The sequence below is a fragment of the Bacillus sp. FSL K6-6038 genome (assembly GCF_038050455.1).
GTDB classification, from domain to species: Bacteria; Bacillota; Bacilli; order Bacillales; family Bacillaceae_G; genus Bacillus_A; species Bacillus_A pseudomycoides.
The window spans coordinates 2,480,832-2,538,502 of the sequence record NZ_JBBOUH010000001.1; the positions used below are offsets into that span (position 1 = coordinate 2,480,832).

At 34.6% G+C, this 57,671-nt stretch carries 57 protein-coding genes, 5 pseudogenes and 1 other annotated feature (1 of these 63 only partly in view); of the genes and pseudogenes, 47 read left to right on the top strand and 15 right to left on the bottom strand.

The features are described 5' to 3' along the window. Both NSQ40_RS12745 and NSQ40_RS12750 read left to right on the top strand, forming a co-directional pair. Positions 1-243, top strand: the 3' portion of a protein-coding gene (locus NSQ40_RS12745; protein ID WP_003197687.1) for a toxic anion resistance protein. It extends 867 nt beyond the left edge of the window; 243 of the gene's 1,110 nt are visible here — the last part of the coding sequence; its start codon lies off the left edge, out of view; the stop codon is at positions 241-243. A gap of 24 nt (positions 244-267) precedes the next feature. Beyond that, a complete protein-coding gene (locus NSQ40_RS12750; RefSeq protein ID WP_097787510.1) occupies positions 268-1,101 on the top strand; it encodes a DUF3974 domain-containing protein in 834 nt (277 codons plus the stop codon). A 327-nt stretch (positions 1,102-1,428) separates the two neighbouring features. On the opposite strand, the gene proC is transcribed toward NSQ40_RS12750, so the two are convergent. Then, positions 1,429-2,247: a pyrroline-5-carboxylate reductase gene (gene proC / locus NSQ40_RS12755; RefSeq protein WP_026008671.1), complete on the bottom strand. Its 819-nt coding sequence runs from the start codon at positions 2,245-2,247 to the stop codon at positions 1,429-1,431. Positions 2,248-3,044: 797 nt separating this feature from the next. Beyond that, positions 3,045-3,254, top strand: a binding site (T-box leader). A 168-nt stretch (positions 3,255-3,422) separates the two neighbouring features. Between proC and proB the strand changes: the two genes are divergently transcribed. Then, a complete protein-coding gene (proB, locus tag NSQ40_RS12760; RefSeq protein ID WP_258248451.1) occupies positions 3,423-4,526 on the top strand; it encodes a glutamate 5-kinase in 1,104 nt (367 codons plus the stop codon). A 240-nt stretch (positions 4,527-4,766) separates the two neighbouring features. After that, positions 4,767-6,014 (top strand): glutamate-5-semialdehyde dehydrogenase, encoded by a 1,248-nt coding sequence (locus NSQ40_RS12765; protein WP_003207177.1) that lies wholly within the window; start codon positions 4,767-4,769, stop codon positions 6,012-6,014. Positions 6,015-6,280: 266 nt separating this feature from the next. Here the strand turns inward: NSQ40_RS12765 and NSQ40_RS12770 are convergent, their stop codons facing one another. Then, positions 6,281-7,840, bottom strand: coding sequence for a glycoside hydrolase family 10 protein (locus NSQ40_RS12770; RefSeq protein WP_033796149.1), 1,560 nt, complete (start codon positions 7,838-7,840; stop codon positions 6,281-6,283). A gap of 251 nt (positions 7,841-8,091) precedes the next feature. Here NSQ40_RS12770 and NSQ40_RS12775 point away from each other — a divergent pair, with 251 nt between their 5' ends. The 7 genes and pseudogenes from NSQ40_RS12775 (at position 8,092) to NSQ40_RS12805 (ending at position 13,923) form a co-directional block, all read left to right on the top strand. Continuing rightward, complete coding sequence (locus tag NSQ40_RS12775) at positions 8,092-8,397, top strand: PTS sugar transporter subunit IIB (protein WP_003197701.1); 306 nt, start codon at positions 8,092-8,094, stop codon at positions 8,395-8,397. A 12-nt stretch (positions 8,398-8,409) separates the two neighbouring features. Next, positions 8,410-9,681, top strand: a complete 1,272-nt coding sequence (locus NSQ40_RS12780; RefSeq protein ID WP_341286117.1) for a PTS sugar transporter subunit IIC — start codon at positions 8,410-8,412, stop codon at positions 9,679-9,681. A gap of 95 nt (positions 9,682-9,776) precedes the next feature. Further along, a pseudogene (gene anmK, locus NSQ40_RS12785) lies at positions 9,777-10,840 on the top strand (anhydro-N-acetylmuramic acid kinase AnmK); the annotation flags it as partial. A gap of 18 nt (positions 10,841-10,858) precedes the next feature. Continuing rightward, on the top strand, positions 10,859-11,758 hold the full coding sequence (locus NSQ40_RS12790; RefSeq protein WP_033796150.1) for a BadF/BadG/BcrA/BcrD ATPase family protein: 900 nt from the start codon (positions 10,859-10,861) through the stop codon (positions 11,756-11,758). A gap of 46 nt (positions 11,759-11,804) precedes the next feature. Then, positions 11,805-12,089: a hypothetical protein gene (locus NSQ40_RS12795; RefSeq protein ID WP_033796151.1), complete on the top strand. Its 285-nt coding sequence runs from the start codon at positions 11,805-11,807 to the stop codon at positions 12,087-12,089. 40 nt (positions 12,090-12,129) lie between these two features. Beyond that, entirely contained in the window at positions 12,130-12,678 is a 549-nt protein-coding gene (gene plsY / locus NSQ40_RS12800; protein WP_033796152.1) for a glycerol-3-phosphate 1-O-acyltransferase PlsY, read from the top strand. A gap of 13 nt (positions 12,679-12,691) precedes the next feature. After that, positions 12,692-13,923 (top strand): annotated as a pseudogene (locus tag NSQ40_RS12805) (aminotransferase class V-fold PLP-dependent enzyme). Between the two features lie 44 nt (positions 13,924-13,967). Here NSQ40_RS12805 and NSQ40_RS12810 read toward each other — a convergent pair. After that, positions 13,968-14,297, bottom strand: a complete 330-nt coding sequence (locus NSQ40_RS12810; protein WP_003197720.1) for a YkvA family protein — start codon at positions 14,295-14,297, stop codon at positions 13,968-13,970. Between the two features lie 188 nt (positions 14,298-14,485). Here NSQ40_RS12810 and NSQ40_RS12815 point away from each other — a divergent pair, with 188 nt between their 5' ends. From NSQ40_RS12815 to spoIISB, 10 genes are all read left to right on the top strand, one after another. Beyond that, positions 14,486-14,755, top strand: coding sequence for a hypothetical protein (locus NSQ40_RS12815; RefSeq protein ID WP_003207184.1), 270 nt, complete (start codon positions 14,486-14,488; stop codon positions 14,753-14,755). Between the two features lie 74 nt (positions 14,756-14,829). After that, positions 14,830-16,140: a DEAD/DEAH box helicase gene (locus NSQ40_RS12820; protein WP_033796153.1), complete on the top strand. Its 1,311-nt coding sequence runs from the start codon at positions 14,830-14,832 to the stop codon at positions 16,138-16,140. A gap of 268 nt (positions 16,141-16,408) precedes the next feature. Continuing rightward, on the top strand, positions 16,409-17,044 hold the full coding sequence (locus NSQ40_RS12825) for a TetR/AcrR family transcriptional regulator (protein WP_003207186.1): 636 nt from the start codon (positions 16,409-16,411) through the stop codon (positions 17,042-17,044). A gap of 49 nt (positions 17,045-17,093) precedes the next feature. Next, on the top strand, positions 17,094-18,368 hold the full coding sequence (locus NSQ40_RS12830; RefSeq protein ID WP_098159475.1) for an MFS transporter: 1,275 nt from the start codon (positions 17,094-17,096) through the stop codon (positions 18,366-18,368). A 312-nt stretch (positions 18,369-18,680) separates the two neighbouring features. After that, positions 18,681-19,091, top strand: coding sequence for a VOC family protein (locus NSQ40_RS12835; protein ID WP_258248452.1), 411 nt, complete (start codon positions 18,681-18,683; stop codon positions 19,089-19,091). Positions 19,092-19,277: 186 nt separating this feature from the next. Beyond that, entirely contained in the window at positions 19,278-19,754 is a 477-nt protein-coding gene (locus NSQ40_RS12840; protein WP_003197732.1) for a MarR family winged helix-turn-helix transcriptional regulator, read from the top strand. Positions 19,755-19,933: 179 nt separating this feature from the next. Then, positions 19,934-20,668 carry a 2,3-diphosphoglycerate-dependent phosphoglycerate mutase gene (gpmA, locus tag NSQ40_RS12845; RefSeq protein WP_033796157.1) on the top strand — a complete coding sequence of 245 codons (735 nt, stop codon included), beginning with the start codon at positions 19,934-19,936 and terminating at the stop codon, positions 20,666-20,668. A 197-nt stretch (positions 20,669-20,865) separates the two neighbouring features. Next, entirely contained in the window at positions 20,866-21,606 is a 741-nt protein-coding gene (locus tag NSQ40_RS12850) for a type II toxin-antitoxin system SpoIISA family toxin (RefSeq protein WP_033796156.1), read from the top strand. 113 nt (positions 21,607-21,719) lie between these two features. Continuing rightward, on the top strand, positions 21,720-21,857 hold the full coding sequence (locus tag NSQ40_RS12855) for a hypothetical protein (RefSeq protein WP_003197740.1): 138 nt from the start codon (positions 21,720-21,722) through the stop codon (positions 21,855-21,857). 78 nt (positions 21,858-21,935) lie between these two features. After that, complete coding sequence (gene spoIISB / locus NSQ40_RS12860; RefSeq protein ID WP_003197743.1) at positions 21,936-22,112, top strand: stage II sporulation protein SB; 177 nt, start codon at positions 21,936-21,938, stop codon at positions 22,110-22,112. A gap of 14 nt (positions 22,113-22,126) precedes the next feature. Here the strand turns inward: spoIISB and NSQ40_RS12865 are convergent, their stop codons facing one another. After that, positions 22,127-22,468, bottom strand: a complete 342-nt coding sequence (locus NSQ40_RS12865; RefSeq protein ID WP_003197745.1) for a GNAT family N-acetyltransferase — start codon at positions 22,466-22,468, stop codon at positions 22,127-22,129. A 351-nt stretch (positions 22,469-22,819) separates the two neighbouring features. Here NSQ40_RS12865 and NSQ40_RS12870 point away from each other — a divergent pair, with 351 nt between their 5' ends. The 7 genes and pseudogenes from NSQ40_RS12870 to NSQ40_RS12900 all read left to right on the top strand — a co-directional run. Beyond that, positions 22,820-24,286, top strand: coding sequence for an aminoacyl-histidine dipeptidase (locus NSQ40_RS12870; RefSeq protein WP_003197747.1), 1,467 nt, complete (start codon positions 22,820-22,822; stop codon positions 24,284-24,286). A gap of 304 nt (positions 24,287-24,590) precedes the next feature. Next, entirely contained in the window at positions 24,591-25,442 is an 852-nt protein-coding gene (locus NSQ40_RS12875; RefSeq protein ID WP_258248453.1) for a metallophosphoesterase, read from the top strand. 304 nt (positions 25,443-25,746) lie between these two features. Beyond that, entirely contained in the window at positions 25,747-25,998 is a 252-nt protein-coding gene (locus NSQ40_RS12880; protein ID WP_003197750.1) for a hypothetical protein, read from the top strand. Positions 25,999-26,201: 203 nt separating this feature from the next. Continuing rightward, complete coding sequence (locus NSQ40_RS12885) at positions 26,202-26,927, top strand: ABC transporter ATP-binding protein (RefSeq protein ID WP_003207190.1); 726 nt, start codon at positions 26,202-26,204, stop codon at positions 26,925-26,927. Beyond that, positions 26,924-27,943: an ABC transporter permease gene (locus NSQ40_RS12890; protein WP_018767055.1), complete on the top strand. Its 1,020-nt coding sequence runs from the start codon at positions 26,924-26,926 to the stop codon at positions 27,941-27,943. The genes NSQ40_RS12885 and NSQ40_RS12890 overlap by 4 nt, the downstream gene beginning before the upstream one ends. A gap of 25 nt (positions 27,944-27,968) precedes the next feature. Then, entirely contained in the window at positions 27,969-28,628 is a 660-nt protein-coding gene (locus tag NSQ40_RS12895; RefSeq protein ID WP_258248454.1) for a TetR/AcrR family transcriptional regulator, read from the top strand. A gap of 49 nt (positions 28,629-28,677) precedes the next feature. Beyond that, positions 28,678-28,911 (top strand): annotated as a pseudogene (locus NSQ40_RS12900) (N-acetylmuramoyl-L-alanine amidase); the annotation flags it as partial. Positions 28,912-28,972: 61 nt separating this feature from the next. On the opposite strand, the gene NSQ40_RS12905 reads toward NSQ40_RS12900, so the two are convergent. From NSQ40_RS12905 to NSQ40_RS12940, 7 genes and pseudogenes are all read right to left on the bottom strand, one after another. Continuing rightward, positions 28,973-30,333 (bottom strand): IS3 family transposase gene (locus NSQ40_RS12905; protein WP_341286118.1). Its coding sequence is split into 2 segments (ribosomal slippage): positions 28,973-29,877 and positions 29,877-30,333, totalling 1,362 coding nucleotides; the frame shifts between segments, so codons are not numbered across the junction. Positions 30,334-30,426: 93 nt separating this feature from the next. Then, complete coding sequence (locus NSQ40_RS12910) at positions 30,427-30,684, bottom strand: hypothetical protein (protein ID WP_003197760.1); 258 nt, start codon at positions 30,682-30,684, stop codon at positions 30,427-30,429. Positions 30,685-31,103: 419 nt separating this feature from the next. After that, positions 31,104-31,586: a hypothetical protein gene (locus NSQ40_RS12915; RefSeq protein WP_003207188.1), complete on the bottom strand. Its 483-nt coding sequence runs from the start codon at positions 31,584-31,586 to the stop codon at positions 31,104-31,106. A gap of 14 nt (positions 31,587-31,600) precedes the next feature. After that, the gene (locus tag NSQ40_RS12920; protein ID WP_371394066.1) at positions 31,601-32,029 is read right to left on the bottom strand and encodes an HNH/endonuclease VII fold putative polymorphic toxin; all 429 of its coding nucleotides are present in this window, start codon (positions 32,027-32,029) and stop codon (positions 31,601-31,603) included. After that, positions 32,021-33,107: pseudogene (locus tag NSQ40_RS29460) on the bottom strand (T7SS effector LXG polymorphic toxin); the annotation flags it as partial. The gene NSQ40_RS12920 and the pseudogene NSQ40_RS29460, both read right to left, overlap by 9 nt. Continuing rightward, entirely contained in the window at positions 33,098-33,466 is a 369-nt protein-coding gene (locus NSQ40_RS12935) for a DUF3958 family protein (RefSeq protein WP_098217180.1), read from the bottom strand. The pseudogene NSQ40_RS29460 and the gene NSQ40_RS12935, both read right to left, overlap by 10 nt. Positions 33,467-33,506: 40 nt before the next feature. Further along, positions 33,507-33,782, bottom strand: a complete 276-nt coding sequence (locus NSQ40_RS12940; RefSeq protein WP_003197771.1) for a TIGR04197 family type VII secretion effector — start codon at positions 33,780-33,782, stop codon at positions 33,507-33,509. 431 nt (positions 33,783-34,213) lie between these two features. Here NSQ40_RS12940 and NSQ40_RS12945 point away from each other — a divergent pair, with 431 nt between their 5' ends. The 8 genes from NSQ40_RS12945 to NSQ40_RS12980 all read left to right on the top strand — a co-directional run bounded on the left by NSQ40_RS12945 (position 34,214) and on the right by NSQ40_RS12980 (position 43,398). Further along, a complete protein-coding gene (locus NSQ40_RS12945) occupies positions 34,214-35,182 on the top strand; it encodes a YbgA family protein (RefSeq protein ID WP_003207218.1) in 969 nt (322 codons plus the stop codon). Between the two features lie 215 nt (positions 35,183-35,397). Further along, positions 35,398-36,543, top strand: coding sequence for an acyl-CoA dehydrogenase (locus tag NSQ40_RS12950; RefSeq protein ID WP_003197775.1), 1,146 nt, complete (start codon positions 35,398-35,400; stop codon positions 36,541-36,543). 14 nt (positions 36,544-36,557) lie between these two features. Beyond that, a complete protein-coding gene (locus NSQ40_RS12955; RefSeq protein ID WP_098217179.1) occupies positions 36,558-37,895 on the top strand; it encodes an acetyl-CoA carboxylase biotin carboxylase subunit in 1,338 nt (445 codons plus the stop codon). A gap of 27 nt (positions 37,896-37,922) precedes the next feature. Continuing rightward, on the top strand, positions 37,923-38,138 hold the full coding sequence (locus tag NSQ40_RS12960; protein ID WP_003197789.1) for an acetyl-CoA carboxylase biotin carboxyl carrier protein subunit: 216 nt from the start codon (positions 37,923-37,925) through the stop codon (positions 38,136-38,138). Positions 38,139-38,160: 22 nt separating this feature from the next. Further along, complete coding sequence (locus NSQ40_RS12965) at positions 38,161-39,072, top strand: hydroxymethylglutaryl-CoA lyase (RefSeq protein WP_003197791.1); 912 nt, start codon at positions 38,161-38,163, stop codon at positions 39,070-39,072. Between the two features lie 4 nt (positions 39,073-39,076). Then, positions 39,077-39,865, top strand: a complete 789-nt coding sequence (locus NSQ40_RS12970; RefSeq protein WP_003197793.1) for an enoyl-CoA hydratase — start codon at positions 39,077-39,079, stop codon at positions 39,863-39,865. A gap of 2 nt (positions 39,866-39,867) precedes the next feature. Beyond that, positions 39,868-41,409 (top strand): acyl-CoA carboxylase subunit beta, encoded by a 1,542-nt coding sequence (locus tag NSQ40_RS12975; RefSeq protein WP_003197794.1) that lies wholly within the window; start codon positions 39,868-39,870, stop codon positions 41,407-41,409. A gap of 48 nt (positions 41,410-41,457) precedes the next feature. Next, positions 41,458-43,398 (top strand): AMP-binding protein, encoded by a 1,941-nt coding sequence (locus NSQ40_RS12980; RefSeq protein WP_003207216.1) that lies wholly within the window; start codon positions 41,458-41,460, stop codon positions 43,396-43,398. A gap of 201 nt (positions 43,399-43,599) precedes the next feature. Here the strand turns inward: NSQ40_RS12980 and NSQ40_RS12985 are convergent, their stop codons facing one another. After that, entirely contained in the window at positions 43,600-44,280 is a 681-nt protein-coding gene (locus NSQ40_RS12985) for an ArsR/SmtB family transcription factor (protein ID WP_003207215.1), read from the bottom strand. A gap of 94 nt (positions 44,281-44,374) precedes the next feature. Here NSQ40_RS12985 and NSQ40_RS12990 point away from each other — a divergent pair, with 94 nt between their 5' ends. The 5 genes from NSQ40_RS12990 to NSQ40_RS13010 all read left to right on the top strand — a co-directional run bounded on the left by NSQ40_RS12990 (position 44,375) and on the right by NSQ40_RS13010 (position 47,875). Further along, complete coding sequence (locus NSQ40_RS12990; protein ID WP_018765918.1) at positions 44,375-44,989, top strand: flavin reductase family protein; 615 nt, start codon at positions 44,375-44,377, stop codon at positions 44,987-44,989. Between the two features lie 23 nt (positions 44,990-45,012). After that, positions 45,013-45,543 (top strand): GNAT family N-acetyltransferase, encoded by a 531-nt coding sequence (locus NSQ40_RS12995; protein ID WP_003207213.1) that lies wholly within the window; start codon positions 45,013-45,015, stop codon positions 45,541-45,543. A 259-nt stretch (positions 45,544-45,802) separates the two neighbouring features. Continuing rightward, entirely contained in the window at positions 45,803-46,288 is a 486-nt protein-coding gene (locus tag NSQ40_RS13000) for a DinB family protein (RefSeq protein WP_003197807.1), read from the top strand. Positions 46,289-46,311: 23 nt separating this feature from the next. After that, on the top strand, positions 46,312-46,842 hold the full coding sequence (locus NSQ40_RS13005; protein WP_018765920.1) for a shikimate kinase: 531 nt from the start codon (positions 46,312-46,314) through the stop codon (positions 46,840-46,842). Positions 46,843-47,107: 265 nt separating this feature from the next. Further along, the gene (locus NSQ40_RS13010) at positions 47,108-47,875 is read left to right on the top strand and encodes a glycosyltransferase (RefSeq protein WP_003207211.1); all 768 of its coding nucleotides are present in this window, start codon (positions 47,108-47,110) and stop codon (positions 47,873-47,875) included. A gap of 60 nt (positions 47,876-47,935) precedes the next feature. Here the strand turns inward: NSQ40_RS13010 and NSQ40_RS13015 are convergent, their stop codons facing one another. The 3 genes from NSQ40_RS13015 to NSQ40_RS13025 all read right to left on the bottom strand — a co-directional run bounded on the left by NSQ40_RS13015 (position 47,936) and on the right by NSQ40_RS13025 (position 51,500). Further along, entirely contained in the window at positions 47,936-48,946 is a 1,011-nt protein-coding gene (locus NSQ40_RS13015; protein ID WP_033796163.1) for a D-alanyl-D-alanine carboxypeptidase family protein, read from the bottom strand. 714 nt (positions 48,947-49,660) lie between these two features. Beyond that, on the bottom strand, positions 49,661-50,818 hold the full coding sequence (locus NSQ40_RS13020; protein WP_018780494.1) for a sensor histidine kinase: 1,158 nt from the start codon (positions 50,816-50,818) through the stop codon (positions 49,661-49,663). Beyond that, entirely contained in the window at positions 50,808-51,500 is a 693-nt protein-coding gene (locus tag NSQ40_RS13025) for a response regulator transcription factor (RefSeq protein WP_026008582.1), read from the bottom strand. Before NSQ40_RS13025 ends, NSQ40_RS13020 begins: the two co-directional genes overlap by 11 nt. 474 nt (positions 51,501-51,974) lie before the next feature. Here NSQ40_RS13025 and mtnN point away from each other — a divergent pair, with 474 nt between their 5' ends. From mtnN to NSQ40_RS13060, 6 genes and pseudogenes are all read left to right on the top strand, one after another. Then, entirely contained in the window at positions 51,975-52,682 is a 708-nt protein-coding gene (mtnN, locus tag NSQ40_RS13035; RefSeq protein ID WP_018765925.1) for a 5'-methylthioadenosine/S-adenosylhomocysteine nucleosidase, read from the top strand. A gap of 46 nt (positions 52,683-52,728) precedes the next feature. Then, positions 52,729-53,363: pseudogene (locus tag NSQ40_RS13040) on the top strand (SDR family oxidoreductase). 26 nt (positions 53,364-53,389) lie between these two features. Further along, positions 53,390-54,241 carry a GNAT family N-acetyltransferase gene (locus NSQ40_RS13045; RefSeq protein ID WP_003207205.1) on the top strand — a complete coding sequence of 284 codons (852 nt, stop codon included), beginning with the start codon at positions 53,390-53,392 and terminating at the stop codon, positions 54,239-54,241. A gap of 168 nt (positions 54,242-54,409) precedes the next feature. Then, positions 54,410-54,907 carry an SRPBCC family protein gene (locus NSQ40_RS13050; protein WP_003197834.1) on the top strand — a complete coding sequence of 166 codons (498 nt, stop codon included), beginning with the start codon at positions 54,410-54,412 and terminating at the stop codon, positions 54,905-54,907. A 463-nt stretch (positions 54,908-55,370) separates the two neighbouring features. Beyond that, positions 55,371-55,949: a GNAT family N-acetyltransferase gene (locus tag NSQ40_RS13055; protein ID WP_098159025.1), complete on the top strand. Its 579-nt coding sequence runs from the start codon at positions 55,371-55,373 to the stop codon at positions 55,947-55,949. A gap of 592 nt (positions 55,950-56,541) precedes the next feature. Then, positions 56,542-57,348, top strand: a complete 807-nt coding sequence (locus NSQ40_RS13060) for an N-acetylmuramoyl-L-alanine amidase family protein (protein ID WP_098159024.1) — start codon at positions 56,542-56,544, stop codon at positions 57,346-57,348. The last annotated feature ends 323 nt before the right edge of the window (positions 57,349-57,671 follow it).

Here is a 57,671-nt window from a genome sequence, read left to right on the forward strand (position 1 = left end):
TCAATGGTGTTAAGTAACTCACAAGCATTAAAACAGAATACAGAAGAAACAACACAGTTACTTGAAAACCCAGCAATCAGCATGGATAAGCTACGCGAATCATTCCAAAATGTGTTTGCAGCTATTGAAGCATCTGAGAAATCATCAGAGCGTATTATTGAATCTAGTAAAAAGTTTGTTATTGAACTCGACACATTTAATGATGAAATGAAGCAGAAGCTCATTCAGCGTCCAAAGAAATAAAGAATCGTTAGAGGAGGTGAAAAAATGGGCTTTTTTAAATTAGTTTTAATACTAATTGGAGTATTGCTTTTAGTAGGATTTACAATTGTTGTCTTGCTTGTGTATTTCGGCCGGAAATTTTATTTATCATGGGCGAAACCGTATAAACGAGCGAATGAATCAATTGAAAAATTATCAAATAAATCAACAGCGTTCTTACAAGAATTTACGCAGCATCCACTTTTTTATCGCTGGATTCGTACAGAGGGGAAAAAGGAAAAACAAACATTGAATACTCTTTTCTGTGCGACGGATCAACGTACAAGAGAACAAGTTTTCTCTATGTTACCGAAAGATAAACAGAAAAAGGTACACGCTATGGCAAAAACAACGAAAAAAGTGACGAATGAAGATATCGATGTAGCAGCGATGAAAGTAAAAGATTTTTTACGACAAGAATCACAACAATCATCTAAGCCAACAGATTTATCGTTTTATAAATTGTATTTTTATGACCGTTATCCAGATGCATTAAATACAATTCAAGCGTATAAACGCGCAATCAATCCGTCACTACAAAGAACAGTCGATGAAATTACAATTGCCGTATTAAACGCACTTCCGTATTACCAAGAACATCGCATGTTTGAACAACAACACAAACTTGAAACTTTCTTAATGAAAGATTTAACGGATATGCTGTCACTAGTGGCTCAGTTACCGCCATCACAGCGTCCTGAAAAAGAAGAAGAATTGCAGGTTTACTTACAAAACTTCCAAAAAGAAATGGAAGCAGTAGAGCGTGATATTCGTGACTCCATTGATCATGATTTGAATGTGAAAATGAGAGCGGCGAAGGAAAAATTTAAGAATAAGTAAAAGAAAGCCTCTTGAGTCACGTACTCAAGAGGTTTTTGTAGTTTAACTATTTAGTTTGAATTGTATCCAAACTTACGCGTGCCTAATTTTTCTTTATATAGGCTTTCAATTTCAAGCACTTCAAGAGGTGTTAATGTTTTAGAGAGTGTTTGAAGAAGAGAAAAAGAAAAATTATATTTGTAATCAGGATTTTTATTAATTAATGATATTAACTGAACAGTATTCCTAGAAGTTGCTCCTTATTATCTGTAAATATAGGAGGAAATAAATAATTGTTTTCTTAGTATAGAATTTTTTGTTGCTATGGTACATTCTATAAGTTATTTCTTATTTATTAGTTAACTTGGATATTTCAATAGATTTTTGAGTGCAATGCTTCATAGCCGAAATAATAGCTGTTCTTAATCCTTTCTCTTCTAACGTTGCTACAGCTTCTATTGTCGTTCCACCTGGAGAACAAACCATGTCTTTAAGTGCACCTGGGTGTATTCCTGTTTCAAGTACCATTTTTGCAGAACCTAATACAGCTTGGGCTGCGAATTTATATGCTTGAGTTCTTGGCATACCATCTAGTACAGCAGCATCTGCCATAGCTTCTATAAACATATATACATATGCTGGAGAAGAACCACTTACAGATGTTACAACGTCCATTAATCTTTCATGTACTATCTCTGTTTGGCCAAAACTATTAAATATAGTTAGTATATCTTCTAGGTCTTTTTCCGTAACCATTTTATTAGCACATAATGCAGACATTCCTTCTCCAACAAGAGCAGGTGTATTAGGCATTACTCTAACAACTTTTAACTTTCTGCCAAAGGCGTCCTCAGTACTCTTAATGTTTTTCCCTGCAGCAATAGTTACTACTATTACATCGCTTTTTATCTGCTCTTTTATTTGGTTAATTACTGATGAGTATAGGTCTGGTTTGATTGATAAAATTAAAATATCAGCATTGTTAGCTACTTTATTGTTGTCAGTAGTTGTGATTATATCGTATTTTTCACTAGCATTTTTTAAATTAATGACATTTAAATCTGAACAAATTATTTTATCTGAGGAAACTATATTTTTGTTAATCATTCCACCTATCATAGCGATACCCATATTTCCGCATCCTATGAATCCTATTTGTTTGTTCATAATAATTCGCTCTCGCTCCTTTTAGTATAAATTTCATTAGATTGAAATTTATTATTCTAAAAAACTTTGTGATATCCTGTAAAAGAGAAATAGGCATTATAAATAATATCGAGATTACTATAAAAAAATATTTTAAGAGAGTACATTGTTTTTTGCAATACCAAATATGCATAGAAATCACTTTTATTGTGTACTAAACAAGCACATTTTCTATAGTTTGAAATTTTTATTATATTTCACTCTATAACATCTTAAATACTTTTGGAGAATATAACATATCATTATCAGTAGTATAATGAAAAGGGGAAATTGAAAGGATTGCTACGTAAAATATTTGAAAAAAAGCAATTTGATATACAGAGTACTTATGAAGTACTATATTCTTTCGGGAAAATTATACGTGTTAATACAAAATACCTCTTTTGTTGTACGTTAAGAGATATTTGTTCAGAAAACTATATCAACGTTTTCTAGATATAATCAAGTTAATAAAGTGCGTACAAGATTCAGTGATCAATTAATTTTTGGCGTTTTCTTTCTGAACATGTGGTTATCCTTTAAGAACGTTGTCATAGTAAATTTTTCTAGTCCTTAGCGTGCAATTTTCCAAGAATGGTGTTGTATTTTTATAAACCCTGATAATTTCCATTTATCAATAAAAATTAAATATGCAGCCTTCTTTGTTTTTTAAAACATCTCTTGACATAAAAATCCACTGTATTGCATAATATAAAAAATTAAAATTAAAATTAAAATTAAAATTAAAATTAAAATTAAAATTAAAATTAAAATTAAAATTAAAATCGTTGAAGGGAACTAGTACATATGTTTTCTTGCGCAAGAGAGTGGAATCCGCAGGCTGAAAGATTCCTCGCAAAGAAACTATCGAACCTATCCCCGAGTTTTAAACGAAAGTTTAAGCGTATGCCTGCGTTACAGGCGACAAGCGGATATGGATCATATCAATGAAGGTGGTACCGCGGAACGATGACCGTTTCGTCCTTTTTAAGGGCGGAGCGGTCTTTTTATTTGAATTTTTGTTGCGAAATGGGCATCATTGGCGGGGGATTTTTCACTGCAAATTGCACGCGGTAGAAGAGTATTTTGTTTCCATTCGAAAAAAGAAGCGGCACAACTTATAAAAAAATTTTCATTTTAGACGAGGAGGTACAAAAGTGAAAAAACAACGAATTGTCATAAAAATTGGAAGCAGTTCTTTGGCAGCGAACCAAGGCGGCATCTCTAACGAACAGCTTTCAGATCACGTTGCCGCCTTGGCACGGCTGAAACAGGAAGGACATGAAATTTTGCTGATTACGTCCGGGGCCGTCGCCGCAGGCTTCTCTGCTCTTGGGTATCCTGGACGGCCCGTGACAATCAAAGGAAAACAGGCTGCCGCCGCTGTCGGGCAAAGTCTCTTAATGCAGGCGTATACAGAGGAATTCCTCAAATATGGGATTGTTACCGCGCAGCTTCTACTAACAAGAAGCGATTTTTCTAGAAAAGAACAATACAGCAATGCCTATGCAACTTTATCAGAGCTGCTGGACCGCTCCGCCTTGCCTATCATCAATGAAAACGATTCTATTTCTGTAGAGGAGCTAACGTTTGGAGATAATGACATGCTGTCGGCTTTAGTAAGCGGGCTCGTGTCGGCAGATATGCTCATGATTTTTACGGATGTGAACGGTTTGTACGACCGGAATCCTCAGAAAAATCCGGACGCGAAAAAGTATTACTTTCTTCCTGACGTTACGGAAGAAATTGACGCTCTTGCCGGAGATGCTGGCTCAAAGCTCGGTACCGGCGGCATGAGATCGAAAATCGATGCAGCGAAGACGGCGCTGTCTCTCGGTGTGAGCGTATTCATCGGAACAGGACGCGGACAGGAGAAGTTTTTAGATGTTTTGAAAGGCAAAGGTGATGGAACGTATATCGGTAATACGCCGCAAAAAGTGATCAAGATGAACAAGCAATGGATTGCATTGCATTCGCTCGTGAGAGGACAAATCGAGGTGGATGCTGGCGCGGCCGCTGCTATCGTCCATCATGGAAAAAGTCTTCTGCCCGCTGGTGTTACCGGCGTGTTCGGGATCTTTCAGGCCGGCGAAGTGGTGGAGGTCATCACGCAAAAAGGACGCGTAATCGGCAAAGGGCAGTGCAGATATAGCGCAGAGGAATTGCGGGCGCTGAAAGGCATGCGGAGCCGTGACATTCAAGCGCGAGAAGAAAGGCATAGCTACGAGGTCATTCATAGGGATAATTGGGTTTCATCTTAAGAAAAACAGAAGCCAGCTTGTTTAGGTGCAAAAACCAAGGCTTTTCGTCTTAATTGGCATTTTTTTTCTTTTTCTCTGCTCAAAGCGTCAGTAACTTGAATGTTTAGACAGGATGAGCAACAGAACGTTAAGAGCCCGGTTGATTCAACTAATATCTGTGTAGGAGAGTTTTGGGTTGCAGTGCCTAGCTGGCGGAGTTAGACACGTCTCAAATTTTATCTTTAAAAGGGGGAAGCGAAAATGAACGAAGTATTAGCAAAGGGACAAAAAGCGAAAGCGGTTATGAGAGAGCTTGTGGCCAAATCGACGGATCAAAAAAATAAGGCGCTGGCGGCTATCGCTGAGAAATTGATGGCGGAGACATCCTACATTTTGACGGAAAACAAACGGGATATCGAACAAGGAAAAGCGAAAGGAATGTCTGCATCACTCCTTGACCGGCTCCTGTTGAACGAACAGCGCATCATTGACATGGCAGAGGGCATCCGGCAGCTGATTGATTTGCGTGACCCTGTCGGAGAGTGCGTGGCGGCATGGGAACGGCCGAACGGATTGTCCATTCAGGAGGTGCGCGTGCCACTCGGCGTTGTGGGGATGATTTACGAGGCGAGGCCAAATGTGACGGTGGATGCGGCCACGATTTGCTTGAAAACAGGAAACGCGGTGATTCTGCGCGGTAGTTCTTCCGCCATTTATTCCAACAAAGCCATTGTCGCTGTCATTCACCGGGCACTCGAACAAACTAGCCTGCCTCCAGACAGCGTACAGCTCATTGAAGATACGTCACGTGAAAGCGCAAAGCAGCTGTTTACATTGAACGAGCACTTAGATGTTCTTATTCCAAGAGGCGGCAAGCAGCTAATTGATATGGTAGTGAGAGAAGCGTCTGTCCCTGTATTAGAAACAGGTGCGGGAAATTGTCACATTTTCATTGATGAAACAGCAGATAAACAGATGGCATTCGACATTATTGTAAACGCTAAAACACAGCGCCCGTCCGTATGCAACGCTATTGAAACAATTGTACTTCATGAGAATTGGGTGGAGCGTTACGGTACTGAGCTGTTTTCCTTCTTGAAGGAAAAAGGAGTGGAGCTACGCGGGGATAAGAAAGCTTTGACAATTGATTCATCTCTTGTCCCTGCTTCAGAAGAAGACTGGCAAACAGAGTTTTTGTCTCTTACGCTGGCAGTCAAAATCGTTTCCTCGGTTGAAGAAGCGATTCGCCACATCAATGCTTATGGCTCCAAGCATTCCGAAGCGATTATTACAGAAAACGAAGGAAATGTCAGTGAATTTTTCATTTCCGTCGATGCCGCGGCGCTGTACCATAATGCTTCGACTCGCTTTACGGACGGCTTTGAATTTGGCTTCGGCGCCGAAATCGGCATCAGTACGCAAAAGCTGCACGCGCGGGGGCCGATGGGATTGCCTGCATTGACTTCCACGAAATATGTGATTCGTGGGAATGGACAGATTCGGGGATAAGAAGCAGAGGGCAGATGCAAAGCCCCTCCTGCTTTATTTTTGCTTTTGTTTGTACAGCCACTTATATGTTAATGAAAAAACGTTTAAAGGTAAATGACAGCAATATCGCCGGATACTACCTTTAATCCTATTAGAACCATATAACATGAAAAAATGGATGAACAGATCAAATATAGTAAATGCATACCCTTCCTAAGCCTGGGTAGTTTGTTTTTTAAATATGCGTAAGGTAAAATCCCTCATATATAGAGTGAGGGATTTTATGATTACTTCGCTTGTATAGTAGTTTTGCTAGAAGGGATACTCTCGTTATGCAACCGATCCAAAGCAGTCACCACATACGTATACGTCTTACCAGACACAGCTGTTTTATCTATATAAATTTCCCCAGGTTTTGTTTTTCGTACAGTAGTAAGTAAGTTTTCAGCTTTTTGAATGTCAACGTCATTCTTTTCATTTACTCGATAGATTGCATAATACGTAGAATCATTGTTTCTATCATCGATGATTCCTAAGGCAATACCATCATTTCTTGCAATAGCACCTTTTAAAGTAGGTTGCTTAGGTGGATCGTGATCTAGCCAAGGCATTGGTGGAATTAATGCAGGATGTGTATAAATATCTTTTTGTAGTCGATCTTTTATTCCTAATGGATTGTTATTTATATCTTTAAGGCTAAAGTGCATGCTACCTTTTATTTGTGAATATTGATGATTTAATGCAATTTGCCTTGGATATTCTTTAGGGTCTGACCAAGCGGGGACTGAGTTATTATTAATTTTATATGCAGCTTGTCCAATATATAGGTGAATTTGTTTGTTTTCTGTTTCTTTTATCCACCAATCTAGTAAAACGTCATATGCTGCAGGTGTAAAACCGATATTCCAATAGATTTGTGGTGTAATATAGTCAATATATCCTTTTTGTATCCATTCTCGTGTGTCAGCATATAGGTCATCATAATTTCTTTGTCCAGCAGTTGTATTAGAACCGGTTGGATCATCAGCAATATTCCTCCATACTCCAAATGGACTAATTCCAAATTTGACATACGATTTTTCTTGTTTAATAGCAGTATTTAATCCGTTTACAAGTTGGTTCACATTATCACGACGCCAGTCTTCAATGTTAGAAAATCGCCCATTATTATATGTTTCATATGTGTTTTGATCTGGAATTTCCTCACCCGCTACTTTGTAGGGATAAAAATAATCGTCCATGTGAAGTGCGTCAATGTCATAATTTTGTACAATTTCCAATGCACCTTCCGTTATAAAAGCTTTCACTTCTGGAATACCAGGATTATAGTATAGTTTCCCGCCGTAGGGTATGACCCAATCGGGATGTTGCTTTGCTGGGTGGTTTTCTGCTAATCGGTTTATATCGGTATGATTCATCGTTATTCTGTAGGGATTAATCCAAGCGTGGAATTCAAGATTTCTTTTATGTGCTTCTTCAATCATAAATGCGAGTGGATCATAACCGGGGTCTTTTCCTTGTATGCCTGTGAGATATTCGGACCAAGGGCCATATTGGGAAGGGTAAAAAGCGTCTGCGGTTGGTTTAATTTGAACAACAACTGCATTCATACCTAGATTTTTTACATCATCTAGTAGTTTGATAAATTCTTGTTTCAGCTTTTCGATAGGTAATCCTGGCTTAGAGGGCCAATCAATGTTGAGAACAGATGCAATCCATGCGGCGCGTAATTCATGTTTTTGATACGTAGTAGGTACTTCAGCTTGTGTGAACCTAGAGCTTATGAACAAGAAGGGAATAATCAAGATGACGCTACAACAACTCATCAATAATTTTCTGAAAATAATCGTACGCCTCCTTACATATTCTATTATCGAGACTACTATATCACGTGAATATAAGATTCACAATTGAGAAAGTAGGGGCTGAAACTTTTATTTAACATAAAAAATATTTTTTCTGAAATTTTATTTCGTCAGAACTAATTTGTCTACATTCTTCATATGATTTTTAATAACGTGAAACTCCCTTTCGTTGGTGGTTTGACAGTCCTTGAAAAAGGATAAAAATTACTTAAAGCATATAGGAGGATTATGAAATGAAAGTTCTGTTTGTATGCTCTGGAGGAATGTCCAGTTCAATTGTTGTAAACGCTTTAAAAAAAGAAGCGGAGAAGAAGGGAATTAATATGGATGTACACGCAATTGGAACGAGTGAAGTGGAAGAAGAGGTTAAGAACGGCTGGGACGTTGTAATGGTTGCTCCGCAAGTAAGGCATAGATTTGATGCAGTGAAAAAAATAGCAGATGAGCAGTCTGTTCCTTGTGGTATAATTCCGCCACAAGCTTATACACCACTTGGTGGACCGACGCTATTAAAGGCTGTGAATGAATTAATCCGTTAGGAGGGAAGTTTGATGAATAAGTTTGTCTCATTTCTTGAGAATAACTTATCTGGTCCAATGGCGAGGCTTTCTGAGCAAAGGCATTTACAAGCAATTCGTGATGGTGTAATTTCAGCATTACCGTTTATTATTGTAGGAAGTTTCTTTCTAATTGTGGCGTTTCCGCCTCTTTCAAAGGATAGTTTTATTTCACTATGGGCAGCCAAGCATCAAACGAGTATTTTAATACCGTATCGGTTAACGATGTTTATTATGTCGCTCTATATCGCCTTTGGTATTGGATATAATTTAGCGAAAAGTTACAAATTAGATGCCTTATCAGGAGCGCAGCTTGCAGTCTGCTCATTACTTCTTACATTGACACCTGAACTCATTGATAAGAAAGGATTTATGCTCCCAATGACAAACCTTGGAGGGCATGGGTTATTTGTTACAATGATTGTTTCCATTTTATCGGTTGAGATTTTGAGATTCTGTAAGACGAAAAATGTGATGATTAAAATGCCAGATCAAGTACCACCGTCTGTATCTCGTTCTTTTGAAGCACTTATACCTGCTGCTTTCGTTATTATTATTATGAGTATTATTACTGTTGTTTTTAGCATTGATTTACATCATTTAGTTGATAAGCTAGCTGCACCATTAGTAAAAGCTGGTGATAGTTATTTTGGAGTTATTCTACCTGTGTTTCTAATTACATTCTTCTGGTCATTTGGCATACATGGTGTTTCTGTTGTTGGGACAGTTGCCCGTCCTTTATGGGAAGTTTATCTTGGTAAAAACTCTACTGCAGTTGCAGATGGAGCAAGCAGTATACCATTTATTGCACCAGAACCATTATACCAATGGTTTATATGGATTGGTGGTTCCGGAGCTACATTAGGGCTTGTATTAGCCATGATTGTCTTCGGTAGATCAAAGTATTCCAAAGCGCTGTCAAGAACGTGTATTGTACCTGGTATTTTTAATATTAATGAGCCAGTTATATTTGGGCTTCCAATCGTGTTAAACCCGATTTTAATTATTCCTTTTATTATTACACCATTAGTAACAGCGACAATTGCTTATACGGCAACAGCAATGGGACTCGTTACACCAACTTATATTATGCCGCCATGGACATTACCAGCTCCAATTGGTGCATATTTAGCGACGGGTGGAGATTGGAGAGCTGTTGTGTTAGTCTTCATTAATATAGCAATCTCATTCCTTATCTATCTGCCATTTTTTAAAATGTACGATAAAAATATGATTGAAGTCGAAAAGAGTGGTGATGGCGAGTGAGGTTCTGTGAACGTGTAATGATGCGAAATATGAAGAAATCATACAGATATGTATTAGAGTGATAGGCAACTAGTCTATCACTTCTTTCATGATTAAAGGTGAAACTAATCAGCTTTATTACAGTACCGTTTTCAAAAGAAATAACAAATGAAATTCAGCAAGCCTTATCTATAGAAGCTTCTAACGTACAACTTATATGTAGTTTGAATTTTAAGCTCGGGCTATGTTTTGCGAATGCAGTGAAAAAAGTCTGTAAACAATCTGATTTTCCAATAGAACAATTAGATTTAATTGGCTCGCATGGTCAAACGATTTATCATCAGCCTGTTTAAGAGAAGACGATTGTTCCATCGACACTACAAATCGGAGAACCCGCAGTTATAGCCTATGAAACAGGAACAACAGTCATTTCAAATTTTCGAACGATGGATATGGCGGCTGGTGGTCAAGGAGCCCCTCTTGTTCCATATTCAGAACTTATTTTATATAGAGACCAAAATAAAAATCGATTACTTCAAAATATTGGTGGGATAGGGAATGTAACCGTAATTCCAAGCCGAGTATCTAAACAAGAAGTGATTGCCTTTGATACGGGGCCAGGAAATATGGTGATAGATGAAGTATGTCAGCGATTATTTCAGTACTCGTTTGATAGAAATGGTGAGATAGCAAGACAAGGAAGTGTCATAAATGAAATGCTTTATTCTTGTATGAGTCATTCGTTTTTTAAAACTGTTCAACCTAAGTCAACAGGAAGAGAACAGTTTGGAGAAGAGTTTACAGATGAATTGCTAAAGCGATTTAAGGAGCACCGTAAGGAAGATATTGTAGCTACTGTAACGATGTTTACAGCAAACTCGATTGTTCATCATTATCAAAAAATTATTTCTCCTTATTATCATATTGATGAAGTTATTCTTGACGGAGGTGGAAGTTATAATAAAACACTTGTAGAAATGATAAAAGAGAGTTTGAAGGAGGCGCCCTGTAAAGTACTTATACAAGAGGAAATTGGGTATTCATCATCCGCAAAAGAAGCAATTGTTTTTGCTGTGCTAGCAAATGAAACATATCATCGTAATCCAAGTAATGTACCAAGTGCTACAGAAGACATCCTGTCGTTTTAGGTAATGTAACATTCCCTCCAATTGTGAGGTAAGAAAAAGTGGGTGGAAAGATGAAGTATATGATAGGTGTAGACGGTGGTGGGACGAAGACAGAAGCGATTGCATTTGACCAAAATGGTAAAGAAATAGCAAGAAGTATGAGCTGTTTCGGAAATGTTTTACTAGATTATGAGAAAGCTTTATCGCATATTATGGAGGCAATTGAATATTGTCAACAAAGCTTGTCTAAAGAGGACTGCGTTTGTATTTGTTTAGGGCTGGCGGGTGTGAAAAGTATAGATATTAATGTGTTAAAGGAACGTTTAATAGCGAGATATCAAACAAATATTGAAATTTATGATGATGCAGTAATTGCACATGCGGCCTTATTAGGAGGAAACGATGGTATTTTAACAATAGCGGGAACAGGTGCTATCTGCTTAGGGAAAAAAGGAGCAGAATATGAGTATAGTGGAGGATGGGGCCATATTTTAGGAGATGAAGGGAGTGGGTATTGGATCGCTTTGCAGGCGTTAAGAAGGATGACAATCGAGTATGATAAAGGTGAGCAATTTTGCAATCTTAGCAGAGTAATACAAAAGCAAGTTCCTATTCATACACCATTTGATATAAAACAACTTGTATATTCCTCACAGAAAGATCAGGTTGCTGCGATTGCCCCCCTTGTAATAGAGGAAGCAAGGAAAGGTAATGATGCTGCGTTCAAAATTATATCAAAAGCTAGTGAAGAATTAGCCAGAATTACAGTTGACGTGTATAAGAAAATGTCATTTGAAGTGCCAATTTCAATTGCAGTAAAAGGTGGAATTTTGTGCTCTGTACCAGAAATATATGCTGAATTTAAGAGGTATTGCGAAAACTATATTAATGAAATAAATTTTATTCAAAGTGAAATTTCATCAGCAAAAGGAGCTTATTTTTTAGCTGTAAAAAAATCTACTTTATTTTAAATACAGTTTTTCCATATAGCAGTCTTCTTTAAAAAGGAGGTGTTATATGGATTTTGGGATTAAAATATGGATTTTTTTATTTAGAATTTCATTTCCGATCTTCTTGCTTATCGTATGTATGAATATTATAGCCATTATAGGAATTGATAAGGTTCCGGTGCATAAACCGCAAGTTATAATACTTGTAAGTTTGTTTATAGCCTGGTCAATAGGATATATTTTACAATATATTAAATCCGTACATGTTATTGCATGGAATTTGATAGGAATTACAACGGTAGCAAGTTTCATATTTTATTGTATGGCTTACTTCTATGCCACTTATGCTTGAAGAGTGTATTGAGAATAGTAAATAGAAAGTGAATGATTATATGATTCATATCAACCAGTTTCTGTATGTAATAGGTGCTTATATGGTTGGGAACATATTAACAGCATATATGATTATAAAATGGAAATACGGGATAGATATTCGAGATGTTGGTAGTGGAAATCCTGGTGCGAGGAATATGGGGCGTTTATACGGAAAAGTATATTTTATTGTTACATTTCTAGGAGATGCCCTTAAAGGGGCAATTGTTGTTTATGTAGCAAGAATCTTATTTGGGGAGTCTATATTTCTATTAATCTCGCTACTAGCAGTTGTTGTAGGTCATATATATCCAATTTTCTTTAAATATAAAGGCGGAAAGGGAATTTCGACATTTATTGGCGGACTGATTGTGTTCAATTATTTGATAGCGCTTACTCTGGTACTTATATTTATTTTGTTTTATTTAATTTTTAAGAGTTTTACAAAGGCTGGTTTAATTACAATCGCTTGTTTACCACTTTGTATGATTGCATACTTTTATTCTATGGTAGCGATTGTATTAAGTGTTTGCATTATTATATTGATTTTGTACGCACATAGAAAATAAAGGGGATTAAAACATGGGATTAATGTATAAAATTGCTGATCAAGCATGGGAGTTTGAAAGTATTCATAAACTAAATTATAAAACATTCGTAGAAGAAATTCCGCAGCATGAACAAACAGAAGAGCGCAAACGCATAGATTTGTTCCATGAAGAAAATACGTATTTAAATACCTCATTTAGATGAGTGGTTACCAGAACGTGGTGATCGTGTATATGAAATTCGTTTATTAGCTGTGGAGCAAGAATATCGAAACGGAAGAGCTTTACTCGGATTGATTCGATTTTTGCATCGCTATTTGCTTCTAAATGGGTGTGATTTAGCGCTCATTTTAGCCGATGTATATCACCCAAAAAACGCTTGAACAATCTAGTATTACAAGTCTTGTGACGAAAGAATATACATTTTGACCCGGACCCGTAGAAATCGCAGAAAATGTCCAGCAAGCATTTGCTTCTAATCCAATTTCGCATCGTTCCATTCAATTTAAAGCTGCGATGGAGAATGTGAAAAAACGATTATTACTAATGTACCTGTCCCAAGCATGATTTGCACATGCTTGGGACAGGTACATTAGCAAATGATTCAATCGCTTTACAGCTAAAGTTATTAAAGGGACGTGGATTCGTTTTAACAAATGGTGAGTTTGGAAATCGTTTAATCAAGCAGGCGATTCGAGCAAACTTATCGTTTGATACATATGAAAGAGAAATGGGGAGACCATTTTTATACAATGAAATAGAGGAATTAGCGGAAAAGCAATTGGAGCATACACTGGGCTCTCTTTTGTATTTTATAATCATACTGTAAATCCGACTGCAACTTTATCTGTGTACAAGGATATAGGAATGTACAAAGAGAACGGAAGTGTACCGTACTCTCAGTCTTGGAATTTAATATGCGCCTTACAAGAAGCATTAAAGAATTTTGAAGATGAAAACAAATTTAAGAAAATATATAAGATGTATACCTTTATCGAAGAAGCTGTTACCAATATGGAATTACAACTTGTATCTCAAAAAAAGTATGCTTCATCTATCATTCTTACAATTGCATTAGATAAAGAACTTTCTTCTAAGGAAATAGGAGATTCATTAGCATTGCAAGGGTTTATTATCCATTATGAATCAAACTATTTACAACAAAATAACTGGATTCAAATTGCTTGCTTAAATCACTATAAAGAACGTGAAATGAAAAGAATGTTGGATTGCTTACAAATGCAGATAGAACAAGTGCATGTATAGTACAGAAAAGACGGTTATGAAGACCGTCTTTCTTGTTTGATGCATTATGTATGTGTCGCTCCAAATAAGGATTCCATCTTTACTTTTCCTTTTTCTCGAATTTCTGCATTTGTATGTACCATGATATATCTATGTGCCCAAGCAATTGCGATAACATCATCTAACAGGCCGATTCCAATAATAGCTGCTAAATCTGGGATGAAATCGATTGACCATACATAATAGGAAAGCGCAGCTAATATAATTATTTTGGCTTTAGTAGGCAGTCCGTTCTTTTTTAAAGTGTAATATAAAATAATGCTCTCATACACACCGGATTTTCCTAATTTCGTTGCACCTTCATTTAATTTTTTCCATAGTTTCTGTTTCTCCATATAATCACTCCTTATTTCGTTTTTTCATTAATTTTGTAAAAGTATATTTAACATTATGTAAATGCCCTTAAAAATATAGATTTTTTAAAAGGATAGACAAACAATTGACAAAATAACCCTTTTTATCATTTCTTTCTTGTTGTTCATACTCATATGAGTAAAAAAGAAGAATATTGTGGGGAGAAAACATGTGGCTTTTGTTTGATGTAATAGCCGATATTATTCTGTTCTATCCGAGGACTGACGCGAAATTAAAATATCATATTGCGCAGCTAAGTGAACAAGAATGGTTTCGAGATGTACATGAAGATACAAGGTATACAGGGATCATTTGGAATAATCGGAAAATCAAGAGGCTGATTTTGTCACCTACAAATATGAAATTGCTAACAAAATCAAAAGAGAAACAGAAAGAACTAATCCAAATCATTCATAGTGAGTATGAAAAAAGGAGATAAGAATTATCTTATTTTTTATATTTAGCGTAACAAATGGTACAATGAGAGCTTAATGTGAAAAATAAGGAAAAGAAGTGATCTGTTTGAAAAACTTTTTAGAATTAGGAATTAGTGAGACATTTAATCATACATTACGTGAAAATGGGATTGCTGAAGCAACGCCAATTCAAGAGAAAGCAATCCCGGTTGTTATGGCTGGAAAAGATATAATTGGGCAAGCAAAAACAGGAACAGGGAAGACATTGGCGTTCGTCTTACCAATTCTAGAAAAAATTGATCCTGAGTCAAGTGATGTACAAGCTTTAATTGTTGCACCAACTAGAGAATTAGCACTGCAAATCACAACTGAAATTGAAAAAATGCTTGTTCATCAAGAAAATATCAATGTTCTTGCGATATATGGTGGTCAAGATGTTGCGCAGCAAATGAGAAAGTTAAAAGGAAATACGCACATTGTTGTGGCAACACCAGGACGTTTATTAGACCATTTACGCCGCGAAACGATTGTATTATCCAATGTTTCTATGCTTGTATTAGATGAAGCAGATCAAATGCTTCATTTCGGCTTTTTATATGATATAGAAGACATTTTAGAAGAAACACCTGAGAGTAAACAAACGATGTTATTTTCAGCGACGATGCCAAAAGATATTAAAAAGCTTGCGAAGCGCTATATGAAAGAACCTGAGATGATTCAAATTCAAAGTGCGGAAGTAACGGTGAATAATATTAAGCAACGTGTTATTGAAACGACAGATCGGGCAAAGCAAGATGCACTGCGCCATGTGATGGACCGGGATCAGCCGTTTTTAGCAGTTATTTTTTGTCGTACAAAGCGTAGAGCGAGTAAGTTATATGATGATTTAAAAGGGTACGGCTATAACTGCGATGAGCTTCATGGTGATTTATCTCAAGGAAAACGGGAACGAGTAATGAAGAGTTTTCGTGATGCGAAAATTCAATATTTAATCGCAACAGATGTAGCAGCTCGTGGATTAGATGTAGAAGGCGTAACACATGTATTTAACTATGACATTCCAGAAGATGTAGAGAGTTACATACACCGAATTGGCCGAACTGGACGCGCTGGTGAATCAGGCCTTGCAATTACATTCGTTGCACCGAAAGATGAAATGTATTTAAAAGAGATTGAAAAAGGCATTGGCGCAACGTTGCAAAGACAAGAGTTGGAACTACCTGTTAAACAAAACGATGATGCGAGTGAAAAAAAGAAAAAACAGCAAATCAAAAAAACAAAGAAAACAGGTCAATACGGTCAAAAAGATAACCCTGGGGGATCAAAGAATACAAAACAACGATCATTTCATAAACCAAGTGAAAAGAAAAATAGCAAAAAGCAAGGTCAGCAGAGACGCGGTAGATAATATAGAGTAAGTGTTTATAGTGAAAAGTCGTTTCCTTTTAAAGAAGGGAACGACTTTTTTGTTTTTGTGTACAGCAGGTGAATAAATGTAAAGAATTCTTTTTTGTTCATTAAAGTAGAAGGATAATTTAATTAGGATGTTGTATACATCATTAGGAAACATGTGGTAAAAACAACTTGATTCATTTTAATTTGTATGACACTTTTTTACAGGCTACGCATATATTTATACTAGACCGACAGTCGGTCTAGATGAAAGGAGTTTCTTTGTGAGAACAGTAAAAGAATATGAAGAACGTAGAAATGAAATTCTGGATACAGCAGAAAAACTGTTCGTTTCTAAAGGGTATATGAAAACAACTGTAAATGATATTTTACGAGAAATTGGTATTGCGAAAGGGACATTTTATCATTATTTCAAATCAAAAGAGGAAGTAATGGACGCTATTATTACGCGGATTGTAAATGCAGGTGTAGTGGCCGCGAAAAAGATTGCTTCAAGTCCTAATATCCCTGTGTTGGATAAATTGTTTCAAATTTTAATGGTGCAAGTGCCGAAAGCAGGTGGGAATAAAGAAAAAATGATTGAACAATTTCACCAGCCAAATAATGCAGAAATGCATCAAAAAAGTTTAGTGCAAGCTATTTTATATTTAACACCTGTTTTAACAGAGGTAATTGAGCAGGGAATCAAAGAAAAAATTTTTGAGACGGCTTACCCCCAGGAAACAATGGAGTTCTTGATCGCGTCTGCACAAGTCATATTCGATGAAGGATTGTTTCAATGGCAGCCGCATGAAGCAATGCAAAGAGCAAAGGCGTTTATCAATATAATGGAAACGACTTTGGGAGCTAAAAAAGGAACGTTTAATTACATTTTGGATATTTTGATGAGGCAGTCCTAAAATAATTTTTTTATAAAATTTTTAGACCGGCAGTCGGTCTAGACCCTTGATGAAAGGTGTGTATACGATGCAAAATACCATCAATATAAAATCTTTCCCTAAAGATTTTAACCTCATGGTGATTGGACAAATTGTATCTATCTTAGGTTCCACCCTTTTACGTTTTGCTTTATCACTCTATGTACTGGATATAACGGGGCGTGCGGATATTTATGCCACTTTGTATGCTATATCGAGTGTCCCTTTGTTGTTGTCACCTCTTGGCGGGGCTATCGCTGATAGATTTAACCGACGTAATTTGATGGTAATCTATGACATGATAAGTAGTGTTATTATTTTCTGCTTTCTTTTATTATTATCAGTCGGCAAGACTTCCGTGGTACTTATCGGTGTTGTTATGGTTTTGCTAGCGATTATTAGTGCAATGTATTCCCCTGTTGTTATGGCGAGTATTCCGCTGCTCGTTACGGAAAAAAAGCTAGAACAGGCAAATGGTATCGTGAATGGTGTTCAAGCTTTGTCGGGTGTAGCGGCACCTGTTTTGGGCGGAGTGCTATACGGCCTTGTAGGGTTAAAAATACTTGTCGTGCTGAGTGGTATCACTTTTTTCTTGTCAGCAATATTAGAGACGTTTATTAAGATTCCGTTTGTTAAAAGGAAACAGGATGAGCATATTGTGCCAACAATCGCAAAAGACCTGAAAGTTGGATTTACCTATGTTGTCAAACAGCCTTATATATTGAAATCCATGATATTAGCCGCTTTGCTCAACTTGATCCTTACACCACTCTTTATTGTCGGTAGTCCAATCATTTTACGAGTAACGATGCAAAGTAGCGATACAATGTACGGTATCGGGATGGGATTCATAGATTTTGCTACAATCTTAGGGGCTTTATCTATCGGTTTCTTTGCGAAAAAGATGCAAATGAAAACAATATATCAGTGGATACTTATGATTGCTCTATTAATTGTACCGATGGCGGTCTCCATTATGCCACTTGTTCTTAGATTTGGATACTATCCGTCATTTATCCTCTTTATCTTGTGTGCAATTCTTATTACAATGGCAATGACCATTATCTCCATTTTCGTTATTACAGTCGTACAAAAGAAAACACCTAACGAGAATTTAGGAAAAGTCATGGCAATTATTACAGCGGTAGCGCAATGTATGGCACCTATAGGTCAGGTCATATATGGATTTATGTTTGAAATTTTTAGTATAAAAGTTTACTTACCTATATTGTTTGTAAGTCTTATAATGATAGTAATAGCAATTGTAACGAAGGGAATATTGAGAAATGAGGGGGAAACGGCGTGATATGATTTGGTTATTCCAATGGAAGTATTGAAACAACTACTATATTTTAATATATTTCTAATCAAATTCCCCCAATGAAATTCATGTTTGACACTTATAATTTATTTGGTACACATGTTATTGTTCTGTGATTACTACCAGTATTATTCATTTGAAACTCCTTTTTATATTGTTATTCTCTTAAAACTTAGAGGTTATTATAAGTTGACAATCCAATATTTTTTGAGGAAAATACAGTTATAGGAATGTATGTTCTGTTTGTTAGAGGACTAGCAATTTCAAGTGTATCTACATAAAAGGAGATGTTTCTAATTGAAGAATACAAGACAAAAAATTACTACTTTTTTAATGTTTGACGGCAATGCAGAGGAGGCTATGACTTTATATACTTCTTTATTTGATCAATCAGAAATTATAAATATTTCTCGTTACGGTGCAAATGAGCCTGGTAAAGAGGGAACTGTAATGCATGCTACATTCACATTAAATAGACAAGAGTTCATGTGTATAGATAGTAGTGTGAAACATGAATTCACATTTACTCCTTCAATGTCACTATATGTAAATTGTGATACAGAGGCGGAAATTGATGAAGTCTTTAATAAGCTAGCGCAAGAAGGACAAGTTTTAATGCCGCTTGCAGTTTATCCATTTAGCAAGAAATTCGGTTGGCTTAATGATAAGTATGGTGTTTCTTGGCAGCTAAACTTTTCTGCAAACTAGGTCTATGTTAGTAAATAAAAACGTATTCTCAATCTAATGAGTAATACGTTTTTTTATTCATTTAGAATTTTGCTTTGTAAGTTCTGCTAGTGATTTTAAGTGAAATTCCCTCTTATTAAGTCAAATGGGTTGATTTAATATTTCAGAGATAAATTGTGGTATAATTTACATATAGGGGGAAAGTAGATGACACAACATAAAGAAGAACAAATGAATCAAGCACTTGCACTGTTTTATTTTGCATATAAAACATTTACAGAAAAACCAGATGAAATTATAAAAGAGTATGGTATACAGCGAGTTCATCATCGAATCTTATTTTTTATTGCTCGTTTTCCTGGGCTTAGTATAAATGAATTGTTATCTCTGTTAGAAATAAGTAAACAAGCTCTTCACGGGCCACTCCGTCAGCTTCTTGAAAAGGGGCTTATTGAAAGCAAGGAAGCAGAACACGATCGTCGTGTGAAACAGCTTGTCCTAACGACAGAAGGAGCAGAGCTAGAGAGAAAACTAAGCGATGTACAAAGAGAACAAATGAGCAGTATTTTTTCAAAATTTGGTGAAACATGTGAAGAGAATTGGCATCAAGTTATGACTGAACTAGCAAATAGCCGTTTAGGTTTTGATGCATGGTTATCTAAGCGTGAAGAACCAGTTGATTAAAATGAGTAAATAAATCATTCATCTGTTTTTTGAGTTTGAAAAAGAACCGATTTTATCCATGTATTTTGGCAACTATGGATAAATCATAGAATAAATGGATAAAAAATTAACATTACCAGATACTTTATTACGTGTACGCATTGCAAAATTTAAATTTTCATTTCCGGAAGGGGATTATTATGATAAAACTTGTACTCATTCGTCACGGACAAAGTTTATGGAATCTTGAAAACAGATTTACAGGATGGACAGATGTAGACTTATCAAAAAATGGATTAAATGAAGCAAGAGAAGCAGGTGCAATTTTAAAAAACAATGGATATACGTTTGATGTTGCGTATACATCTGTTTTAAAACGGGCAATTCGAACGTTGTGGATTATTCTACATGAAATGGACCTTGCATGGGTTCCTGTACATAAATCATGGAAGTTAAATGAAAGACATTATGGAGCATTGCAAGGATTAAATAAGGATGAGACAGCAAAGAAATATGGTGATGATCAAGTTCATATATGGAGAAGAAGTACTGATGTAAGACCGCCAGCACTTACTGAAGATGATCCAAGGTATGAAGCTGATGATCCAAGATATAAGTTGTTGAAAAAAGGTGAATTTCCACTTACTGAGTGCTTAGAGGATACGGAACAAAGAGTATTGGACTTTTGGCATAATGAAATTGCACCGATGTTACAATCTGGTCAAAAGGTAATCATCTCATCACACGGGAATACAATTCGTTCGCTTGTAAAATATTTAGATAATCTATCGGATGATGGTGTTGTATCATTAAATATTCCGACGAGTATACCACTCGTATATGAACTAGATGAAAATTTACGCCCAATTCGTCATTACTATTTAAGTATGGATGGTGAAGTTCCGGAAGGTGTGATTCCGAAACATATATCCTGATAAAAAATATTTGTGAAAATTTGAAATGTATGCTTGTCTACATATAAAATGTAGATTCATTATAAAAGATGTGGCTTCCTTCTCATGTATATGCAATGCAGCTAACTTTAGAAGGTTGTCCATGTCTTTTGTCATAATGAGAGGGAAATCAGCATGTAATGATATCGTGAGAAGTTTTTGAATGGAGGGTGATGTGATTGACGGTCTCTAACATTCGAGTTGGTTTGTTTCTTCTCGTATTAGTCTTTTTATTTCTTATTTTCTTTTATTGGAAAAATGAAGAATTGTACGAAGAAAAAAAGCAACTTATTCGAAAAACATGGTATGGTGTGTTTATCACATCGGTCACAATGTATTTCATGGTGAAAGGAATTGATTTAACCCTCTGGAAAAATATTTTGATGTTCGTTGCAATGGTGATTTTTGTTGATATTGCATTTATTTTAACTCCAAACATTTCTGAAATATGGGGTGCAAAATTTAGTGATATCGGAAAGACCGTTCAATCTATTAAACGATCATTAATTGCTTCGAAAGCACGAGGTGAGATCTACACAACAATTATTCAAAATGTAAACCCAGCAGCATTTGGTACGATGGAGTGGCAAACTGAAACAGAATATGCACAAAGTTTAAATGTATTTCTTGATACGTATGCAGAAAAAATTGGGGCGAAGATTGTGGTATTTGTGACAGAAGATGAATTAAATACGAATTTTCGTGGTATCCGTTCTCAATTTAGTATTACAGTTCCTGTGGAACATATAGAACAATTAAATGAACAGAAAGCAGTGCAAGTTGAAAATGTTGGTATCATACCAGCCAAAACAGTAAGAGATGTTTGTATTGTTATTGATGGTCAAAAGAATAATCTTCAAGACCGGGATTTTGAAAATGTATATAACTTAACAATTCATCATAGTTATTTTAGTAAGTAAGGACAGAATCTAAATTCTGTCCTTTTCCTTTATACATAATGTAGAACAAATTTCGAGAAAATGGAACAAAGTTGAATAAAATCGGACAATCATTCCTACACTAGCACGTAGAGGTGATTGTAGTGGAAAAAGAATACGGTAGTGAATTTTTCAAAGAAGAAGCTGAAGATACAACAGATTTCTCTTTAATAAAAGGAGATACAATGCAGCAAGTAGAAAATTTAGAAGAAGAATTAAAAAGAAAAGGATAAAAGTGCACCATTTTTATATTTAATATATAATAAAGATAGACAAAGATTGTATCTTTTTTACAAAAGGGGGAGGAGAAAATGCAAGAAATGAAACAGCAAAAACTTGCTTTTTTTAAGAAAGAAAAAGAAGATTCAAATACAGATTTCTCTCTTGTGAAAGGTGCATTAACGGAAAATATTAATCGACTAGAAAAGATCGTGAATGGTGATGCATCAAAATATATACAGGGAAAAAACTTGAAAGAAAATGCATAGGTGCATTTTCTTTTTTATTTTTTCTTCATTCCTATCGCAAATTCTTCGAAATCTAGCTTTTCATAGAATGGAATGTATTCAGCTGTACAAATTAATTGCAAGTGTAGGTTCTGTTTTTTGCATTCTACAATTAATTTTTGAACGATCTCCTTTCCAATTCCGCGATTTTGAAAGGAGGGATGAACGACTAATCCACACAGATAAGCGTTAATTATCCCATCTGAAATAATACGTCTGGTTCCAATTAATTGATCGTTATCATAAGCACTTATGACAAAAGTACTTTGAATGAGAGTATGATGCAATTGCTCTTTTGAAAGCTTTAAATAGTCATCCCCACTGATTATTAGTTGCATCAATCGGGCTTTTACGGGCAGTTGATCCTCCGCCTATCTTACTCGTTTTTCTTTGAATCTTGAGGTGGGGATTTTACTGCCCGTTAATGCGGGGTAAATTGAAAATGTGTTCAGGACAAGGAAGGTTTTCTGTAAAATACATATGCATTTTCCTTAATTTTTTAAATGTAGTATAAAATTATACTGATATTCTGTGAAATGGATATGGGATAGTTTTTGATAAATAGAAGTGATAGATCTACACCTTTAATAAAAAGTAAAATGATGAAGCATGGTATAATGGTAAAGAAAAGAATAATTTGAAATTCAAAGATTTATCCAATCAGTTTTATTTAAGAGAGGAGCTTCAAAATGTATTCTAATTTAGAACAATTAACAAAGCACCCTGTATTTTATCATTTTGCAGAAATTTCAAAGATTCCAAGAGGATCTGGAAATGAAAAAGAAATTAGTGATTATTTAGTTGAATTTGCAAAAGATCGTAATTTAGATGTTGTACAAGATGAAGCATTAAATGTAGTCATTAAAAAGACAGCAACTGACGGTTATGAAAATGTTCCTGCAATTATTATTCAAGGCCATATGGACATGGTTTGCGAGAAGAACCAAGCAACTGTTCATGATTTTGAAAAAGATCCGATTGAGCTACGAATCGTTGGGGACATGCTGTATGCAAATCAAACGACTTTAGGTGCTGATAATGGTATTGCGGTTGCGTATGCATTAGCACTATTAGATTCAACGGATATTCCACATCCAGCTCTTGAGGTTGTGATTACAACAGAAGAAGAGACAACAATGGGTGGTGCTTTTGCTGTTGATGCGAAGCACTTTGATGGGAAAATATTTATTAATATCGACTCTGAAGAAGATCATAAATTACTAGTGAGCAGTGCAGGTGGAGCGAAGGCAGTTGAAACGATTCCTGTTGCTTGGGAAGAAGTACCTGCTGAACTAGAAGCATACCGTTTATATGTTGGAGGCTTAAAAGGTGGCCACTCTGGTATGGAGATTGATAAACAAAGAGGAAATGCCAATAAAGTTTTAGGACGCGTTCTTCATGATTTATCAAATGAAATTTCATTTAACATGAGTGGAATTCACGGTGGATTAAAAACAAATGCGATTCCGCGTGAAAGCGTAGCAACAATTTTATTATCTGTAAATGATGTACAAAAGGTAGAAGAGAAAGTAGCAGAATGGACACGTATTTTCCAAGACGAGCTACGTGCTGTAGATCCTGATGTACATGTTTCTCTTACAAAATTAGAAGAAAAAGTAGAAAAAGTATTTGCAACAGAAACACAGAAACAACTTATTTCTTCTTTATTCTTGATTCCAAATGGCATTCAAAGCATGAGCATGGATATTAAAGGGCTTGTAGAAAGCTCAACAAACTTAGGTGTTATTGAAACGTTACATAATGAAATTAAATTAAGAAATGAAGTAAGAAGCTCTGTAAGCAGTTTAAAACAGCACATTACGAATGAAATTAAGTATATTGCAGAATTAGTTGGGGCGCAATTTGAGAAGGAATCAGAGTATCCAGAATGGCCGTACAATCCTAATTCACCAATTCGTGATTTGTTTGAAAAAGTGCATAAAGAAAAATATAACAAAGATGCTGAAATCTTTGCAGTGCACGCTGGTATTGAATGTAGTGTATTTGTTCAAAAAATGCCTGAATTGGATGCCATCTCATTCGGACCAGATATTTTCAATGTTCATACGCCAGATGAACATATTAGTATTTCATCAGTTATAAATAACTGGGGATACTTCATTGAAGTAATGAGAGAAACGAAATCACTAGCATAAATATAAATGAATCAAACTGCCTAAGGTCCCCCTTAGGCAGTTTTTTTGCTGCATTGATATAGATAAAACAAAGAAATTCTTATATAGATACAATGAAGTTGATATCTGTAATGTTAGTTAAGGAGCAAGGAACATTGCGAAAAAAAAGATAATTTCACATACTGTATTGAAAGAAAAAATAAAACATTATAAAAATAAAATACTATCTATTTTGTAGAAATAGATAGTTTGATAAAATGTTAATGATATGATTAAAAAGAATTGCTAAAAATATATTTGATAGAATTTTTATAAGGGAGAAGATATGAAAAAAAGATATAAAAGGTTATTTATTATAAGTGCAATAGCAATAGGAGTCAGTGCATTCTCATACTTACAAAATAATTTAATAAGTGTAAGTAAAATATCAATAACATCTAGTAAGATACCTTCTAATTTCAAGGGATTTAAAATTGTACAGTTATCGGATTTACATAGTAAAAAATTTGGAGAAAACCAAGAAGCTCTAATTGAGAAAATAAAAAGTTTGAATCCTGATATTATCGCTATTACGGGAGATTTAATTGATAGTAAACGGTATGATGCAGAAGCGAGTTTAAAGGTAGTGAAAGAGCTTGTAAAACACTATCCCGTTTATTTTGTTACAGGAAATCATGAATTATGGTCAGGGAGGTATGATAGTTTAGAAAAAGAGTTGAAAAGATATAATGTGACAGTTTTGAGAAATGAACATGAACGTATTCAAAAAGAGTGGCAGGAAATTTGCCTTCTCGGCATAGATGATCCGGCATTTACCGCGAAAAATAACGATGAAAATGAAGAGATGTCTACAGTGAAAAATGAAATCGTTAAAGCGAAAAATGCGGTAGATCAGGATAAATATAAAGTACTACTTTCACATAGACCTGAACTTTTACAAGTATACGCTGAGCAACAAATTGATTTAGTTTTAACAGGGCATGCCCATGGAGGACAAGTAAGACTACCTTTTATTGGAGGCTTAGTTGCACCTAATCAAGGCATATTACCCAAATACACAGCAGGTTCATATAAGGAACAAGGTACTTCCATGATAGTAAGCAGAGGGTTAGGGAATAGCATCATTCTTCAAAGGATTTTTAATAGACCAGAAATTGTAGTCGTACAACTGGATTAATTTGTACGACTTTTTTTATTAGCTTTGAGTGACGTTGCGGTGGTGCATTCACTATAACTCTTTAAATAGAAAATAAGATAACAAATGTAAGTAACAGAAAATATGTATGATGAAAGATTGGTGTTTTCTAAAAAGTACAAGTATCCATTACAATTTTGTTAAATTTGTTCTACGCTACATAAACTAACAAATTTTGACGTTCTTTCTTTGTTATAGTGTAAATAATCAAAATACTCAGTTTTCATTCAGATTAGAATGCTTATGGCTTGTGCATATAAAAAACTAATTATAAAGGAGTGTACACATGCATAAAGAATTTGAAATTGAGGAATATACTGCAATTGAAGAACAAATTCATTATTATAGTCAATGTTTATTGGTGAATCATCCTGAGCAAATTGTGAAGTATTTAGAAAAAAGGTTAGAAAAATATACAGAAACATTAAAATATGCACATTTGTATCCCGAAAAAGTTATTTTGCCTATCCAGCAGTTAGTAATTGAGTATTCTTTAGATCTTGCTAGAATTAGAAAGTATTTAAATTTAGAAACGTAGCCTATAAATAATGATTTAAAATGAAACAGAGTCGACAGTGAGAAATGAATTCTATTGTCGACTCTGTTTCATTGTTCTATAGACAATGTACTAGTTGTTAGAAAGATTGAAAAGATAATACTCATAAATATAATTTGACATATAATAATCTAAGAGTAAAATAAAAGTGAGTACTCACTCATTTTAAAAAGGAGGAGATCTTATTGCAACAACCTTCAGTCATTTTACAAGATGTATCAAAGTGTTTTGGAAAAAAAGAAGTACTGCACAATATTTCACTATCTGTAGCAGAGACAGAGATTTTTGGTTTAGTAGGTCCATCCGGGTCTGGTAAAACAACGCTTATTAAAATGATTGCTGGCATTAGTGAATCAACAGTAGGGAATGTAATAGCATTAGGGGTACAAATGCCAAACTTAAACGGCATGAAGCAAATAGGTTATATGGCACAAGCCGATGCACTGTATGAAGAATTATCAGCTTATGAAAATGCAGATTTTATCGCAACAATGTATGGATTGAAAGGTAAACATAAGAAGGGGAGAATTGAAGAAGTTTTTACATTAGTTGAATTATCAGAGCATGCTAAAAAACAAGTACAACACTTTTCAGGGGGGATGAAAAAGCGGTTATCTCTAGCGATGGCACTTTTACATGAACCAAAGCTTTTAATTTTAGATGAGCCAACGGTTGGAATTGATCCAGTTCTTCGTAAATCTATTTGGGAAAAATTTTATGAGCTCAAAGGGAAAGGAACAACGATTATTGTGACAACACATATTATGGACGAAGCTGAATTTTGTGAACGTCTTGGATTAATTAGAGATGGGAAGTTAATTGCAACAGGAACTCCAAATGATTTAAAAGATCGAACTTCATCAGGACGGATTGAAGATGTCTTTCTATTGGAAGGAGCGGTTGAATCATGAGAGTCGGTGGTGTAATTATTCGGATTATTCGTCAGTTTCTTCGGGATAAACGGTCACTTGCGATGATGTTTGGAGCGCCAATGTTACTCCTTTGGTTATTATCGCTTGTGTTTACACAAAAGGATTACACTCCTCATATTGCATTAATAGATGTTCCAGCACCTATAGTAGAATCAATGAAAAAGCAAGATGCTACCATCTATGAGTATAGTAAAGATGAAGCGTATTCTAAATTAAAAAATCAACAAATAGATGCCATTATCACTTTAGAACATGGAAAAGCGAATGTATTGCTAGAAGGTAGTGATTCTTCAAAAAACCGTGCAGTGCTACAGACATTACAAAAGGCCACAGAAAAAAATGATATGCCCGGTATGAAACCAGAAATTGATTTTTTACATGGTTCCGCAGATTTCACGATGTTTGATGGACTTGGACCGGTATTAATTGGCTTTTTTACATTCTTCTTTGTTTTTATTTTATCAGGAGTTTCCTTTGTACGAGAACGTTTAAGTGGGACGTTGGAAAGATTATTATCTACTCCAGTGCGCCGCTGGGAAATTGTTGTTGGTTATATAATTGGATTTGGTATTTTTGCGTTTTTACAGTCTGTTATCATTGTAAGTTTCTCTGTCTATATTCTTGATTTATATGTAGCAGGGTCACCGTGGCTTACATTACTAATTACATGTATGCTTTCACTAACAGCGTTAACACTAGGCACTTTTTTATCGGCATACGCCAATAACGAATTTCAAATGATTCAGTTTATCCCACTGGTCATCGTACCGCAAATTTTCTTTTCAGGTTTATTTCCAATGGAATCAATGAATAAGTGGCTGCAAATGCTAGGTAAGTTATTCCCACTCACATACGGTGCTGATGCAATGAAACAAGTGATGATTCGTAATCAAGGATTTACTGAAATTGCGGGAGACCTTTGTGTGTTACTTCTTTTTGCGATAGTATTTGCAGTAGGGAATGTATTTGCTTTGAAGAAACATCGCAAAATATAATGTTTATAAAAAAGGGGCTTTACGAATGAAGAAAGATTGGCTGGAAGAATTAATTGCTGCTACAGACACAGATAAACGTAATGAACGTCAAATGCGTATATTAGAAGCAGCGGTTGATATGTTTGGAGAAAAAGGATATGCATCAACTTCAACGAGTGAAATTGCAAAGCGTGCTGGTGTAGCGGAGGGAACAATCTTCCGCTACTATAAAACAAAAAAAGATTTACTATTAGCGGTTGTCATGCCAACATTAACAAAGTTTGCTGCTCCATTTTTTGTACAGGCTTTTGCAAAAGAAATACTGGAGAATACGTATGAAACGTATGAAGAATTTTTAAGAAAAGCAATTCGAAATCGATTTGAATTTGCTAAAAAACATTTTCCAATATTAAAAATTTTAATACAAGAAGTACCGTTTCAACCAGAATTAAAAAATGAAATACAACAATTAGTAGAGAAGGAACTTTTTTCTCGCTTTAAAAAATTAATTGTACATTTTCAAGAACAAGGACAAATTATTGAAATGCCAATCCCTTCAGTTATCCGCTTTACTTTATCAGCTATAATGGGGTTAATTTTAACTCGATTTTTATTATTACCTGAAGAAAAATGGGACGATGAAGTGGAAATTGAAAATACGATTCAATTTATATTGTATGGACTAACACCACAAACGTTGCTATAACAACGTTTGTGGGTTTTGATTTTCGTATTTGCAAACAAAGAGTATCTATGTAGTGGATTCATCTATTGCAGGAAACTGTGTCGTTTCAAAAGTAGACAACCTACGTTTCTATGATTCTCCATCTTGGCAGGATAAAGATGTTGCTGGTATTTTAGATACAGGATTAGGATTCAAGTTTATTGATAAAGTGTCCATAAATGGTTCACCACAGTATAAAGTGAAAAATTCTCGTGGAAGTGTGTACTACATTACAGCTAGTGATGCATATGTGAATGTACGTTAACATAATGAAAAAGAAGTCGGCTCTTTTGAAGTGACCCCATAAAGTTAGACAGGTTATTTCATTAGGCAACCTTTTGGGCATGGGTCCGGTATTGTACCGGGCTCATGCCTTTTAGTTTTGCCTTAATTCTTTTATGATTATAGTACTTTATATATTTTGCTAGTTCTTTCTTAAAATGTTCTATACTCTTAAATTCTTTTCGATACAGAAATTCTGACTTCATGATGCCAAAGAAGTTTTCAATCACTGCGTTATCGTAACAGTTTCCTTTACGAGACATGCTTTGTGTAATGCCACGTTTAGCAAGGGAATGACGGTATTGTTTCATTTGATAGTGCCAACCTTGATCAGAATGGATCAAGAGTGTATCTTTGACTGTTAAGTGTTCAAACGCTTGGTCTAACATCGTTGAAACAAGTGAATAAGTTGGTCTTGAACCAATTGTGTATGTGATAATTTCACCATTAAATACGTCCAACATTGGCGATAGATATAGCTTTTCTCCAAATAATTTAAACTCCGTAATATCCGTAACCCACTTTTTATTTGGTTTTTCAGCTTGGAAGTTACGATTTAAAATATTAGGTGCAATTTTTCCAACTGTTCCTTTATAAGAGCGATATTTTTTCATACGAACGAGACATTTTAATCCCAATTCTTTCATGATACGATACACTTTTTTATGATTTACTTTATGTCCGCGATTCGTAAGTTCATCACGAATACGACGATAACCATAAAGCCCCTCATGTTCGTCATAAATGGTTCGAATCAATCCTTTTAGTTCTACATCTGAATCAGGAAGATTGAATCTTTTAACCCAATAATAATACGTACTGCGCGGAATACCTGCGAGCTGAAGTAGCACCTTCACTGAAAATTCATGCCTTAATTCATAGACTACTTGGGCTTTGTCTTGTTTCGTGATTTCTCCTTGTTTTGAACTAAGGCATTCAACTTTTTTAAATATGCATTTTCCATACGTAAACGCTCATTTTCCGCTTGTAGTGCCTCTATCGAACCTTCAACTATTCCTTGATCTTTAGTTGTATTTGTTTTTTTCTTTTCCATGGATGGACGCCCCTTTTTCTTTGATTGTAGGGCATCCAATCCTCCTGTTTCATAAGCTACTTTCCATTTTCGAAGTGTTTCGTAAGAAGGAATATTGAAAAGCGCCGCTGTTTCCCTGATAGATGTCCCTTGTTCGTTCATATAATTAAGTACATCTAGTTTATACTGGGTAGAGTAGGATGTATAGCGTTTTTCAAAAGCATTTTCACCTAAGGATTCATATTGTTTAATCCACTGATAGAGCATACTGGGGTGAACATCAATAGATTTAGCAATTGTTTTTCCACCTTCAGTCCCCTCTAAATATCGTCTTATCGCTCGTATTTTTTCTTTTGAAGAAAATTTAGCCATAAAAAAGTGCACCTCCGATTGTTAGACTGTGTCTAACAATCGGGGTGCACTTCATTTATTTGAGCCGGCCTTTTTATATACTCGTTTGTTTTGCTATACCCCGTATGTCATTTCATCCAAAAATTCTCCTCCATTTCTAAGACATATTACTATCCTAGAAATTGCACAATTAAAATAATGCTTTCTTGTTCCGATTGGTTCTTCTGGAACAAGTTCTAAATCGTAAAACATTTCCTCTTTTTTATGAAAATACATTTTCCCAACTTTTTCTGGTGATTCTGATGGATAATATTGATATACAACTATCTCCCCATCTTCAAATTCTTTATTCATTGTTATATGGATTGCCATAGTTTATCTCCTCCATTTTTATTCTGTATCTATATCGGGGATTTTCAAAGGGCGACCTGACCTTAAAGTTGCATCATGTGCTGATTTATAATCTGTTTTAAAATTATGGAGGAAAGGGAAGAGCTTGTAAATACAAAAATATACAAATGAAATTACTAATTATGTTTTAGTAAGATAGTGATTGGGTCAGGGGAGGCATATTGGGTAATGTAACTTTCTATGTTACTGCAAACGAAGCCTATGTTTAAGTGAAGTAAGAGTTACAAAAGAGCATCCACTTAAAGGATGCTCTTTTGTATAACATATTCTTTGCTGTTTGCTCAATCATTTTACCGAAGTTGCTATACTCATCTATCCAGAAAGTTTGAAAGACATTTAGCTAATCAAGGCTTAATTTTCTAATACTAATATTAATTTTTTTAAGTGTCAATTAGGTCAGTGTTGCAGCGCTTATAATGAATTTCATAACATTCTTCTTCAGAAAATATTTGTGCAATTTGCCCCGTACTCTTATCAGCAATTATAAATTCATTAGTTTCAGAAATGTTCCAAAGTTCCTCAATAGATTTTGTGAAATTCAATATTCTAACATTTGCCCATACCGGCTCTAAACAATTAGGAACTAATATAAAATATTCTGTTTTATGATTTGAAAAACTTAAAGAGCCTAAAGAATTTTCAATCCATAAAATATACTCACTCTTAACATCACCAATAGGAATATGAAATGTTGGCTTAGAGTCAACATTACGAAACTTTTTCAATGCTGTGTCGAACAGTTCTATCCATGCAGAATCGGGATTTTCAAATTCAATAAGTTCTAAATTTGAAAATTGGCTAATGACTTTTTTAGCATTGATTAATGCTTTTTTTCTACGAATCTTCTCATTTTGATATATCATAATTTTCCTGCTTCTCATTTGTTATAATAAGTGTGATGATCGTTATTAAATCCGTAAATGTTAGAGTATCTTTCCTTCTTAAAATCAGAAGTATACGGATTAGCTCCATCTTTGGGTATACCTGCATGTGTATGTAATACGCCATCATTAATATGCTCAAAAATAACTCGTTTACCTTGAGGTGTATCGTACTCATAATAACGTCCATGTTGAGCGTGGTTAGCACTATACTCATAGTTCTTAGATTCATACCCTTTTTTAGGTATATCATCTCCTACTTGCCATTGGCGTGTAGGTTGTTGTGACATAGGAACACCAGCTAAATCTTTAGCTTTATTAAATGCAATATCAGAAGACTGGATTTTTTGAAGAGTATCCTGAGCATTTTGAATTGATTTATCCCAAACATATCCACCGTGTGCAACAGCACCAACACCAGCCACTGTAGCAGCTGCATTTAATGGAAGAACAATTGGTGATGCCAATCCACCAGTTCCTACTTCTGCGACGATGGTTAAGAAATTAGAGCCGCCTATGACTGAAAAACCTTCAAAAATTTCTACAATAGATCCTACCGTTGATAAAACATGTCCAGTAAGCCTTCCAGCTTGGTAGGTTGTCTTGCTTTCTAATTTATCATTATCAGGTGGTGTTAGTCCAAATATAGTCTTCTGCTACTGCACTGCCAGCACCTTGTATAAAGTCCCAAGCACTTTCATACATAGATTCGACTTTATTATCAAAGGCACCACTTATTTTACTATAGTCCTCATAAATATTTTCGACACCATGTTTAAACTTATCCAGTAAAGATGCATCTTTTTTCTCACTATTTAATGGACCACACATTGCTCCTTCTTCAATTGAACTACCATTTAAAAGGTTGTCAGCCTGACGCTTCCTATCTTCTTCAATCGCCTGAATGGAAGCCGTCCACTCCATATTCAACCCTTGTGTACTAAACGTACCACTTGCGAGACTAAAGCCTTTTCCACTTTGTACTTCTGCTAAACCCGTCGCAATGCTAGCGGCTAATTAAATTGCTGTACTATAGTTATTGCTAGATGTTTGATTAAATTCATGTAGATGATCTAACTTTTCTTGCAGTTTGTGCCTCATGGCAGTAAAAAGATTCGCCATAGCGTCCATACCCGGGAGTGGCATAGCTTGACTGACAGCTTCCATACTTGTTTTCATTCGGTCAATTTCTTGAATTTGTTCTAATATTTCTTGTTCGATTACATCCGTTGAAGCTACTTGTGATTGAAATTGACTTGGAAAGGCATTATTCTGACGGATTAATTCTTCACATAAGTAAATGATTCCTTGTGCTAAAGGACGAAAGGTTTGTACAAAAAATGCTTTTGCACTGCTATATGTTTGTCCTTGTAGAACCGTATCAATTGCAAAAGCATCAATCGACTGAATAGCTTGTTCCATACCTCGAATGGTAGCGGTACATACAGCGTTCATACTTTGAGTTTGGCTTTGTACTTCGCCTAAATACATATTTAAACGCATGCATTGACCTCCCTTGCTAATTGTTGTTGCTGACAGGAAAGGTCGTTTTCTAAGTCACTAAGGTCTCGCTTCTCTTTAAGCAACGCTTCTTTTTGGTTTTCCAATTCGAATGTAAGTTTTCGCTCAATGTGTTGTGCTTCTTGACGCATATTCATAAAAAAATGAGATAATTCTTTATCACCGTGCCAAGTTTCTAGAATTCGGTTAAATAAACGATTATTTCGATTTTTCCATTCGTGAAAATCTGCTTCCGCGTGTTCCTGAGTTTGAATCGCAGATTGATTCCGATCCTGTTCTTTGAATACACTTCGTAATTTTTGATTCAATTGATTGATTTGTTTTTCAATATCTTGACTCATCTTTTTCCTCCTACCGTTTTACTTTACGTAGGTTGTCACATTAGCGAAAAGTGTTGTGAAGTTCGTTATCCATTCTCTCAAACTCTTTAGCTACCGAATGAATATTAGCAACTGCTTGTTGAAAGGCAGCGGAAAATTGTTTCGTCAAATCTAACATTTGTTGATTTGCTTCTTGGGCTTGTGGGTTAACAGATAGCGTAGTACGTTTTGACTTTTTAATAGACTTATTTGTCGCACTTTGGATAGTATCCGAAGCATTCCTCATTTGAGTAGCGATTTGTTGTGCCGCTTGAAAATTACTTTGAAATTGTCCCATCGCTTAAATCCTTTCTATATTTCTATGAACGCATTAAGGAAGGGGAGTGCCTAGTATGTATGTCCATTATCTTACTGTTCTTCATAGGAACACTCCTGGAAAAAATACTGCGGATATAATTATAACAATAAATGGTTAAAAATTCCTCGAAAAATACAGTTTATGTCATATGTGTTTCTCGTAGTTCTTAACAGGCTGACAATATAATAGAGGTAAAAAGGGAGAAAAGAATATAATAGAAGAAATATAAAAAAGTGCTAACAAGTTTGCAAACGAACTTGCTAACACTTATATGAAATAGATATAAATTATCGCTGATATGTCACTGATATATAGTCATAATAAAAAGAGACAATACAAACTAACCTTGCTTAGAATACTCATCGTAGTACAATTTATATTATATGGATTAACGCCGCGGAGGTAATAAAATGCGACAATTTGCTAAACCAACAGTTGTTGTAAGTAAATGTCTAGAATTTGGTGCTTGCCGTTATAATGGAGATTTGATTCATGATGTGACAATTCGAAATCTACAGCCGTTTGTTACATTTATTCCGGTATGCCCTGAAGTGGAAATTGGATTAGGAATTCCACGTGAGACAATTCGGATTATCGAAGATAGTGGCATTCATAAGCTTGTACAGCCTTCGACAAGAAAAGATGTTACAGAGAGGATGCAACGGTTTTCTGATCAATTTTTAAGTACTTTACTGGATGTTGATGGTTTTATTTTAAAAAATCGTTCCCCAAGTTGCGGAACTAGAGATGTGAAAATTTATACAGGATATGAAAAATCACCAGTAAAAGAGAAGGGTGTTGGATTTTTTGGTGGAGCTGTACTAAAAAAATTTTCGCATATTGCAGTAGAAGAAGAAGGTAGATTGTCGAATTTTATTATTCGTGAACATTTCTTTACGAGGTTGTTTACAATGGCCCATTTCAAAACAATAAAACAGAGTAAAACTCTGAAAGAATTAGTATCATTTCAGTCAGATCATAAATATTTATTTATGGCATATAATCAGGTGAAACAAAAAAAATTAGGCCGTATTATTGCAAATCATGCAAAGGATAATATTGAAAATATCTTTGAAAATTACGAAAAAACCTTGTATGAATTATTGAAGCGAACACCTCGCTATAAATCGAATATAAACGTATGTCAGCATATTTTTGGATACTTTAAAGATAAGCTAAACAAGCAAGAAAAAGAGTATTTTTTAACGCTACTTCAAAAATATGCAGATAAGAAAATACCTCTTAGCAATTTACTTGTAGTTTTAAAGTCGTGGGTCTTACGTTTTGAAGACCACTATTTATTACGACAAACATATTTTGAACCGTACCCTGAAGCATTAGTAGAAATTTCAGATTCCGGAAAAGGAAGAGATTATTAAAGAAAAAACCACATAATTCGACACTGTTATTCCTATGTTGTTGTAGAACAATGTAGGAATTTTTTTGTGCATGAGTACAGATTCTGTTTTAAAATTAAGTTATGACAGAATTATAACAATTATCTAACTACTATTCTTGTCTTTTAAAAGCAATGTTTGTAGTACAGACTCGCACGCTGTCGAAACTCAATATTCGATAAGGGGTGTGTAGCGGAATGGAATTTACTCTAACTCGCGAAAAACAAATGATTAAAGAAATGGTACGAGACTTTGCTGAAAAGGAAATTGCACCAAAAGCTGTGTATTATGATAAAACAGCTGAATTTCCATACGAAACGTTTCAAAAAATGGGCGAACTAGGATTATTAGGAATCCCATTCCCAGAAGAGTATGGAGGTTCTGGCGGCGATACTCTATCGTATGCGTTAGCTGTTGAAGAAATTGGCCGTGCTTGTGGCGGTACAGGTTTAAGTTATGCTGCAACAATTTCATTAGGTGCTTCTCCAATTTATTACTTTGGTACAGAAGAACAAAAGCAGAAGTATTTAGTTCCAATGGCATCTGGAAAAACATTAGGTGCTTTTGGTTTAACTGAACCGAATGCTGGATCCGATGCAGGTGGCACACAAACAAAAGCATTTTTAGATGGTGATGAATATGTGATTAGCGGTGAGAAGTGTTGGATTACGAATGCAGAGTATGCAAATACAATCATTGTAACCGCTATCAATGGTGTCGAAGAAAATGGAAAAAAACGTATTTCTGCATTTATTGTGCCGACAACAAGTGAGGGATTAACGATTTCAAGTCCATACGATAAGATGGGTGTTCGTGCCTCTAATACTTGTGAAATCATACTTGATGGTGTTCGTGTACCGAAAGAGAATATTCTTGGTGATGTAAATAAAGGATTTAAACAATTCTTATATACACTTGATGGAGGGCGTATTTCAATTGCAGCATTAGCTGTAGGAATTGCACAGTCTGCTTTTGAGCGTGCACTTCAATATGCAAAAGAGCGTCAGCAATTCGGAAAAACGATTTCTAATTTCCAAGCGATTCAATTTAAACTGGCTGATATGGCTACTGAAGTGGAATTGGCGCGTAATTTAGTACATAAAGCGGCTTGGTTAAAGGATCATGATAAACCTTTCGGTAAAGAAGCGGCTATGGCAAAGTTATTTGCATCTGAAGCAGCAAGTCGTATTGCGAATCAAGCAGTGCAAATTCATGGTGGATATGGTTATATGCGTGAATATGAAGTAGAGCGTCATATTCGTGATGCGAAGCTTTTAGAAATTGGTGAAGGAACTTCTGAAATTCAACGTCTCGTAATCGCAAGACATTTAGGGTGTAGATAAAAGGAGGATTCACTATGTTTCAAAAAATATTAATCGCTAATCGTGGCGAAATTGCAGTTCGAATTATAAAAACATGTCAAAAACTTGGAATTCGTACAGTTGCTATTTATTCAGAGGTAGATGAAAATGCACTTCATGTAAAACTAGCAAATGAGGCTTATTTGGTTGGTGGCCCACGTGTCCAAGAGAGCTATTTAAATCTCGAAAAGATTATAGAAATTGCTAAGAAAACAAATACTGAAGCGATTCATCCAGGATATGGATTGTTATCAGAAAATCCTTCCTTCGCGGTTCGCTGTAAAGAAGAAGGAATTGTATTTATTGGTCCTTCTGAAGAAATCATTGCTAAGATGGGAAGTAAAATCGAGTCACGTCTGGCAATGCAAGAAGCAAATGTTCCAGTTGTACCAGGAATCACAACGAATATTGAGACTGCTGAAGAAGCGATTGGAATTGCAAAACAAATTGGTTATCCATTAATGCTGAAGGCATCCGCGGGCGGCGGGGGCATTGGAATGCAGTTGATGGAAACTGAGCAAACGCTCACCAAAGCATTCGAGAGCAATAAAACGCGTGCACAAAACTTTTTTGGTAATGGTGAGATGTACTTAGAGCGATACATTGCAGATGCGCATCATATTGAAATTCAACTTTTAGCTGATACACATGGCAATACAGTTTATTTATGGGAACGTGAATGCTCTGTACAACGCCGGAATCAAAAAGTAATTGAAGAAGCACCGTCTCCATTTTTAGATGAAGAAACACGTAAAGCGATGGGGAAAGTTGCTGTACAAGCAGCAAAAGCTCTTGGCTATACAAATGCAGGTACGGTTGAATTTCTTGTGGATGATAAGAAAAACTTCTATTTCTTAGAGATGAATACAAGGTTACAAGTGGAGCATCCTGTTACTGAAGAAATTACTGGTCTAGATCTTGTTGAACAACAATTACTCATTGCGTCTGGTGAAAAGCTTTCCTTTACGCAGGAGGATATAAATCGTAGTGGTCATGCCATTGAAGCACGTATTTATGCAGAAGATCCAAAAACATTTTTCCCATCACCTGGGAAGATTACGGACCTAACGTTACCAGAAACAGTGCGTATTGATCACTTTTTAGAAAATAATGTTACAATCACACCGTTTTACGATCCGATGATTGCAAAAGTGATTGCTCATGGTGAAACGCGTGAAGAAGCAATTGAAAAATTACAGGATGCACTTCAAAACTTGAAAGTAGAAGGCATTAAGACAAATACATCCATGCTATTGCAAGTGCTAGAAGATGAAGTGTTCCAAAGTGGTATTTATACAACAGGTTTTGTAACAAAACAACTTGTAAAAAAATAAGGTTTATGAATATTAAAGGGGGAAAAAATGATGACAAAAGTATATGCATCGATGGCAGGTAATGTTTGGAAAATTGTTGTAGGAATAGGAGATACAGTAGAAGAAGAACAGGATGTCGTCATTTTGGAATCTATGAAAATGGAAATTCCAATCGTTTCAGAAGAAGCAGGGACAGTTATGAAAATAAATGTGCAAGAGGGCGATTTTGTTAATGAAGGAGATGTATTGGTAGAGATTGAATAGGGAGAAGAAGGGGTGAAATGTATTGAAGCTACCTACTTTTGCTGTCATTAAAGAAGTGGGACCACGTGATGGTTTGCAAAATGAAAAGAAAATTGTTGGCACAAAAGATAAAGTGAAATGGATTCAATTACTTTCAGAAGCTGGATTATCATATATTGAAGTTTCCTCTTTTGTTCACCCGAAATGGGTTCCTGCTTTAGCTGATGCGAGTGATGTATTTACAGAGTTAAAGCGGAATTCAGATATTACATATGCTGCGCTTGTTCCAAATCAAAATGGTTTGGAACGAGCTCTTTTGCAAAATGTAGATGAGGTGAATGTTTTTTTATCAGCGAGTGAATCACATAATAAAAGTAACATCAATAAGTCCATTAAAGAAGCGTTATCTGTCATCCAAGATATTACAAAGCAAGCAGAGTTTGCAGGTAAAAGAGTAAGAGGTTATGTTTCTACTGTATTTGGTTGTCCTTATGAAGGAGATGTGAGCATTGATGCTGTAGACGAGTTATGTAATCAACTCTTCTCATATGGCATTTATGAAGTCTCGTTGGGAGACACGATTGGTGTAGCAAATCCATTGCAAGTAGAGCGAGTATTGGAACATTTACTTAAAAAATATGATTCTTCTCAATTTGCGATGCATTTTCATAATACCTACGGGATGGCACTTGCAAACGTCGTTCAGTCATTGGAATACGGTGTTACGACATTTGATAGTTCCTGTGGTGGGCTTGGTGGTTGTCCGTATGCACCAGGGGCATCAGGTAATGTCGCGACTGATGATTTAGTACATATGCTCCACAAAATGGGCGTACAAACAAATATAAATGAAGAAAAGTTATTAAAGGCTAGTCAATTTATTCAAAGCAAGCTAAATATTCAATTGCCAAGTCATGTGTATAAAGCATTGCAACATAAAACAATAAGTAGGTGATAAAATGCTACAATTACAAAACATTTCAGTAGATTATGTAACACCGCATATCGTAAAAATAACATTAAATCGCGAACGGCAAGCAAACTCATTATCTCTTGCACTATTAGAAGAGTTGCAATCTACATTAAATCATATTAATGAAGAAGCCGATGTTCGCGTTGTCATTTTAACAGGCTATGGTGAAAAAGCATTTTGTGCCGGAGCTGATTTAAAAGAACGTGCCAATATGAATGAGGAGCAAGTACGTCATGCAGTTGGGATGATTCGTTCTACAATGGATATGGTTGAGCAATTATCACAACCTGTTATTGCTGCAATAAATGGAATTGCACTTGGTGGTGGTACCGAGTTAAGTTTAGCGTGTGATTTTAGAATTGCGGCAGAAACAGCAAGCCTTGGACTCACTGAAACATCTCTAGCTATCATCCCAGGAGCTGGTGGGACGCAGCGTCTCCCAAGACTAATTGGTGTTGGCAGGGCAAAAGAATTAATTTATACAGCAAGACGTATTTCGGCGCATGAGGCGAAGGAATATGGAATGGTAGAGTTTGTGGTACCAGCTAACTTACTAGAAGAAAAAGTAATTGAAATTGCAAGAAGCATTGCGAGTAATGGACCAATTGCCATTCGATTAGCAAAAGAAGCAATCTCAAATGGGGTACAAGTAGATTTGCATACCGGATTACAAATGGAAAAGCAGGCGTATGAAGGTGTAATCCATACGAAAGATCGATTAGAAGGACTACAAGCATTTCAGGAGAAACGTAAACCAGTGTATAAGGGGGAGTAAATGTGCTAGAACAAAAACAACAATCGAATGCATTTCAAGAACGTGTTGAAACAATTAAACAAGGTGGGGCACCAAAATATCATGAACAAAATAAAGCAAAAGGAAAAATCTTTGTTCGAGATCGCTTAGCTCTTCTATTTGATAATGGTGAATATGTAGAAGATGCATTATTTGCTAATTGTGAGCAAACAGGCTTACCGGCAGATGGTGTTGTAACTGCTACTGGTAAAATACATGGTCGTACTGTATGTGTCATGGCAAATGATTCAACAGTTAAAGCAGGGTCTTGGGGTTCTCGAACTGTTGAAAAAATCTTACGCATTCAAGAAACAGCTGAAAAGTTACGTGTACCACTTTTTTATCTTGTTGATTCTGCAGGTGCTCGTATTACTGACCAAGTTGAAATGTTCCCAGGGCGCCGCGGTGCGGGACGCATTTTTTATAACCAGGTGAAACTATCAGGTAAGGTACCACAAATTTGTTTATTGTTTGGTCCTTCTGCAGCTGGAGGTGCTTATATTCCTGCTTTCTGTGACGTTGTCATGATGGTTGAAGGAAATGCTTCTATGTATTTAGGTTCTCCGCGTATGGCTGAAATGGTTATTGGTGAAAAAGTAACACTAGAGGAAATGGGCGGCGCTCGTATGCATTGCTCGGTATCAGGATGCGGAGATGTATTATGTAAGACAGAAGAAGATGCGATTGCTCAAGCAAGACAATATATTTCATATTTTCCAAGTAACTATCAAGAAAATGCTCCTATGACTAAGCCTCAAGAACCAAAACAGTTCGAAAAAACGTTAGAACAAATCATCCCAGAAAATCAAAATGCTCCTTTTAATATGAAAGATCTTATTAATCGTATTATCGATGAAGGTTCTTTCTTTGAAGTGAAAAAATTATTTGCACAAGAACTTATTACAGGATTAGGCCGAATGGATGGGAAGCCTATTGGTATTGTTGCAAATCAACCGCGTATGAAAGGCGGTGTATTATTCCACGATTCTGCTGATAAAGCAGCGAAGTTTATTAATTTATGTGACGCATATCATATTCCATTATTATTCCTTGCGGATGTACCTGGATTTATGATTGGAACGAAAGTTGAGAGAGCTGGTATTATTCGTCACGGTGCGAAAATGATTTCTGCTATGAGTGAAGCGACAGTACCGAAAATTTCAATCGTTGTTCGTAAAGCATATGGTGCTGGTCTATATGCAATGGCAGGCCCAGCTTTCGAACCAGATTGTTGTTTAGCGTTACCAACGGCTTCCATTGCTGTAATGGGACCAGAAGCTGCTGTTAATGCCGTATATGCGAATAAAATCGCAGCATTACCAGAAGAAGAGCGTGCAAGCTTCATTGCAGAAAAACGTGAAGAGTATAAAAAAGATATCGATATTTATCGCCTAGCATCAGAAATGGTGATTGATGGTATTGTTCATCCGAATGATTTACGTGAAGAACTAAAGAAGCGTTTCGAAATGTACATGAGTAAATATCAAGTGTTTACAGATCGAAAACATCCAGTTTATCCAGTATAAAAGCCCTATTAAAGGCTTTCTTGTTCGAAAAATGAGGAGGGGAAAACATTGAAACAAGCCGTTTGGTTTCCAACAGAAGAATATAAAGATAAAACACGTCTATATGGGTGGATGAAATCGCTTGGCTATGAAGATTATGAAGCATTTTATAACAAGTCAATTGAAGAAACTGGATGGTTTTGGGGAGAAGCGGAACGTGCAGTTGGCTATCAATGGATGAAGCCGTATACAGAAGTATTAGATTTAGAAAACGGTACACCATTCGCTCAGTGGTACACTGAGGGAACGTGTAATGTAGTAGAATCTGCTTTATCTCGTTGGCTTGCAGATGAAGAAATAAAACAACAACCTGCTCTCATGTACGAAGGGGAAAACGGAACAACAAAATCATTTACATATGAAGAGCTCGATAGCTGGGTGAGCCGAGTTGCAAATGGACTAAAGCATTCCGGAATTGAGAAAGGTGATCGCGTAACGATTTATATGCCAATGATTCCTGAAACAGTTGTTGCCATGCTGGCAGTAATGAAAATAGGTGCGATTATTTCTCCGATTTTCTCAGGATTTGCTTCTGATGCAGTCATGACGCGTGTACAGGCAGCAGGATCCAAAATGATTATTACAGCGGATGGATTCTCGCGCCGTGGTAAAAACGTTTCATTAAAAGATGAGGTAGATAAAGCGTGCGAACATTGTCCATCTGTTGAGAAGGTTGTAATTGTACGTCATGCTGGAAATGATTTTACACCTCATAATTATGATCTTTCATGGAGCGTTTTAGAAAAAGAAAAACCACTTACACATGCTGAAGAAATGAAAAGTGATGACCCGCTTATGCTCATTTATACATCTGGGACGACTGGTAAGCCAAAAGGAACAGTACACACGCACGCTGGATTTCCTCTGAAATCTGCATTTGATGCAGGGTTTGGTATGAATATTAAGCAAGGTGATCGTGTATTATGGGTTACTGATATGGGCTGGATGATGGGACCGTTCTTATTATTTGGTTCACTTATTAATGGTGCAACAATGGTAATGTATGAAGGTGTTCCAGATTATCCGGAAGCAGATCGATTATGGGAAACGGTTGATCGATATCAAATTACGCATCTTGGGATTTCACCAACATTAATTCGAGCATTGATGGCAAAAGGTGATGAGTATGTAAAGAAACATTCCCTAGCAAGTTTAGAAGTTTTTGCATCAACAGGTGAACCTTGGAATCCTGACCCTTGGATGTGGCTTTTTGAAACAGTTGGTAAAGGGAATGTGCCAATTTGTAATTATTCAGGTGGAACAGAAATTTCTGGTGGGATCTTTGGAAACGTTTTAGTTAAACCAATTGCACCGATTAGTTTCAATGCATCTTTACCTGGAATGGCAGCTGTTGTATTAGATGAACAAGGTAATCCAATTCGTGATGAAGTTGGAGAATTATGTTTAGAAAAACCATGGGTCGGAATGACAAAAAGCTTCTGGGGAGATGACGAGCGCTACGTTAATACGTATTGGTCACGTTTTGAAAATAAGTGGGTGCACGGTGATTGGGTAATCTATGACGGAGAGCAATATATCATTACAGGACGTTCTGATGATACATTAAATATTGCCGGGAAGCGTATTGGACCAGCGGAATACGAATCAATTCTTGTAAAGCATCATGATGTAATAGAAGCAGCAGCAATTGGTGTACCAGATGAAGTAAAAGGCGAAGTTTGTCACTGCTTCATTGTTTTACGTGAAGGAACTATATTTACACATGAATTAAAGATAGAGTTATTAAATTTAGTAAACTCTCACATTGGAAAAGCGTTATGTCCAAAGGATATTCATGTTGTAGAAGACTTACCGAAAACACGCAATTCTAAAGTAATGAGACGAGTAATTAAAGCAGCTTACTTAGGGAGAGAATTGGGAGATTTATCTTCACTTGTAAATCCGGAAGTTGTCTCTTATATTCAGGGATTACAATCTAGTCAAATATAAAACAAAACATGAGCCCCGTATAAAAGGGGCTCATGTCTTGTTTTATGATGGATAGATTTTTTGTATTGAGAATCTCCTTTAATATGAATGAAAAGCACATACATTATCTATGCCAAATTGAAATAAAGATTAATGTTGTAGTTCCTTTGCCGAATAATTCATGTATAAGTCTATAAATATGGGAATTGTTCATCTATAAAACTAAAGTTTTATAGAAAAAGTTTCATAAATTTTTTGCTGTCCTAATGAAGTTATGTGTATTGCTCTTGATTGTTCGAACTTAGTAATCCAATTTTGTTCTAACATTCGTACCAGAATTGCATTTCCCAGTGCACCTGCAATATGGTGTTGTCTCTCGGTCCAATCTAAACAACATCTGGAGAATGCACGTCTTTTATTGTGTAATCGTTCTAAGTTCACACCGAAATCTGAAAAAAATGCTTCACCGACTTTTGTTACTGCAAATTCAGTATCCTTTTTTATTAATATTTGTTTATTTAATAAAGCATTTGTAATCTCAACTCCTAATTTTCCTGCTAAATGATCATAGCATGTTCTTGCATATTGAATTTCTTTATTTTCTTTTGCTTGTTTAAAAGATCGAATTGGTTCGCAGGGGGCAATGTATAATAGCTTTTCTAGTGATTCTGCTAGCTCATGATTTGCCAATTTGTAATAACGATGTCTGCCATGCTTTTCTACTTCAACAATTTGTGCCTCATATAATTTATTGAGATGAAAACTGGCTGTTTGTGGTTTGATTTTTGCAACATATGCTAATTCAGTAGCGGGATGGGCGCGTCCATCCATAAGGTGAACCAAGATGGTTGCTCGTGATGTATCACTAATTAAGGAAGCGATTTTCGCTATATTTTCATTCATCCTCTTCACTCCTTTTTTACATCCATATTTCGATGATAATGGAAGTCTTTATGTTTTACAATACAGATAAAGAATCAAAATTAGGAGTGATAATATGAATTCGGAAATAAGTAAACTATTATGCAAAGAGATACAGCCAAAGATTTTATATTATGGAATGCCAATTTATTTATTATCAACATTAAATGAAGATGGGACAACAAATATCAGTCCAATGTCTTCTTCATGGGCATTAGGAAAATATATGATTTTAGGCATTGGTTTGGGAGGGAAATCGGTTGGAAATCTTGAAAGGAGTAGAGAATGTGTTATTAATTTCCCTTCTGCATTGCAGTGGAAACAAGTAGAAAAAATCGCACCCTATACTGGAGTAGAACATGTCCCAGTTTATAAACAAGAAATGGGGTATACATATCAAAAAGATAAATTTACAATGGCTGGTTTTACACCATTGGATTCACAGTCAGTAAAGCCACAACGTATTAAAGAATGCCCACTACAAATCGAAGCAAACGTAAAACAAATTAGGATTCCAGAATATGATCCTTTCTTTGCAATTGTTGAAACCGAGGTTGTTCATGTACATGCGCATGAAGAGATAATAAAAGGGGAAAACCATATTGATCCGCAAAAATGGAGTCCGTTATTTTATAATTTTAGACATTATTTTTCAATAGGAGAAGAGTTAGGGAAGAATTATCGAGCTTGAAATCTTAAAAGGAGTCAGGGGAAATGATCAAACTTGAGTATTTTGAAAGAAACAATTTTAAGCAACTTATAGATTGGATTGATTCGGAAGAGTTTTTATTACAATGGGGCGGTCCGGCATTTTCATACCCATTACAGAACAAACAATTAGAGAAGTATATAGCGAATGCAAATTATGAAAATGCAAATGTATTTGTTTATAAAGTGATAGATCAAGAAACGAAAAAGGTTATTGGGCATATTTCACTTGGGGAAATTGACCGAATAAATAAATCTGCAAGAATTGGGAAAGTTTTGGTTGGTGATACAAGTATGAGGGGAAAATCTATTGGGAAAAAGATGATGGAAGCAGTGCTCAATGTTGCATTTGTACAATTAAAATTACATAGAGTCTCTCTCGGAGTGTTCGATTTTAATTCAGCTGCTATTACATGCTATGAAAAAGTGGGATTTGTAAAAGAAGGGTTATTAAGAGATGCGAGGAAAATAGGAGATGAATATTGGAATTTGTGGGAAATGAGTATTTTGGAATATGAATGGTTTAATAGAATGTAACTAAAATTTATCTTAAAATGATATGATGTAACTGATGGAGAAGATATTAAACTAATTGGAAAAATTATAAAAATCTAATTTGGTTTCTTTTAAGTGCTCAGGTATAAAATTATAGCTATTTATCTTTCAAACGAATACTCTATTGATATGTTCTTGGATAGCGCTCTTTATACAAAATAGTACTATAAAATAAAAGAATTTTCTGTATAATTAATATAATGGTATTAACTGGGTACATACTAAAAAGGAGCGATATTTAGTGGAAACTTTATTTCGATACAATTGGCAAGTAAGAGATCAATGGTTTGAATGGTGTAAACAGCTTTCGGAAGAAGATTTACTCTGTAAACGTGTTGGAGGAGTAGGGAGTATTTTAGAAACTTTATTTCATATTGTAGATGTAGAGTATAGCTGGATACGTGCGCTTCAAGGGAAAGCAGATTTCGAACTGAAGTTTGAAGATTATAGAACGCTAGAAAAAGTGAAGCAGCTTTCTGATTCCTTTCGAACTAAAATGGAAGACTTTACACAAACATGGTCAAGTAATTTAGAGAATAAAATATTAACAGCCTCATGGACTGATGAGACGTTCAAATATGGCGAGGTTCTACGTCATGTGATTGCTCATGAGATCCATCATATTGGTCAATTATCTATTTGGGCAAGACAATTGAATCTTCAGCCTGTGTCAGCAAATTTAATTAGAAGAGGTTTAATGAAAGAAGCTGGGAATTCTATTTTGTAAAAATCTATAAAGTGGTGGTTGTTTTGAAAAGTATTATACCTAATAAAATTCATATCATTGGTTCTGTTGGAAGTGGAAAAACAACCTTAGCAAGAGCATTATCTTATCAATTAAATATTCCTTATTATGAGCTAGATAATGTTGTTTGGAGAAGGACTAAAAATGGAGATATAAGAAATACACCTAAGGAAAGAGATGAACAACTTTACAATATTGTAAATTCAAATGCTTGGATTGTTGAAGGTGCCCATCATAAATGGGTATCGCAAAGCTTTCAAAAAGCAGATTTAATCATATTCTTAGATGTAAGTGTAGTGAAGAGGATAGTCAGAATAATAAAAAGATTTATTTTGCAGTTACTTAACCTGGAAAAGGCTAACTATAAGCCCACATTTAAAATGTTAATGAAAATGTTTAAGTGGACGAATGATTTTGAAAAAGATAGTAAATCAGAAATTTTGAGGATGTTAAAACAGCATGAGGAGAAATTGATTATTCTGAAAGATAATACAGAGATGAAAGTATCGAGAGTAGGATTGTCACGCTTAAATTGAGACATTTTAATCGGAAAAGTTGTGATTTAAATGAAGATATAAAGCGAAAACACCAAGATATTAGATGTGAGTCCTATACCTTGGTGTTTTTTTGAAAAAGTACATACATTAAGAAAAAACTTTTTGTTTTATAGACTTCAATCATTTCAAAAATAGTAAGGCTTTGTTCATAGTACAACTTGAATAAGCAACGGCGTAATAAGTCGGTTGTAAATATAGTAAGAAAATGAATTGATAAATAAGGTTTACATAGGAGAGATATGATATGGATAGAAATGGTTGTTTTGTCGGAACAGATGGTGAACAAGATGTTAAGTTTTCGATTATCATACCTGCACACAATGAAGAAAAATATATTGGTAGATGTCTTGATTCCATTGTGGTTGCATCCGAATTTTATAAAAATCAAATCGAGGTAATTGTTGTATTAAATCGTTGTAGTGATTGCACAGAAGAAATTGCACAATCTTATCATTGTATAACTTTACAAGATGAGAATAAGAACCTATCTAAAATTAGAAATGCTGGGGCGAAAATAGCTCGAGGAGAAATCATTGTTACAATTGATGCTGATAGCTGGATGAGTGAGAATATGTTAAGAGAAATAGATAAGCATTTAAAAACTGGAAAATATATAGGAGGGGGAGTAAAAGGGAAATTTGAACGTATTTCATTAGGAATTATTGTTTCAGGATTATTGTTAATTATTCCTCTCATTTTCAAATATGGATTCGTTTCTGTCGGAATGTTTTGGTGTTATAGAAAGGATTTTGAAGCAATTGGTGGTTTTAATGAGGATTTATTAATGGCTGAAGATGCGGAATTTGCAATGCGTTTAAAAAAATACGGTAAGATCCATGGAAAAGGCTTTACTACCATTAAAAAAGCTTATATGACAACATCTTGTAGAAAATTTGATGAGCATGGTGATTGGACTTTAGTAAAGAGACCTCAAATTATTTTGGCATATTTAAAGGGAACAAATAAAAAGTATGCAGATGAATTATACTATGAAAAGAAAAAAGGGAAATAAGGAAAACCGACTTTTTTAGAAAATACAAGCCGGTTTTTTTATGTGAAAGAGGCTTTTTAGTTAAAAATCCTCTGAATCTTTTTTTCGTATATGTACGAATAGTGAAATGGCAATAATAGCAAAAATTATTATTGTTTGTAAAAATAGATTTTTAAACTGAAGCAGAGATATCCACGATATCAAATAATCCTTAACAGATTGAAGAGATGGAAGGTGAGTAGGCTCGGAACCATAAGTAAATAGTTTTTTTGCTTCGATAAAAGCACTATTTTCTCCATTTGCCTTCATTACAATCGAAATAAACCTCTTGTTTCCTTGTTTTGCTGTACTAGCAAAACTATATCCAGCAGGATTTGAAAAGCTAGTTTGTAAACCATCGACTCCTTTGAATTTTATTTTACTATCAAGTGAATACAACATTTTATTTGTATTGAAAACATGTATATCTTTGAAGGTGAATTGATAAGAAGTTAATTGGGTGATTTCTAATATCATAGGATAATCCGTTATTAAATGCTGGGCTAGTTTCGAGGCATCTAAGGCTGTTATTTTAGATTCTTCTTGTTTATTTATTACGCCGGTTGCATTTGCAAAATACGTTTTATTAGATAGTCCTAATTGTGTCGCTTTTTCATTCATTAAATTCGTAAAGTCTTGTTCGTTTTTTGAAATATGTTCTGCTAAAAATACGGCCGCACTATTATCAGATGCAAGAACCATTGCATGAAACAAATCTCGAATCGTTATTTGATCTTCAAAAGTTATATCGATATTATTTCCTTCCATTTGAATGGAAGAATTACTTATTTTTACACGATCATCCCACTTGATTTTTCCTTTTTGTATTTGTTCTAACACAATATACTCTGTCATCATTTTTGATAAACTTGCTGAGGAGAAAGGGGTATCTTCATTTTTTTTATATACAATCTCTTCTGATGTTGCATCTATTAAAATAGCTGATTTCGCTTTAATTAAAGGTCCGTTTACATAGAAATAAAAATAAAAAACAAGAATTGCAGTAATAAGAAAAGACAATATAAGAAGCATCAAATTCTTAAAATGTTGCATAAGCTATCCTCCTTGTATATCGATATTACTAGTGTAAAAATTAATCTTTAACTAGGAGGAAAGAAAAGGTAAAGAATTTCTAAAGAATTATAAGGAATATATAAATTTTGGATAATTATGGTCATCATGAGGAAATAAACATGTATTTTCACTCACATTTAAACATAAAGAAGATTTAGTAGTAGAGGACAGGAATGAATTAGTAATGGATAAATTAAGAATTCTTAAAGAGTAAATTTTTTCAATTTATTTAACGTAGAAGTAAATTATGAAGTGGAAGTAACAGTTAGAGGTGGAGAATTTTCTTAAGTACAGTGGGAGAAAGTAAAGAATCATTTGGAATTATTGGAAAAAAATCAACTTTCGCAGGTACAAACTGTTATTTAATACAATCTACTTAAATAAACAAACTGATTCCAAATCAGTTTGTTTATTTCTCACTATTCTTTAGTCCCTAAAACATCTGTATTTGGAGGCTCATAACCCATCTGGCGTGCCATAGTTACAATCCCTGTGAAATGCGTACATTCTAGGTTTTTATTTTTTATATTGATAGTGATAAGTTGATAGATCGGAAATAAAACCCCATGGAATTTTTCCATGGGGTTTATCAATCAATACAACAAAATCACTATTATATTTAGAATATAGTACTTTTCTTGTTCTAATAGGTGATTTTTTTAGTGGATTTTTAGTTGTTGAGATAAATGCTTTTTATTGCTTATATGAAAGAAGCTTCACAGTAAATGTTGTTTGTTCAGTATCGCTATATACCTCAATCGTTCCATCGTGAATCTCCACAATACTTTTTGCAATCGCTAATCCAAGGCCTGATCCTCCCGTGTATGCAGAACGGGATTTTTCAACACGATAGAAGCGTTCAAAAATATGTGCTAAATCTGTACTTGGGATAGGCTGTCCGTAATTTGTAATATCGATTACAATCATGTTTCCGTCTTGATAAGCTGTTATATCAATAAATTTCCCATCATTACCATACGTTATAGCATTCATAATTAAGTTCTCAAATACACGTACTAATTTATCTCCATCAGCAAGGACCATAAGTTTTTCTGGTGGAAATGAAAGTCTACACTCAATATTGGCTTCCTGGAATTGCATACGAAATTGAACAGATAGTTGACCAAGTAGTTCAATTATATCAATAAGTACAGTATTTAGTTGTAACTCGTTATTTTGAACACGCGTATACTCAAATAAGTCATTCATTAGCATGTTTAATCGATTTACTTTGTCATAAATAACTTGAATATAATGACGTAATTCTACTTCATCTCTGTAATTATCATGATGTATGAGATTAACATAGCCAACTATGGATGTTAGCGGTGTCCGTAAGTCATGTGATACATTTGTGATGAGTTCACTTTTGGCTTGTTCAGTTTGACGTTCTTCTTCAATTGAAACTTTTAACTGCTCTACAATGTGATTGACACCAGTTGCTAAGTCTTCTAAATAATTATGTTGTAAAATAGATACTTTATGATTAAAATTACCATCCGCAATATAACGAATTTCGTCAATCATTTGCTTTATGCATACTTCATAATATAGTTTTTTTTCGTGACGATAGAAAATATAAACATAGAATGAAAAAATTGAGAATAAAAACAGATAGGATCCCATCATTGTCCAAAGAGACTCCTTTAATCCCATATACTTTTCGTAGCCGACGATTCTGACAAATTCTCCACTTAATGCCGTTAATGTAAGGGAACTGTCAATTACACTCGTAACAAGACGGGATATGACAACCTCGGTAATTGGTGTAAGCAAAATAGATATTAAAAGCCAAAAAACAATTTTCCATTTCGGAATGACTTTTAATATGTCAAATGTCTCATTTCTCAATTTTATAACCTACTCCCCAAACAGTATGGATGAGTTTTTCACCATTCGTTCCTGTTTCAAGTTTTTCTCTTAGGTTACTAATATGAACCATTACAGTTTTATTGGAACCATAACCATCCTCATTCCAAACTCGTTCAAATATTTCCTCTGAACTAAATACTCTACCAGTATTGCTGGCAAGTAAATATAAGATATCAAACTCAATAGATGTAAGTTTAATATACTCTCCATTCACTTTCACAGTATGATTATGTTTATGTATTTCAACAGAGCGGATGCGAATAATACCATCATCATTAAGTGATGTAACTTGTTGGAATGAAGATCTACGTAATAGCGCTTTAACTCTAGCAATTAATTCTAATGGATTAAAGGGCTTAATCATATAATCATCTGCACCTGTCATAAGACCTAGGATTTTATCCATATCTTCGGCTTTTGCACTTAGCATAAGAATAGGTACCGTATTTTCTTCTCTAACTTGCTGGCAAACTTCTAGTCCATTTCGTTTTGGCATCATAATATCTAATATCATAAGGTCAATCTGATGAAGTGAGAGCATGTGTAACGCTTCATCACCATCATATGCTTTATAAATGCTGTAGCCTTCATTTCGTAAATAAACGGCTAGTAATTCTACAATTTCTTTATCATCATCAATAATTAAAATGTTTCTTTCCATCATATACTTAATTCCTTTCTTTGCATTCCCTCATCATTAATATAATAACAAACATTTAGGCATTTGGGAGTTAAGATCATACATAAAATTTCATGTAACGTATTGAAAAAAATAAAAAAATACATCACGAATAAAAACAACAGGATAATTTGTTTCCTTATGATATGTTGAAACAAAGTTTTATTGAGGAGAAAGTAACGTGTTACATAAAAAAATATATACATTTGAACCCAGTGGAGCTTGGAAAAGTGATATAAAAAAGTTTTTATTAGATTGGGATTTGAAATATAAAATAAGTGGAATTTGAATTATTTAAAAGGAATAATAGATTAGAAAGGATCTAGAAGAGGATGTGAAGTACTTACGAAGAATAAAGAATTAATAAGGTATTTACATAAAAAGTGGATTCCATGTTATGAGCGAAAAAACATTGGTGAATTATTCAAATGAAAATAGGGGGAAGTGAAAAGTGTAATGAAACGTATTGCAATTGTATCCGCATGGGAACCAGAGCTTACATACTTGTATCAGTATTATCCAAGCCATCGTGTAGAAAAACGAGCTGCTTGGGAATTTCATTTTCATTCTATAAATGAATTAGAAATAATCTCTGTAATTACTGGTGTTGGAAAAGTGAACTGTGCTAGTTGCGTACAGTTACTAATAAGTGAATTTAAGCCTGAACAGTTATTTATGACAGGCATTTGCGGAAGTTTATCTGAGAAAGTAAAAAATGGTCATATTGTTGTTGCACTTAACACACTACAGCATGATGTAACCGCTGCGGGAACAGGAACGGATAGTTTCGATTTATATACTGGTAGAGCAGCTCCTATTGAAACAACGAAATACCTTGTAAGACAAATAAAAAAAGTGCGTGCTTATGATCCAGTACATTTTGGAACTTTCATATCCGGAGATCAGCGTATTCGCAGTACGGAAATGAGATATTTACTACATACTGTATATGGTGCAATAGCTGTTGATCAAGAAATAGCTGCTTTTGCATACGTATGTCATGTGAATAAAAAGCCTTTTCTTTGTTTGAAAGCAGCTTCAGATCAGGCAAATGATAAAACTGTAGAGGAACAAAAGGTGTTTAAAATGTTAGCCTGTGAGAGAGCATGTGAATATTTAATTGCGTTTTTACGCGTTTACGAATTAACTACATCTCATCAATAATACGATGTATAAATCTATATCCTTTAAAAGGAGCCTAACTTTAGTCATGAAAATAATAAATAAAGTAGCAATTATCGGTGCAAACGGAAAGGCTGGTAAATACCTTATAACTCAAGCACTACAAGAAGGATACTTTGTACGTATTCTCACACGAAATCCACAAATATTTAAAATATCGCATAAATATTTGGAAGTTGTAAAAGGAGATGCTCGCGATATTTCTGCAATACGTCGATTACTACAAGGCTGCAAGGTTGTTATTAATGCAGTGGGGAAACCTAAAAAAGAATCATATATATTTAGTACGGTGACAAATCATATTTTAAAAGTAATGGAAGAATACAGAATTAAGCGATATATTCTTGTTTCTGGAGGATCATTGGATGTACAAGGAGATCAAAAGAGTATATTAAATAAACTAGGGGCAATGTTATTTCGTGTGTTTCTTTCGAATATGATGAAAGATAAGTATAAGGAATACAAGTGATACAAAATAGCAATGTGGATTGGACTATTGTGCGGTTACCTTTTGTTGTAGACGGACAAGGGAGTGGTAAAATCAAAGAGAGTATCAGAGATTTACCAGGGATTAAGATTCAAAATGGAGATATTGCGCCGTTTGTTATAAAGCAAATTAATGATGAAATGTATAGCAGAAAATGTCCATTTATTTCAAATTAGTGGGAAAGGTAGATGAAAATTTTACTATGTTTCATTATAAAAAATGTAGCGAAGCAGATATAGATTTAGTATACGAAGCTTTTCGAGATGGTTTTTCTGATTACATTATAAAGATGGAAGTTTCAAAAGAAGACTTTATAAATAGATTTTTCGGTCCAGAAGGTAATAAACTTGAGCATTCTTATATAGCGTTAGATGAAAATAAATCAATTGGAGTTATACTTGGTGGAATTAAAGAATATGAAAGTATAAAAACAATGCGATGTGGCACATTAGCGCTTCATCCGGACTATCGTGGGGTTGGCGTTAGTCATAAATTATTTGAATTTCATAAAGAAGAAGCGATAAAAAATGGATGTCAGCAACTTTTTCTTGAAGTCATTGTCGGTAATGATAGAGCGATTCAATTTTATACGAAGTTAGGGTATGAAAAAGTATATGATCTGTCTTACTATAATTTGAGGGACACTTCTATTTTGACAAGTAAGAGTGTACAAAATATAGAAATAAGGCAAATTAAGTTTGGCGAATTTCAAAACGGTATACAAAAATGGTTAAACTTCCATATAAATTGGCAAAATGATATCGATTATATAGAGAAAACTGAAAATAATACGTATTATGGAGCTTATATTAATGATGATTTAAAAGGATGTATATGTGTTAGTGACAATGGTAAGATAAGTTTATTATTTGTTGATAAAAAATATAGAAGAATTAGAGTGGCTACAAGTCTATTACAAACTGTAAGCAAAGAATTACAGCTTCCCAGTCTTTCTATTGGATTCCCTAATAATGGTTTACTTGAAGGATTTGTAAAAAAATGCGGATTCGAGAAAAGTTCGTTGGCTCAGTATGAAATGTATTATACATTGTAACGTTTAGAGGAAAATAGAAAAATCTTTTAGCTGCATACTTTAAAAGAAATTGAAGGATTTATATTTTTATAGACATCATAAGTTTTTATTTGCTTTTTCATGTGTTTTGTGTGAAATTTTAAAAAACGATCGTATGTTTGTTTTTCGAGTTTAAATGGAGGTATGACTATGTTAGCTCTAATAGAGAAAATAGATAATGAATATGTAGCTCAATTTAACCGTTCATTAAATCATGCAGTAGAACAAGTTTGGGCTGTATTAACAGAGAATGATAAACTAGCAAGATGGATGCCAAACCTTTATGTAGAGAATTTACGAAAAGGAGGTATTATAAAATTTGATATGATGGATGGCTCAGGGAATTTTATTGATATCAATATTTTAGACTGTCAAGTAAATTCTGTATTAGAATTTACTTGGGGAGAAGATCGTGTTCGATTTGAAGTACATAAAAATCCAGATGGTTGTCTATTAATATTAAAGGAATTTATTCATGAAATAAATGAACACACACCAAAAGATTTATCTGGATGGCATATATGTTTAGAAATTTTTTCTTCTGTATTAGATGGTCATGACATGGATTTTCCAAAAGATGAATGGGAAAAATGGTATAAAAGATATAAGTTAGTAATTAATAAAATCGAAAATAATGATTTAAATTAATCGTATTATTATGTGATAATTACAGATTAAAAAAGCTTTTATCGTGAAATAAAAACTGTTGATTATATTGATGGAATGAAATAAATACAGAAAAGAGTACATAATTGTTAACAATAATAAAAAACAGCGCATAAGTTTGATTTGCAATGTTCTCGACAAAAAATGATTAAATTACATTTCTCTTAGATTGATTAACTGATGCCTAATACAAAAAGCAACAAAACAGGAGAAAACTTGCTTTGTTGCTTTTTAAATACACTTAAATTTCATAAAGAGGAACACAGTGTAGATTGCAATATAAATGTAAAATTAGCACAAATTATAAAAAAAAACTTTTGTTTGAATTATAAAATGTGAATATACAGAGGGTTGAGGAATGTATCACTTTGAAAGAATACAAAACCTAAATATATTGAAAAGAACTTATAAGACCAATTAAGGAATAACCTAAGGAGAGAATAAAATGAATATTGAAATGGTTTTTGGAGATTTCCCAGTATTGGAATCTGTTAATCTAGTATTAAGAAAAATCGAAGAGGTACACTTACAGGAATTATATTCGATCTACGACAATGACAGGGTATTTGAATATTGCGGTATCATTCCTAAACATAACTTACAAACGGTAAGAAAGATGATTGGTCATTTTGATAGGGATTATCATAAAAAAAGCAGAATTAAATGGGGTATCTTTCAGAAGAATCAAAGTGATAAATTGGTTGGAATTATTGAATCTATGGATTTTAATCAAAAAGTGAACATGGTATCTATTGGATACTTTTTGGTAGAGGATTATTGGGGTAAGGGCATTGCAACTGAATCTGTTCGTATGGTAGTAAAATTTTTATTTGAAGAAGTTAATGTAAACAGAATTCAAGCAGAGGTCATGCCTGTAAACGAGGTTTCAAAGAAAGTCCTCTTAAAGAACGGTTTTATAAAAGAAGGGGTGTTAAGACAAGCTTCTTTATGGTCTGGTAAAGGAGTGATTGATTTAGAAATATATGGAATCCTTAAAGAGGACTACATACAAAATTTCAATTAAAATGATACACCTATTTATTTTCATCTCGCTTTAATGGGATAAAATTTAAAGAAAGAAAAAAGTTAGGTAGTGGATAAAGCCGCGCTGATTAAAGTTTCACTTTATCAAGGATAGTATTAATGTAGGTGTTATTAAATTTGATTATATCAAGATTTTATTATGTAATTATAATACCTTAAAAATAGAATTATAGATACAATTAACCCCCTACCCCTAGGTAATGGGTAGGTAATGGAGAATTGATTCTCACGTTATGTCATTGTTTAAATTAAATTTGTTCTTCGAAATAATAGTAATATATAGGAGGGACTAATGTTTAAAATAAGAGGGTTTTCAAAGCTCTAATGAACAGAGTGGAGAAATGAAATTTTGGAGTCGTCCTGATTTTTTTATTATTTAGTTCTTATTATTATGAAAAACTTTTTTGCGAGGCAATATGTTTTTCTGAAACCATTTTATACGCAACTTGTTATATCCAAGTTCCAATGTTTTTATATTTATTTTATATTCGAACTACACTCATTGTGGTAATATATTTTAATAGAGTATATTTTTACCAAATCACTCTTAACATTATCATAGGGGGATACATATGAAAAAAAGAATAGTTTCAGTTATTTTATCGTCTGCTATTTTATTTCCTACTATTTCACATGCACAGGAAAATTCTAAGCAAGAAAAACAGAATCAAAGATTTCAAAAAACACCTGCTGTACAACAGCAAAAATCAATTCATATAAAAACAGAACTTTCACCAGAAATAAGGAATAGTGATATTAAAGGAAATAAACATGGTACTCAATACTCTAACCAAGAACGTAATATGGTCAAAGCTCCAAGAAATGGATGGTTCTCTTATAATGGATACTGGTATTATTTTAAAAATGGATCGTTATATCATGGTTGGCTACAAGACGGAGGGAAATGGTATTTTTTATTGAATGGTTCCGGGGCAATGGCAACAGGATGGTATAAGGTGGATGGCAAAAACTATTATTTTAATTCCAGTGGTCAAATGCAGACAGGTTGGGTACATGACGGTGTAAGTTGGGCATATTTTAAAGCGGACGGCTCACAGCAAACTGGTTGGTTTCAAAATGGTGGGTATTGGTATTATTTACCTAAAGATAAATATATGAGTACTGGCTGGAATCATATTGATGGAAAGCTTTATTATTTTAATTCCAACGGTCAAATGCAAACAGGTTGGGTACATGATGGTGTAGGTTGGGCTTATATGAAACAAGATGGATCACAACATGTTGGATGGTTAAAATATGATGGCAAGTGGTATCATTTTTATGCAGGATATCATATGACTAGAGGTTGGATTTTATTAGATGGTTATTATTATTATTTTGATGCAAATGGTATTTTACAATATTCTCAGAAAGCTTGATGTAATTACATAGAAGGAATTTTCTACCCTTTCTTAATGAGTAGGAGTTTATGAGGATTTGTTTATTGAGATTCGATCCCCAGAAGAAGATTTTAACAATCATTTAATAGTTCAGTTAGAAGTAAAAGCTTATCCAAAAATATCAAGGCCAATCACTTCATTATTAGCCTCATCGACGACCAAGACAATTTGTTCAGCAAATGTCTGAAAGGATCGAATAGTTATTGATTCCTTTAAATCATTATATAAATACCAACCAGTTGGTGTTTTGCTTGTAAGTCATCATCTCGAAAAAATATAATATTATTATGTAAACTAATAAT

What these genes read in the sequence shown, in the direction of transcription:
- NSQ40_RS12750 (WP_097787510.1), top strand. Translation starts at nt 268, where the DNA reads ATGGGCTTTTTTAAATTAGTTTTAATACTAATTGGAGTATTGCTTTTA.
- proC (WP_026008671.1), bottom strand. Translation starts at nt 2,247, where the DNA reads ATGAACAAACAAATAGGATTCATAGGATGCGGAAATATGGGTATCGCT.
- NSQ40_RS12765 (WP_003207177.1), top strand. Translation starts at nt 4,767, where the DNA reads ATGAACGAAGTATTAGCAAAGGGACAAAAAGCGAAAGCGGTTATGAGA.
- NSQ40_RS12775 (WP_003197701.1), top strand. Translation starts at nt 8,092, where the DNA reads ATGAAAGTTCTGTTTGTATGCTCTGGAGGAATGTCCAGTTCAATTGTT.
- NSQ40_RS12780 (WP_341286117.1), top strand. Translation starts at nt 8,410, where the DNA reads ATGAATAAGTTTGTCTCATTTCTTGAGAATAACTTATCTGGTCCAATG.
- NSQ40_RS12790 (WP_033796150.1), top strand. Translation starts at nt 10,859, where the DNA reads ATGAAGTATATGATAGGTGTAGACGGTGGTGGGACGAAGACAGAAGCG.
- NSQ40_RS12795 (WP_033796151.1), top strand. Translation starts at nt 11,805, where the DNA reads ATGGATTTTGGGATTAAAATATGGATTTTTTTATTTAGAATTTCATTT.
- plsY (WP_033796152.1), top strand. Translation starts at nt 12,130, where the DNA reads ATGATTCATATCAACCAGTTTCTGTATGTAATAGGTGCTTATATGGTT.
- NSQ40_RS12810 (WP_003197720.1), bottom strand. Translation starts at nt 14,297, where the DNA reads ATGGAGAAACAGAAACTATGGAAAAAATTAAATGAAGGTGCAACGAAA.
- NSQ40_RS12815 (WP_003207184.1), top strand. Translation starts at nt 14,486, where the DNA reads ATGTGGCTTTTGTTTGATGTAATAGCCGATATTATTCTGTTCTATCCG.
- NSQ40_RS12830 (WP_098159475.1), top strand. Translation starts at nt 17,094, where the DNA reads ATGAAAGGTGTGTATACGATGCAAAATACCATCAATATAAAATCTTTC.
- NSQ40_RS12840 (WP_003197732.1), top strand. Translation starts at nt 19,278, where the DNA reads ATGACACAACATAAAGAAGAACAAATGAATCAAGCACTTGCACTGTTT.
- gpmA (WP_033796157.1), top strand. Translation starts at nt 19,934, where the DNA reads ATGATAAAACTTGTACTCATTCGTCACGGACAAAGTTTATGGAATCTT.
- spoIISB (WP_003197743.1), top strand. Translation starts at nt 21,936, where the DNA reads ATGCAAGAAATGAAACAGCAAAAACTTGCTTTTTTTAAGAAAGAAAAA.
- NSQ40_RS12865 (WP_003197745.1), bottom strand. Translation starts at nt 22,468, where the DNA reads ATGCAACTAATAATCAGTGGGGATGACTATTTAAAGCTTTCAAAAGAG.
- NSQ40_RS12870 (WP_003197747.1), top strand. Translation starts at nt 22,820, where the DNA reads ATGTATTCTAATTTAGAACAATTAACAAAGCACCCTGTATTTTATCAT.
- NSQ40_RS12875 (WP_258248453.1), top strand. Translation starts at nt 24,591, where the DNA reads ATGAAAAAAAGATATAAAAGGTTATTTATTATAAGTGCAATAGCAATA.
- NSQ40_RS12880 (WP_003197750.1), top strand. Translation starts at nt 25,747, where the DNA reads ATGCATAAAGAATTTGAAATTGAGGAATATACTGCAATTGAAGAACAA.
- NSQ40_RS12890 (WP_018767055.1), top strand. Translation starts at nt 26,924, where the DNA reads ATGAGAGTCGGTGGTGTAATTATTCGGATTATTCGTCAGTTTCTTCGG.
- NSQ40_RS12895 (WP_258248454.1), top strand. Translation starts at nt 27,969, where the DNA reads ATGAAGAAAGATTGGCTGGAAGAATTAATTGCTGCTACAGACACAGAT.
- NSQ40_RS12910 (WP_003197760.1), bottom strand. Translation starts at nt 30,684, where the DNA reads ATGGCAATCCATATAACAATGAATAAAGAATTTGAAGATGGGGAGATA.
- NSQ40_RS12915 (WP_003207188.1), bottom strand. Translation starts at nt 31,586, where the DNA reads ATGATATATCAAAATGAGAAGATTCGTAGAAAAAAAGCATTAATCAAT.
- NSQ40_RS12935 (WP_098217180.1), bottom strand. Translation starts at nt 33,466, where the DNA reads ATGAGTCAAGATATTGAAAAACAAATCAATCAATTGAATCAAAAATTA.
- NSQ40_RS12940 (WP_003197771.1), bottom strand. Translation starts at nt 33,782, where the DNA reads ATGGGACAATTTCAAAGTAATTTTCAAGCGGCACAACAAATCGCTACT.
- NSQ40_RS12945 (WP_003207218.1), top strand. Translation starts at nt 34,214, where the DNA reads ATGCGACAATTTGCTAAACCAACAGTTGTTGTAAGTAAATGTCTAGAA.
- NSQ40_RS12950 (WP_003197775.1), top strand. Translation starts at nt 35,398, where the DNA reads ATGGAATTTACTCTAACTCGCGAAAAACAAATGATTAAAGAAATGGTA.
- NSQ40_RS12955 (WP_098217179.1), top strand. Translation starts at nt 36,558, where the DNA reads ATGTTTCAAAAAATATTAATCGCTAATCGTGGCGAAATTGCAGTTCGA.
- NSQ40_RS12960 (WP_003197789.1), top strand. Translation starts at nt 37,923, where the DNA reads ATGATGACAAAAGTATATGCATCGATGGCAGGTAATGTTTGGAAAATT.
- NSQ40_RS12970 (WP_003197793.1), top strand. Translation starts at nt 39,077, where the DNA reads ATGCTACAATTACAAAACATTTCAGTAGATTATGTAACACCGCATATC.
- NSQ40_RS12985 (WP_003207215.1), bottom strand. Translation starts at nt 44,280, where the DNA reads ATGAATGAAAATATAGCGAAAATCGCTTCCTTAATTAGTGATACATCA.
- NSQ40_RS12990 (WP_018765918.1), top strand. Translation starts at nt 44,375, where the DNA reads ATGAATTCGGAAATAAGTAAACTATTATGCAAAGAGATACAGCCAAAG.
- NSQ40_RS12995 (WP_003207213.1), top strand. Translation starts at nt 45,013, where the DNA reads ATGATCAAACTTGAGTATTTTGAAAGAAACAATTTTAAGCAACTTATA.
- NSQ40_RS13010 (WP_003207211.1), top strand. Translation starts at nt 47,108, where the DNA reads ATGGATAGAAATGGTTGTTTTGTCGGAACAGATGGTGAACAAGATGTT.
- NSQ40_RS13015 (WP_033796163.1), bottom strand. Translation starts at nt 48,946, where the DNA reads ATGCAACATTTTAAGAATTTGATGCTTCTTATATTGTCTTTTCTTATT.
- NSQ40_RS13025 (WP_026008582.1), bottom strand. Translation starts at nt 51,500, where the DNA reads ATGGAAAGAAACATTTTAATTATTGATGATGATAAAGAAATTGTAGAA.
- mtnN (WP_018765925.1), top strand. Translation starts at nt 51,975, where the DNA reads ATGAAACGTATTGCAATTGTATCCGCATGGGAACCAGAGCTTACATAC.
- NSQ40_RS13045 (WP_003207205.1), top strand. Translation starts at nt 53,390, where the DNA reads ATGTTTCATTATAAAAAATGTAGCGAAGCAGATATAGATTTAGTATAC.
- NSQ40_RS13050 (WP_003197834.1), top strand. Translation starts at nt 54,410, where the DNA reads ATGTTAGCTCTAATAGAGAAAATAGATAATGAATATGTAGCTCAATTT.
- NSQ40_RS13055 (WP_098159025.1), top strand. Translation starts at nt 55,371, where the DNA reads ATGAATATTGAAATGGTTTTTGGAGATTTCCCAGTATTGGAATCTGTT.
- NSQ40_RS13060 (WP_098159024.1), top strand. Translation starts at nt 56,542, where the DNA reads ATGAAAAAAAGAATAGTTTCAGTTATTTTATCGTCTGCTATTTTATTT.